The organism is Janthinobacterium algoris (assembly GCF_051380935.1).
Classification (GTDB): domain Bacteria; phylum Pseudomonadota; class Gammaproteobacteria; order Burkholderiales; family Burkholderiaceae_D; genus Janthinobacterium.
The window spans coordinates 1-56,224 of the sequence record NZ_JBNYXZ010000001.1 but is presented as its reverse complement, the minus strand read 5'-3'; the positions used below and the strand labels follow the sequence as shown (position 1 = coordinate 56,224).

Below are 56,224 nucleotides of genomic sequence, written 5' to 3'. Positions count from 1 at the left end.
CGATGGCCTGTTTCCCGGTTCGCGCCTGATCTGGGTAATCGTCGCGCCGCTGGCGCTGGCGGGCATGGTCTGGTACCTGGTCAGTGGCAATTCTGTCCCCGAGTGCGACGCCACTAACACGCTCACCACCGTGACACGCATGCTCAACAAGGCGGCGCCGGAAGGCATGGGCAAAGCAAGCCTGCACGACGTGAAAGAAGCCGGTTACGCCTCGTCACAAAATATCCGTGGCTGCCTGGCCACGATAGCACTCGATGGTGAGAAGATGGACTATGCCTATACCGTCGCGCGCGACGACAGCGGCAGCAAGAGCCGCATCAGCTATGTGGGCGCGCAACCGTTGCTGGTCCAGGCGCGCTTTGGCACCATCCAGGATGGCGACTTTGCCCAGCAAGCCAAGCCCCTGGGACGCGAGGCGCTGGAAAAGGCTTTCCGCGACGGCATGGATGGTGCGCGCATCATGCCCCGGCCACGGCAAGCGTTTTCGCTGACGCAATCGATGGAACGCACGCGCGAAATCGCCGAAATCGAACCGCTGGCGCCATGCAAGGAAATCTCGCCGGGCGTTTATTCCTGCCGCCTGCTGATCGAACGCAATGACGCCGTGCTGAGCATGCTCAACGGCGGATCGGCGGTCATGCTGGAAGGCGACTTCACCTTTCAGCGCAGCAGCGAAGAAAGCGCCGGCAATGGCTGGTCGGTGACGCCGCAATTTGCCGGCGAACTGCGCCAGGCCAAAGTAAAAGAGTAAGTCCATGCAGATCGAACCGCCCCACGCATCGCTGGGCCAGCTGTACCAGCTTGGCCTGATCACCGCGCAGGAACTGGACGAGGCTAACTCGGAACGCGATGTCGACGCCTTGTACGAGCTCGATTTGCTGAACCAGTTCCAGCGCAATGCCGCACACGCGGCCGCGCCAGACGACCGCATGTTTTATACGTCCTGGATCGCCATGCGCTGGCTGGTGGTCAACGACGTCCTGCCGACGGCGCAGTTCGAGGTGCTGGAAGTTCACGTACGTGAACATGGCAGCGAACTGGCGCGCGAAATCATGGAAGCGTCCAGGCTGCGCCATGGTCACGACCGCATCGCGTACAAGCGGCCACCGGCCTGGAAAGGCGCGCTGATCGTGCTGGGGCAGATCCTGGTGATGTCCGCGGTGTATCGCTTGCTTACCGGAGGCCTGCAGCCATGAGCACCGATCCACGCCTGCTACCGCTGGCAGAACTGCTGCACCTCGGCCTGATCACCAGCGACGAATACGACGATACGCTGGCCGAGCTGGAGATCATCGACCTGCAGCGCGCGCACAATGCTGCCGAAGACATCGATGTGCCGGAACTGGCGATGAATGCCGACCAGATCAGGACGCTGGCCTGGCTGCTGAGCGCCGAATTGGTGCCCGAGGAGCGTTTTTTCAAGATGCTGCGCAAGCTGCCCGCCGATGAACCACGACGGCAACTGGCCAGCGCCGCGCTGCAGCAAGTGAACCGGCAGGCGGTCGACGCGCTGTACGACCAGAACCTGATCAACCCGTGGCAGCGCGACGCCGCCCACGACAGCCTGCCCGCCGATCACCTGGCCGGCACGCCCGTCGCGGCCTTGCGCCATATGCTGAAACAGGGCACGCTATCGCCGCTGCAATACAAGGAGCTGCAAGCGCGCACGCGCGCGAACGGCTCGCAACTGGCGCGCGTGATCGTCGATGCTGCCGGCAAACCGCCGGCCCAGTATGGCCGGCGCGCCGCGCGCCCGTTCAACGTCCTGATGATAGTGTTGATGCTGGTGATGCTGATGCTCGTGGCGATTGTGGGGCCGCTGTGGCTCAAGCGCGAGCAGCCGACGCCTGTGGCACCACTGGCGCAGCCGGTCGACACGGTGGAACGCGACGCCCTGCAGCAGCGCGCGGCGCAAGCACTCGACCACGCCCGCCAACCGGGCCATGACAGCGTGCAATATGATGTCCATGTGGTGCAAGACAAGCCGCCTCAGTAAAGCAGAGCCGGCAACAGCATCGCCGGTTTTGCTATCACAAAAATCCGTTACAGGGTACAATCCGTCCTTACTTTTTTATTTCGGCCTCGTCGGCCCACGCGATGTCGTCAACTCCCTCTCCTTCGGCCGTCAAGGCTTATTTGCTCGATTTGCAAAGCCGTATCGTGCAGGCGCTCGAAGCACAGGACGGCAAGCCCTTCCTGACCGATGCCTGGCAACGCCCCGAGGGCGGTGGCGGTATTTCGCGCCTGATCGAGGAAGGCAATGTGTTCGAGCGTGGCGGCGTGAATTTTTCGCACGTCACCGGCGCCGCACTGCCGCCATCGGCAGCGGCCGCGCGCCCTGAGTTGGGTGGCAAGGCGTGGGAAGCGATGGGAGTGTCGCTGGTGCTGCATCCGCGCAACCCGTATGCGCCCACGGTGCACATGAATGTGCGGTTTTTCAGCACCGTCAATGCCGCTGGCGAAGCCGTATGGTGGTTCGGTGGCGGCATGGATTTGACGCCGTATTATGGCGATGCGGGCGACGTAAAGCACTTTCACCAGGTGTGCCATGACGCGCTGGCGCCGTTTGGCGCGGAGCTGCATCCGAAGTTCAAGCAGTGGTGCGACGATTATTTCTACCTGAAGCACCGGCGCGAAGCGCGCGGCGCCGGCGGTATCTTCTTCGATGACTTCAACGCCCTGGGCTTTGACAACAGCTTTGCCATGCTGCGCAGCGCCGGCGACGCCTTCATTGACGCCTATGTGCCGATCCTGGCGCGGCGCAAGGACACGCCCTACGGCGAACGCGAACGCGATTTCCAGTGCTACCGGCGCGGACGCTATGTCGAGTTCAACCTGGTGTTCGACCGCGGCACCCTGTTCGGGCTGCAGTCGGGCGGACGCACCGAGGCGATCCTGATGTCGATGCCGCCCGTGGTCAAGTGGCGCTACGACTGGCACCCGGAAGCGGGCAGTCCCGAAGCGGCGTTGTATACTGACTTCCTCGTGCACCGCGACTGGCTGCAGGCGTGACCGAAGGTACTACGGCATGCGTGACGCTGCTGGGCGGCAGCTACGATCCGGTTCACATAGGGCATGTCGCGCTGGGCACGCATTTTTCCAGCCTGTTGCACGCCGATGAGCTGCGCGTGATTCCGGCGGGCGCGCCCTGGCAAAAAGGCAATCTGGGCGCCACCGGCCGGCAGCGCGCCGAGATGGCCAGCCTGGCTTTTTCCGGCCTGTCCTTGCCCGTGATGATCGATCGCCAGGAAATCGAGCGCAGCGAACATGGCCAGGCCAGCTACACCATCGATACCTTGCGCCAGGTACGCGCAGAACTGGGACCGCGCGCTTCCATCGTTTTCCTGATGGGCGCCGACCAGCTGCAGCGCCTCGCGACATGGCGCGAATGGCAGCAATTATTTGAATACGCGCATATCTGCGTCGCGGCCCGCCCCGGCTTCGCGCTGAATGACACAGCAGTACCGCAAGTGGTCGCCGACGAATTTTCGCGCCGCCTGGGGTCGCTGGAAAGCATCCGCAACACGCCGCACGGTCTGACTTATCTGGCACAGGACTTCGCGGTGGATATCTCCGCCACCGAAATACGTGCGGCATTACAACGGGGGAATCGGGCAAACTCGCTTGTTTCCCCGCTAGTGCTAGACTATATTGAACAACATAATTTATACAAAAGCTAAATGGACATCAAAAAACTGCAAACCCTCGTCGTTGACGCCCTTGAAGACGTCAAAGGCCAAGACATCGCCGTCTTCGAAACGAGTCACCTGACCAGCCTGTTCGACCGCATCGCGATCGTCTCCGGCACCTCGAACCGTCAAACCAAGGCGCTGGCCGCCTCGGTGCGCGACAAGGTCAAGGACGCCGGCGGCCAAATCATCGGCATGGAAGGCGAGGAAACGGGTGAATGGGTACTGGTCGATCTGGGCGACATGATCGTCCACATCATGCAAGCACCTATCCGCGCCTACTACCGCCTGGAAGAAATCTGGGGCGACACCCCGATCAAGCTGGGTGCCGCCAAGCGCGCGCCGAAAAAAGCCAGCGACGACGAGCCGAAGAAAATCAGCGGCCATCTGGCGGCCAGCAAGGCCAAGGTCGAAGTTTCGCCCGTGATCGAGAAAAAGACACCGGCCAAGAAAGCCACCGCCGCCACCGCCGCCAAAAAAGCCCCGGCGAAAAAAGCCGCCTCGAAAGCTGTCGGCAAGACCGTGAAAATCGCACCGACCAAGACCGAAGCAGCTGCCGTGAAAGCCCTGAAAGCGCTGCCAGAGAAAAAAGTGCGCGCGCCACGCGCGGCCAAGCCGGCAGCCGATGCTGCACCGGCAAAAACCGTGATCAAGCGTATCAAAAAAGTCGAAGCGTAAGCCTCGATGCAGCTCATCATCGCTGCGGTCGGCCATAAAATGCCGGCCTGGATAGAGACGGGCTTCGCGGAATACGCGAAGCGCATGCCGCCGGAACTGCGCATCGTGCTGAAAGAAATCAAGCCGGTGGAGCGTTCCGGCAGCAAGACCGCCGCTACGGCGATGGCGCTGGAACGCGAACGCATCGAAGCCGTCCTGCCCAAGGGCGTACGCATCATCGCCCTCGACGAACGCGGCAAGGACCTGACCAGCGTCGGCCTGTCACAGCAGTTGATGGCGTGGCAGCAGGATGGCCGCGACACCGCCTTTTTGATCGGCGGCGCCGACGGCCTCGATCCGCAACTCAAGGCGCGTGCCGAAGGCATGCTGCGCATTTCCAGCATGACCCTGCCGCATGGCGTGGTGCGCGTGATCCTCGCCGAGCAGCTGTACCGTGCCTGGTCGATCACGCAAAACCACCCCTACCACCGCGTCTGAACTCCCCATGAAAACGGCTGATCACAAGATCTACCTTGCTTCCAAAAGCCCGCGCCGGCGCGAACTGCTGCGCCAGATCGGCATCGATTTCGAATTGCTGCTGCTGCGCAGTGACGGCCCGCGCGGCGCCGACGTCACCGAGGAAATCTTCGCTGGCGAATCGGCGCTCGACTATGTCGCCCGCGTGTCGAATGAAAAAGCCGCTTTCGCCTGGGACCTGGTGCGCCGCCGCCACCTGACCCCGCGCCCCGTGCTGGCCGCCGACACCACCGTCACCATCGACGGCATCATCCTCGGCAAACCGGCCGACCGGGCGGAAGCGGTGGCCATGCTGCAGCAGCTGTCGGGCCGCACGCACCAGGTGCTCACCTCGATCGCCGTGCACTACAAGGATTTCGCCGAGCAGCGCACGCAGGTGTCGCAAGTGCGCTTCGGCGTGCTCTCGCCCGCCGCCATCGCCGCGTATTGCGCCACGCCGGAGCCGTACGACAAGGCCGGCGGCTACGGCATCCAGGGCAGCGCCGCGCTGTTCGTCGAGCATATCGAAGGCAGCCATTCCGGCATCATGGGCCTGCCTCTGTACGAAACTGCACAGTTGCTAAGGCTAGCAGGTTTGCCCCTGCCCTGAACACGGGTATGATGTCATTCGTTGCCTCCACTCCCGCGCCTCCATGAACGAAGACATCCTGATCAATATCACGCCGCAAGAAACCCGCGTCGCCCTCATCTTGCAGGGCGCCGTGCAGGAATTGCACATCGAGCGCACGCTCACGCGCGGCCTGGCCGGCAATGTGTATTCCGGCAAAGTGGTGCGGGTGTTGCCGGGCATGCAATCGGCCTTCATCGACATCGGCCTGGAACGCGCCGCCTTTCTGCACGTGGCCGACATCTGGGAAGCGCGCGGCCACGATGGCCAGAACGCCACGCCCGCTCCCATTGAAAAAATCCTCTTCGACGGCCAAGTGCTGACGGTGCAGGTGATCAAGGACCCGATCGGCACCAAGGGTGCGCGCCTGTCGACGCAGATTTCCATCGCCGGGCGCATGCTGGTGTACCTGCCGCAAGACAAGCACATCGGCATCTCGCAGAAAATCGAAAAGGAAGCGGAACGCGAGCAATTGCGCGTGCGCCTGCAAAGCCTGCTGCCGCCCGATGAAAAAGGTGGTTACATCGTGCGCACCATGGCCGAGGACGCTTCCGACGCGGACCTGAAGGCAGACGTCGACTACCTGCGCAAAACCTGGAGCACCATCACGCACGGCGCGCGCACGCGTCCCGCCACCAGCCTGCTGCACCAGGACTTGAGCCTGGCGCAGCGCGTACTGCGCGACTTCGTCGGCGATGAAACGGCCACCATCCAGGTCGACTCGCGCGAAAACTATGTGAAATTGCGCGAATTCGCGGAAATCTACACGCCCAGCGAACTGACGCGCTTGCAGCACTACACGGGCGAGCGCCCCCTGTTCGACCTGTACGGCGTGGAAGAAGAAATCCTGCGCGCGCTGGGCCGCCGCGTCGACCTGAAATCGGGCGGTTACCTGATCGTTGACCAGACGGAAGCGATGACCACCATCGACGTCAACACGGGCGGTTTCGTAGGTGGACGCAATTTTGCCGACACCATCTTCAAGACCAACCTGGAAGCGGCGCACGCCATCGCGCGCCAGCTGCGCCTGCGCAACCTGGGCGGCATCATCATCCTCGACTTCATCGACATGGACAACGCCGAGCACCGCAATGCCGTGCTGGCCGAACTGAAACGCACCCTGTCGCGCGACCGCACCAAGGTTTCCGTCAGCAATTTCTCGCCGCTGGGCCTGGTGGAAATGACGCGCAAGCGCACGCGCGAGTCGCTGGCCCACATCCTGTGCGAACCCTGCCCCGCCTGCGCCGGCAAGGGACAAGTCAAGACCTCGCGCACGATCTGCTATGAAATCCTGCGCGAACTGCTGCGCGAAGCAAAACAGTTCAACCCGCGCGAGTTCCGCATCCTCGCCTCGCAGGAAGTCGTGGATCTGTTCCTCGAAGAAGAGTCGCAGCACCTGGCCATGCTCGGTGATTTCATCGGCAAGAAAATCTCGCTGCAGGTGGAGAATGCCTACCACCAGGAACAGTACGACGTGATTTTGATGTAGGCGACCACGCTCTCTTTCCATGAAAAAACCGCTGGCCTGGGGCTGTTACTGCTGTATGCCCCATGCGGGCGCCGCCACCTCGGTGACGTATGGCGCCTGGATGGTGCTGGCGCATGATCACTGGTGCCCGGGCGCCGCCTTTCTGGCATAGAACGTGGCCACGCTGTCGATTTCCTCGTCCGTCATCGGCCGGGCCATATTGCGCATTTGCTGTTGCCCGTCATTTGTGCGCCGGCCATGTTTGAAGTCCTCCAATTGCTGTACCAGATAGGGTTTTGGCATGCCTTCCAGCCATGGCGCACCCAGTTTCTGATCCACGCCGCCATGGCAGGAAATACAGGGGGCGATATTGCGCATGGGGTCGCCCACGCGCACCAGCGCCGGCAAGGCTTCGTCGTAGGTGGTCGGTGCCGTGCGCGTCTTCGGCAGGCTGGCATAGTAGGCCGCCAGATCGGCGATGTTTTCTTCTGTCAGGTTTCTGGCCAGGGCCGTCATGATCGCGCTTGCCCGCTTGCCGCTCTGGTAGTCGAGCAGTTGCTTGCGGATCACCTCAGGATATTGCCCTGCCAGGTTGGGCACATCGGAGCGGCTCATGCCGAGCGCGCCGTGGCACATGGTGCAGTTCAGGGCCAACGTGGCGCCCCGCCCCACCGATGCCGATGACGCTGGCTTGCCCATCGCCGGCAGCAGCACCACATTGGTGGCGACCGTCGGCACACCTTCCCGGCGCCCGGCGTCATCCAACCATTTCCCGGGCACGCCGGCGGCGCGGCAGATGCTATCCCACAGGCCTTGCGCGCGGAAGTCCGCCTGCGCCGAGGGCAGCCAGGCAAAGGCGACCAGCGCCGCGACAAGAGTGAACACGGTGAGGCCCACGGTGCTCGCCCATGCCACGCGATTGGTTCTGGAGAAAAAGCCGTGTTCTCGCATTATCGCGCTCCGATTGGAACAATAGGCACGGACGCCTCGGGTGTCAGTGCCAGCTGCAAGATGGGATAGCCGTAGTTGACGACGGTGAGCGCGATCATCATGGTCACCCACAGGCCAAAGCCATTCAAGGCGGCCGGCACCCTGGCGTTGGGATGAACCGCCTGGCTGAACGTGAACGCGGGCACCTGAGCGTCCTGCCGTCTGGCCGCGGCCAGGATGTACAGAAATATCGCCGCGGAAATCACCAGTATCAGGCCGCCGAAGGTGGACATGGTGACCGTGATGGCCTGCGGCGCCAGCAAGGGATGCGTGTAGTCGTAATAGGCCATGCGGCGCGGCGCACCGAGGAGGCCCACCAGATGCCATGGCATGGTCAGTATCATCATGCCGATAAACCAGGTCCACAGCTGCGTTTTCATCAGGCGCTGGGACAGGGGCTGGCAGGCGCGCAGCTGCGGCCACAGTTCATAGGCCACCATAAAATACATGATGACGATGGCGCCGGCGAAGATCAGGTGGAAGTGGCCCGTGACCCATTGCGTGTTGTGGATCGATTCATTCAACTGATAACTCATGTTGATAATGCCGCCCGCGCCGCCGAATCCCAGCATGATGAAGGCCAGCGTCACGGCCAGCATCCATGGGTTTCCCCACGGTAGCGCCTTGACCCAGCCTAGCGGCCCCTTACCGCCGCGCAGCCGGCCCACGATTTCGGCCGAGGCGACGATGGTAAACACCGTGAGCAGGGTCGGGATGGAGACCATGGCCGTCATGGCGGCATGCACGAACTTGAAGCCGGCACCCACCTGCGGATCCGCAAACAGGTGGTGGATACCGATCGGCATCGAAAACACAAGGAACAGGGCAAACGCCACGCGCCCCATGGTGTCACTGTACAGCCGCCCGCCGATGGCGCGCGGGAACAAGGTATAAAACGCGATATAGGCTGGCATCAGCCAGAAGTACACGATGGCGTGCAAAGTCCATGAAAACAACACCCGCGCCAGGCCCACGTTGATGGTGTCGGTGAACCCCGTGGATGCGGGCAGGATCAGGACCAGGATTTCCACGGCCGCGCCGACGGAGGTCCAGGCCCACAGATAGGCACCGGCCACATTGCCGAACATGGCCAGCGGCATGACGGCGCCGGGGTGGGCTTTTTTCCACGCCCGAAGATTGATGGACATCAGCGCCACCCAGATCCATGAACCCACCACCACCAGCACGATGCCCAGGTAATAAAAGGTGCTGCCTATCATGGGCGGATAAAACGTGTACAGCACCGACGCCTTGCCGGATGCCGTGGTCAGCGCCGCCATCAAGGTGCCGGCGATGACCAGCCAGAAACCGGCCCAGGCCCAGCGCAAACCGATCAGAGGACGCTTGAGCGCCAGTTCCGTAATCGCGTAACCAAAGCCCATGGCCACCAGCGTGGGCAGCACATATGCCATCACCGTGCCATGCGCCGTCACCGAACGGTAATAGTGCTCCGGGTTGTTCACCCAGGGAGATAATGGGCTGCGCACGAACATCTGCCACTCGCCCAGCAGGATGGCCGCGAAGAAGGCGACAAACGCCACCCAGAAGTGCGCCAGCACCAGTCGTTTAGCCAGGTACACAGCTCATCCTTTCTGTCACTTTCGCTTTGGCGAAAAATTCTTCGGATGGGATCACCTGGAATTTCGCCCACATGGCCTCATGCCCTGTGCCGCAGTATTCGTGGCAGGGCATCAACTGCTCGCCGACCTTGGGAAAGGTGGTGGTAAAGGTCGAGACGAAGCCGGGGATCAGCATGGTATTGGCGTTGGTGCGCCCCACAACAAAGCCGTGGATCGCATCGGTGCTGGTGCCACGAAACGTGACAGGCACGCCGGCGGGCACCACGATGCATTGCGGCGCAAACGAATATTGCTGGCCGATCAGCCGCACGATCACGCGGCCATCTTTTTCGACCGCCGTGCCCAGGTTGCTTTCGACGAACTCGCCTTTGAGGTGCAGCGTCTTGACGTCGATCGTCTCGACGCGCGACGGCGGCATCGCGGCCCAGTGCAGGCCCGTAAAGATCATGACGCCCAACAGCAGCGCGATGATGGCAATGACGATATAGGCCCAGCGCCGTTCTGCCGCCACGGCGACCCTCTCCGACGCATGGTGCAGGTCTGGAGTCGCGGGCTGCTTCATTGCACCGTCCCCCGTGGCAGGTAAACCAGCCAGTAAAACAGGAAGAAAATGGCGAGGACGATAAAAGTCGCAATACCCGCCACCGCAAAGGCGCCTGACGGTCCGCGGCTGACTATCTCATCGATGCGTTTATCGAGTTCATCGGGCTCTTCATGGCCAGGCGTAGGCATGCGGTTCCTTTACTCGGGTAGTAATTTGCGCAAGTCATTGACCTGGGTGGCGCTGACGGGCGTGCCGCCATTGCCCCAGGTGACGCGAATATAAGTGACGACAGCGGCGACCTCATCGTCGTTCAGGAGATGCGAGAACGGCGGCATGCCGTGCGGCCGGGGATTTTTTTGCGTGCCCGGCGGGTAGCCGCCATTGAGCACCATGCGGATCGGATTGACGGGCGTGGCCATGGTGATAGAGCGGTTGCCCGCCAGGATAGGGAAGGACGGCGGCTGCCCGCCCCCTTCCCCGCCGTGGCACATCGCACACTGTGCCACATACACCTTGCGGCCCGTCTCCATCACTTCCGGATCGACCAGCCGTGCCTGGCTGGTGGGCGGCGCAGTATCGTCCTTTTGCGGCAGTGCCTTCAGATACACGGCCATCGCCTTGGCGTCTTCATCCGTCATGTATTGCAAGCTGTTGTAGACCACTTCGGCCATCGGTCCGTACACCGTGCCCCGCTGCGACACGCCCACTTGCAGCAGGTCGGCGATGTCGGCGATTTCCCAGTCGCCCAGACCCGCTTCGCGGTTCGAGGTGAGCGACGGCGCATACCAGTTCTGGTTCGGAATCATGCCCCCTTCAAACGCTTTCGATTCGCTCGATCCGCCCAGGGCGTTGACGGCCGTGTGGCACATGGCGCAGTGCCCCAGTCCCTTGACCAGGTAAGCGCCCCGGTTCCATTGCGCCGTTTGCGCGGGATCGGGCTGGAACTCGCCCTGCTTGAAGTACAGGGTGCGCCAGCCGATCAGCAACTCACGGTTATTGAAGGGAAAGCGCAGCTCGTGTTCGCGGTTCTTCTGCTTGACTGGCGGCACCGACATCAGATAGGCAAAAATGGCGTCCGAGTCGGCCCGCGTCACTTGCGTGTACGAGGCAAACGGCATGGCCGGATACAGCAGCGTGCCGTCGCGCGAGACGCCCGTGTGCATCATCCGGTAGAACTCGTCCGGCGTCCACAGGCCGATGCCGGTGTCGTCATCGGGCGTGATGTTCGGTACGTACAGGTTGCCAAACGGTGTCGCCATGGCCCGACCGCCGGCAAACACGGGGCCATTGGGCACCGTATGGCAGGCAACACAATCGCCCGCGCGGGCCAGATATTCGCCTTTATTGATGAGCTGTGTCGAGGCGCTCGGTTCCGTCTTTTTTTGATGCGGCAACTGGCCAGGGCTGAGAAAGTACAGCGCCGCGAGCGCGACTAGCGCCAGGAGCAACAACGCAAACAGGATGTGGAGGCCTTTGCGCATGGAACACCCCTACCGTTGGCTGCCGCAAGCGACCGGCATGCGAACGACGTCGGATGGCTCCGGGGAAGCATCGGCTGGCGGGGTTTGCTGGGCGAGCCAGGCAGCGACCGCAGAAATGTCGGTGTCGGACAGGCGCGTGGCAATGCGTTTCATGCAGTCGGGCTCGGCGGCGCGGCGCTCTCCCACGCGCCATCGCGTGAGCTGGCCCACGATGTAGGTGGAACGCAGGCCGGCCAGACCCGGGATGCCCGGCTCCATTCCCGTCAGGCTCTTGCCATGGCAAGCGATACAGGCCGGCACGCCCTTGGCGCTGTCGCCGCTGGTGGCGAGCAAGCGTCCACGTTCGGCCATGGTCGCATTCGCCAGCGCTGTTTCGGGCGGCTGAAAGGCGGGGCGCTGCGCCGCAAAGTGCCGCGCCATTTCCTTCAGATAGGCGTCGGGCAGATAGGCCACCAGGTAGTTCATGGGCGGATAGCTGCGCGTACCGTCGCGGAATCCGACCAACTGGTTATAGAGGTAGCCGGCGGGTTTGCCCGCAATGCGCGGAAAATAGCCGTTCGCCGTACCTTGCCCCTGCTGGCCGTGACATGTCACGCAACCCTGAACGCGCGCTTCGATGGAATCGAGCTTGCTGAATGCCGGGACGGCATCGCTATGCTGCTTGGGCTGGCCGCTTGCATGCACAGCGCAAAAAAGCAGCAATGCGCCTGCCAGGGGTTTGGCGACATGAAGCATGGCGTACACTCTCCAAAGGAAAAGTATGCTCTTGCAGCGTTGATCCGGATTGCGACGTCTGGAACCCGAACCGCCGATCCGCCATGCCGATATCCCGCATGGTGCATGCGATTAATGTGGCAGAGTATGGCGGAGTGGGTAAGTGAATTTAGTCTAGCATTGTTTTGGCGCGCACAATTGGAGTCCGATAAATTTCCATCGTTAACAAGACAGCCAGGCTAGCGGGAGGAGAAGGGAAAGCAGATGGGAAAGAACGGCGGCGCCGCCGGGACCGATATCCAGCGCCACCGCGTAAAGCAGGGGTATCAGGCAGGAATCGGGTCCAGGTAAAACACGGCGTACACTTTCAAGGGCGTCGTGACTGTCGCTTTTTCCGAGCGCACGACGGCGCAGTCGTCGGCGGCCATGCTGCGCCAGTTCTGCACGCCAGCCTTGGCAAACATGGCATGCGCGGGCGCATTTGCGGCCAGGTCCAGCACCAGGCAGGCATTGCGCGGACCGGTGGGCGCATAGCTGATGGCGCGAATTTCAATGCCGAAGGTAGTCATCCAGGCTGCCCACAAGCCTTTTTCCTTGCCGTCCGCCATGCGGTCGAGCATCTCGCCGAAGGATAGGCCTTTCTTGACGGTGCCGCGCAGGGCGGCCAAGGATGGGGCCAGGCGGGGATCGGGCTGCTTGTTGCCGGCGCGGATTTCGGCGATCGCCTTCAATTCCTTGATGATGGCGGCGTCGCGCTCCGTGTAATCGCGCATGCGCGCATAGAATTCGGCATCAAGGAAGGGATTGACGGTCAGCTTGACGGCGCCCTCTTCGCGGCGTTTGGCGGGAGGCGTGGTGGTTTTTGTCATGGCGATGGAGGGCAAGGGAAACAATGAGGGCCGCCAGTTTAACACCATGCGGCACCAGCGGCATACCTTGCGGCCGCTTTCATGCCATGCCTGGCGGGAGCCGGACGGTGCGACGCCTTTGGTGCGCGTGCCGGGCGACAGGAGAAAGCGGCATGGTCCGAGGCCCGCATACAGCCGCGCCAGCGGAGAGCGTACTTGATTCAGTACTGGCTGGCGCCCATGACTCAGTTTCTAAAGATCGGCCAAGTGCAGCCTGACAGCATCAGCAAGTTGGCGACGCTGAACACGAGGAGCGCCATGCGAATCTTACGGGGAGAAGATGTTTTCAATTTATTTCCTTAGTCAGTGAGATTGAGCGCGGATAAACATCGTTGAATCGGCCAATATAGCCAATACGGCCAGGCCAACGATAGCGTCGGGCATTTCACTATAGCAGATGGCGCAGGACGATCCTGCATATACGCATGTGTTCGCCAGTGGAATGGCAAACAGGGGAACGGAGGCGGTTCAAGCGCGCGGCGGCGCCGTCGATTCGCGCACCACCAATTCCGGCTTCAGGCGCACGTCGAGCACCGCGGAATCGGACGAGTCTATGGTTTGCAGGATCAGCCGCGCCGCTTCCGTGCCGATGCCGTGGTGGCGAATGCGAATGGTGGTCAGGGGCGGACGGATCATGTCCATGTACGGCATGTCGTTGTGGCCGACCACGGAGATATCCTCGGGGCAGCTCAAGCCCAGCTCGCGAATGGCATCGTAGCAGCCGATGGCCACCAGGTCGCTGCCGGTCACCACGGCCGTCGTCTGCGGCGACTGGCGTAGGAGCGCCAGCAGGGCTGCCTTGCCGCATTCGCGCGAATAGCCGCTGCTTTCAAAAACGAAGGCTTGCGAGGGATCGAGTTCGCTGGCCTGGATGGCGGCCAGGAAACCGAGGCGGCGCACGTGGCCCGTGGAGAGGTTTTCCGGTCCCGCAATGTGCGCGATATGGCGGTGGCCCAGCGCCAGCAAGTGCTCGACGGCCAGTCGCATGCCGACCACGTCGTCGCTGACGACACAGGAAGCGACGCCGGTCTCGTCGCTGCGGTTGACGGTGACGACGGGCACATTCTGGTCGATGCACATCTTGATGACGGGATCGTGGCGGCGCGCCGTTGCCAGGATCAAGCCATCGACCTGCTGCCCCAGCAGACGGTTAATGACGAACAGCTGCTCTTCCTCGTCGGCGCCCACGTTGGCGACGATGGCCAGGTAGCCATGCTTGCGCAAGCCTTCCTCGATGCCCAACAGGATCGGTGGAAACACAGCATTGGTAATGTCGGGCAAGACCACGCCGATGATGCGCGACTTGCGCGTGACCAGGGTAGAGGCGGCGCGATTGGGCCGGTAACCGAGCCGCCCCGCTTCGGCCAGCACGCGCGCGGCCACCTCGGCGCTGACCATTTGCCGCGTTGCCGGGTTCATCACGCGCGACACGGTGGAAAAGTGCACGCCGCTGGCCCGCGCAACGTCGCTTAAGGTGGGGTTCTTGTTTGTCATGGGCTTCCCGGATCGCAATACCGTGATTTTATCGCAAAAATTCCCCTTCCCGTTAAAAACCGAGCAAACGCTTGCATTGAAATAAAGCCCTTACCCAAAGCGGTTTTGATCGGCTTAAGCACAATCCAGCCTTGACAGCGTGCAAACGCTTGCATACCATTGCTCGGACTTACCACTCGGGCCTGGTTGCCCTTCCCAGAATTCCTATGTCTACTTCGCACAGCAAGCACGCCGAACAGAACGGCGAAACCTTCAACCTGAAAGAAGCCGCCCTCGCCTATCACGCGGAACCCCGCGCAGGCAAGATTTCCGTGACGCCAACCAAACCGCTGGGCGACGCCCGCGCCCTGACCCTGGCGTACTCGCCGGGCGTGGCCTTCGCCTGCGAAGCCATTGTCGAAGATCCGCGCACGGCCGGCATCTACACCTCGCGCAGCAACCTGGTGGCCGTGATCACGAATGGCACGGCGGTGCTGGGCCTGGGTGATATCGGTCCGCTGGCCAGCAAACCGGTGATGGAAGGCAAAGCTTGCCTGTTCAAGCAATTTGCCGACGTCGACGTATTCGACATCGAACTGGCCGAGAACGATCCCGACCTGTTCATCGACACCGTGGTGCGCATGGAACCGACCTTCGGCGGCATCAACCTGGAAGACATCAAGGCGCCGGACTGCTTCTATATCGAGCAGCAATTGCGCAAGCGCATGAACATTCCCGTCTTCCACGACGATCAGCACGGCACGGCTATCATCGTCGCGGCCGGCATCCTGAACGGCCTGGAGCTGGTGGGCAAGGACATCGGCAACGTCAAAGTGGCCGTCTCGGGAGCCGGCGCGGCGTCGATTGCCTGCCTCGACTTGCTCGTCTCGCTGGGCCTGAACAAGTCGCTGCTGAAAGTATGCGACAGCCAGGGCGTAATCTACCCGGGCCGCGATGCCAGCATGGAAGAGAACAAGGCGCGCTACGCGAATGACACGAGCGACCGCGACCTGGCCGACGCCATGGTCGGCGCCGACATCTTCATCGGTGTCTCGAAGGGCGGCGTGGTCAGCGCGCAGATGGTCGAATCGATGGCCGCCAAGCCGCTGATCTTCGCTCTGGCCAACCCGCATCCGGAAATCGCCCCGGAAAAAGTGCATGCCGTGCGCGACGACGCCATCGTGGCCACGGGCCGCTCGGATTACCCAAACCAGATCAACAACGTGCTGTGCTTCCCATACATCTTCCGTGGCGCGCTCGACGTGGGCGCCACCACCATCAACGAAGAAATGAAGCTGGCCTGCGTACGCGCCATCGCCGCGCTGGCAAAAGAACCGCTGCCGGGCCACACCACCAGCGCGCTGACGCCGCTGCAACTGATTCCGTCACCATTCGACGAGCGCCTGCGCAGCTGGGTCGCGCCTGCCGTGTCGCAAGCAGCCATCGCCACCGGCGTGGCCACCCGCGTGCCGGCCAGCGCTTGATACCAATGACAGGCCTGCCGGCCTTGGCAAATTAACGGCAAGTTACCATTGCTTACAAAAAAACCATGGCTTAAAACCATGGTTTTTTCATTTCTGCCCTTGAGGCCGCCTATATAGTTGTAGAAAATCAAGTTTCTCAGGGGCGTTTTTGCCACTGCCTTCGATTACAATGACGCCTACTTTATGTTGCTACAGTTGCCATTATGGTGACGATGTGCGTTAACAAGGATATTCATGCTTGGCCTGACTTCTGTTTCTGTGTTTCTTTTTTTTGCATTGGCGCTGGCTGTCAACAGCGGATATTCCCTTGGTGCACTGGTGCTCCTGCTGGCCAGCAGCTGGCTACTATGGAAACGCCCCCGTCTGAACCTGCAACGCCGGGACTATCTGCTGCTCGGTACCCTGTTGCTGTATTTCTGTGTTTTCACTGCCAACATGCTGTACCACGCCGATCCGGCGCGTGAACTCGACATTCCGCTGCGGGCACTGCTGGCCGTACCAGTGCTGCTGCTGCTGCTCGCGTATCCACCGCGGCCGGGGGCCTGGTGGAGCGGTTTGGCCATCGGTGCCATCAGTGGTGCGGCTCTGGCTTTCTGGCAATTTCTCGTACTCGAGATGTACCGGCCGCAAGCGGCAACCAGCAATGCCATCCACTATGGCAATGTCAGCATGCTGTTTGGCATGCTAGCCCTATGTGGCCTGGGGTGGGCACGTGAGCAGAGCCGCCGCCTGGCATGGAGCATGCTCCTGCTAGCCGGCGGCCTGTCCGGCATTCTGGGATCCGTCATCAGCGGTAGCCGCAGCGGTTGGCTGGTGTTACCCGTCTGTGGCTGCCTTTTTTCATATTATTATTCGAAGGGCCGCGGCGCACGCTATATGGCCGCTCTGCTCGGTGCACTGCTGGCGGCGTTCATACTTGCCTACACACTTCCCAACTCGCCCGTGCCCCAGCGCGTGGCAGTGGCTGTCAATGACATCAAACAGTTCCAGGACAGCGACAATGTGACCACGTCCATTGGCCAGCGCATGGAAATGTGGCGCACCGCATGGACCTTATCAAGTAACCATATCTGGCTCGGCATGGGGCGCAACGGTTATTTGGCTGCAAAGCAACAGATGGCAGACGAAGGGAAAATGGATAAAATCATCAAAGACTATACCAACGCCCACAACGACTACCTCGATGCCTTGGTCAAGCGCGGCATTATCGGTGTCTTGGCCTTGCTGGCACTCTTCCTCGTTCCGTTGGCCCTGTTTACCCGCGCCCTGCGCCACGATGCCGCGCCAGCACAGCCATATGCGCTGGCAGGCGTAGTACTGTGCACCTGTTATATGATTTTTGGCCTGACAACGAGCTCGCTCACCCTGAATATCGGCATCATCATGCTGGTCTTCCCGATGGTGATATTGTGGTCTATGCTGCGCCAGCAAGAACGCACTTCCTGAACTCGTTTTCCGCCTGACCGTTTTTGTTATCTCCTGCAAGGAACCATACCGATGCTCACGCCCGACCTGAAGCGCCTCACAGCGCTGCACGCGCCGTATAAAAAACATCTGGCCCTGGCTCTGCTGGCAATGGTCGTCACGGCGGCCACGGAACCACTGTTGCCGTATGCGCTCAAGTTACTGCTCGACAATGGCTTTGGCGGCAAGGTCAATTTTTCCTTCTGGCTGGTGCCGCTGATCGTCATCGGTATTTTTGCCATGCGCGGCGCATCGACGTTTGCCAGCAGTTACCTGATGAGCTATGTCTCCACGCGCATCCTCAACGAATTGCGGCGCAGGATGTTTGCCAGCATGCTGAACTTGCCCATCGACTTCTACAACACGCATACGGTTGGCAAGGTCATCAACTCCATCATGTTCGAAGTGCAGCAGATCATTGAAATGGTGACCAAGGTGTTTACCTCGATCGTGCGCTCCTCGCTGACCGTGCTGGGACTGCTGGCGTGGCTGCTGTACCTGAACTGGGTGCTGACCCTGGTCACCCTGGTGCTGCTGCCTCTGCTGACCATCGTCGTACGCACCACGGGCAAGCGCCTGAAAAAACTCAACCGCGACTCGCTGGCCGTCAATGCCGAGCTGACCCAGGTCATCGAGGAAACCACGCGCGCGCAACAAGTGATCAAGATTTTCGGCGGCCAGGACTACGAAAAGGCGCGCTTCGAAGAACGCGCCGAACAATTGCGCCGCTACAGCATGCGCATGACGACGACCTTTTCCGCCACCGTGCCCATCACGCAAGTGATCACGGCTGCCGCCGTGGCCCTGGTCATCGTGATGGCCCTGCTCCAGTCGGAACAGGGGCAAATCACGGTCGGTGGTTTTGTTTCCTTCATCACGGCCATGCTGATGCTGCTGACACCCTTGAAGCAACTGGCGGAGGTCAACGGCCCCCTGCAGCGCGGCATGGCCGCCGCCGAGGAAGTCTTCCAGCTGATCGACAAGACACCGGAACGCACGGGCGGCAAGCCGCTCGCTGGCCGCAGCAAAGGCCGCATCGAGTTCAAGGACGTGAGCTTTGCCTATCCAGGACATCAGGAACCGGCCCTGCGACACATCGATCTGAGCATCGCGCCAGGACAAACGGTGGCCTTTGTCGGCATGTCCGGTGGCGGCAAATCGACCCTGGTCAGCCTGCTGCCCGGCTTTTACTCGGCCAGTAGTGGTGAAATCTTGCTCGATGGGCAGAATATCGATGCCATCGCCCTGACGAGCCTGCGCAGCCAGATCGCCATGGTCAGTCAGCAGGTGGTGTTGTTCGACGATACCCTGGCCGCCAATATCGCGTATGGCGATGCAGCCCCGGACCGGCAGCGCGTCGAAGCGGCGGCCGCCGCCGCCTTCCTGTCTGACGTCATCGATGGCTTGCCCGACGGCCTGGAAACGCGCCTGGGCGACAACGGCTCGCGCCTGTCCGGTGGCCAGCGCCAGCGCGTGGCTATCGCCCGCGCGATCTACAAGGATGCACCCATCCTGATTCTTGATGAAGCCACCTCGGCACTGGATACGGAGGCGGAACGGGCCGTACAAGCGGCACTGGAGCACCTGATGCAAGGTAAAACGACATTGGTTATTGCTCATCGGCTATCAACAATTGAACGTGCGGACCGTATCGTGGTATTGTCACATGGGAAAATAATGGAAACCGGCAATCACCAGCAATTATTGGATGCCAACGGCGCGTATGCCAATCTGCATCGCCTGCAATTTTCCCAGCAAGTGGTTTGACACCATCGAATGAATACCTGAAATCGTACTGATACATGACGCCTTTGATTCCCGCCGAACTTCTACAAAAGTCGGACAAAATTCTTTTCATCGCCCATCTGGCGTTGGGAGACTTTACCTACCTGCAAAACGGTTTCCGCGCCTTTGCCGCGGCCTATCCGCATATGCAAATCCACCTGTGGGTCGATGAGGTACGGCGCACGTCCGACGCCAGGCAATGGGAAGGCTTGCGCACCTATTCGCTATACGACTGGGTCGAACAGTCGGGCTTGTTCTCCAAGGTTTACCGCAAGACCTACAGCCCCGCGCTCTACGAAGAATCATTGCGCGAAGCACAGGCGGAGCACTATCCTGTCGTCGTGTCGCTGGCCCACGTACGGCCGCAGCAATATGCGGATCTTGCCCGCGCGATCAGCCCGACCGGGCTGGTGATCGGCACGCGCAAGCCGTTCAGCCCGTTGCGCCCCTGGCATTACCTGGCCTACCGTAAGATCGATGCGGTACTGGCGTCGTATGCGGGTCAGGATGCCGGTGAGCACCATATCAGCAGCGTGTATGCGGACTGGTTCCATCAATTGACGGGGCTCGATATTCCCGTGACAGAACGCTATCCCTTCGTGCACATTCCCGAGCTCGCGTTGCAACAGGCGCAGGAACAGTTGAGCGCCTGGGGCTTTGCCCCGCGCCAGGGTCCACTCGTACTCCTGAATCCGTTCGCCAAATCGCACAAGCGCAGCTGGCCGCTTGAGCGTATTGCCGAGCTGATCGCACGCATGCAAACGATGCCCGAATGGCAGAACGCCTGCTTCCTGATCAACGCCATGCCGCAGGAACTGGCCAAGGTGAATGCCGTCGTGCAGGCGCACAACTTGCCGCGCACGCAGGCCTTCAGTGCCGTCGACAACTTTTTCCAGCTGCCGGCCATGCTGGCGCAATGCGACCTGATTATCTCAGTGGAAACGTCGATCATGCACTTGGCGAACGCCGTGCATGTGCCAGTGGTGGCATTGATGCGCAAGAAAAATCCCGAATGGGCACCGTTCGACAGCGCCAACAGCACCGTCATCACGGTGGCGCGGCGCAGCGACTGGGTCAAGGCGATTTCAGTCGATCAGGTATTGCAAACCATCGCCTAGAGAATCTTTAACGGTTAGCCGGTGGCCAGCATGCTGATGCGCACCAGGTCAGCCACATTATCGACCCCCAACTTGTCCATCAGGCGCGCCTTGTGCACTTCCACCGTGCGCACGGAAATACCCAGCACCGGTGCGATATCACGGTTGTGCTGGCCCGTCACCACCAGGTGCATCACTTCCCGCTCGCGCGGCGTCAACGCGCGCAGCAATGCCTGCCCCGCCGCTTGCCGCTGCAACTGGCCGCGCGCACGTGCCTCGCACGAAAATGCTTCATCGATGGCTGCCAACAACTTGTCGTGGTCAAATGGTTTTTCCAGGAAATCGCTAGCCTGTGCCCTGAATGCCTGGCGTGCCAGGGCTACGTCGGCGTGCCCCGTGATAATAATGACGGGCAACATGCACTCGAGTTCCAGCAAGCGGCGCTGCAGGCTCAGGCCATCCATGCCCGACATGCGGATATCGATCAGCAGACAGCCGGCCCACTCGGGCCGCCAACTGTGCAGGAAATCCTCGCCGCAGGAAAACAGGGCAGTGCGATAGCCGCGTATGCCTAATAGCAAACCCAGCGCATCGCGCACGGCGGGATCGTCATCCACGATAAACACCGTCAAATTACTTGTCACCATGCTCTCCTGTAGCGGCCGCACTGGCGCGCGCCAGGGGCAGGATAAAACGAAAAATACCATGCCTGCCCACTTCAGCCCATAGCTGGCCACCATGCGCTTCAACTATGCTTCGGCTGAGTACCAGTCCCAGCCCCAGGCCGCTGGCCTTGGTCGAGACAAACGGTTCGAACAGGCGTGCCGCCAGGCTATTGGAAATGCCGGGCCCGCTATCTTCCACGGACAGGCGCAGCCGCCCGCCCTCGATCCGCTCGGCTGACACCGTGATGCGGCGCTGGCCATGCGGCTGACCCATCACCGCATCCTGCGCATTGGCCAGCAAGTTACGTAGCACCAACTCGATTTGCAGGCGATCGGCGTTGACGGCCAGCGGCGACGGCGGCGCCAGCACCAGCTCGATGCCATGCTCATGGAACAGCGGCGTGAACTGGCGCGCCATGCCCTCGATCAATGCGCTCGCCTCGACCGCTTCGAGCTGCATCGCACCCGTGCGAAAAAAGTCACGCAGGCGACGCACCACGTCTGCGGCGCGCCCCGATTCGACGATCATATGTCCCACTGCGCCCTGCAGCAAGGCGCCAGTCTCACCGCGTTCCAGCAAGTATTCGCACGCCTTGCCATAGGTCGACAAGGCCGTCAGCGGCTGGTTCAGCTCATGCGCGAGAGCGGCCGCCATCTCGCCGGCGGCCGCCAGGCGTAGCGTGTGTTTCAGTTCGTCGGCCACCTGGCGCATTTCATCGACGACGATGCCGATAAAAAATCCCACCAGCGCCAGCACGGCATCGAGCAGTTGCAATTCATAAAACTGGATATCGACCGCATGCGTCCATTTCACCAGGGTGATGATGCACAGTTGCAATACAAACACGGCCAGCACGGCGCCATGCAAGCCCTGGCGCGAGGCGGCCCAGATCACGGGGAGAAACAGGAAGTAGAAATGCTTGTATTCGGAACGCACGATGGAACCGAAAAGGCTCCACAACACAAAACTGGCGAGTGCCAGATACGCCAGGGTTTCCCAACGCCAGACGGCGGCATGCAGGCGTTCGCGCCCCCGCTCGCTGAACAGCACCCAGATCAGCGGCATCGACACCAGCATGCCGACCATGTCGCCTATGCCGAAGCGCCAGACTGCCGTCCCCCATTCACCGGCCGGGATGCGCCCCGTCAGCGACAGCAAGGAAATATAGCCGAGCGCATTGAGCACGGTGCCACACAGCACGATGGCAACCCAGGCGCTCAGGCGGCGCCGGTTGTCGAAGATGTCGCTGCTGCTGAAACTGCGGCGCAAGACTGCGCCGATACCGCCATAGCCGAGCACCAGCCACGCCGAACAGAGCAAGGTCAGGGGCAGGCCTGCCGGCATGCCACGCACCAGCACCTCGCCTGCCACCAGGGCAATAAACCAAGGCAGCGCCGCCTTGCGGCCGTGGATCAGCCAAAATACCAGTCCCAGCGCGGGATCGGGATTCCAGGGGGTGATGTTCAGCCCGTACATCGGGTCGATATACGTGGCCCAGTCAAACAACAGATACAGGCCGATAAAGGCGGGATACGGCAGGTAGCGGGACAGAAATGGGCGCATAACGGTGTTTTTTTAACTGTCCCGCATTATGCATCGCAAGCGTGCGCCACGCCATCTCAACTTGCGTTATAAGCACATGAAATAATCTTCATGCAATGTCGCAAGGCGCGCCAGCACAGTTAGGCCTCGGCCAGCGGCAAGCGCACCTCCACCAGCAAGCCCAGCCCTCCATTGCCGCTGTGCAACTGAATCGTGCCGCCGTGCTGGCGCACGACGGAAGCGACGATGGACAAGCCCAGGCCACTGCCCGGCTGGGCCTGCTGCGGCGCACGGAAAAAGCGGTCGAATACGCGTTCATACAGGGCCGGCGCGATGCCCGGCCCCTGATCGGCCACATGCAACACGGCCTGGCCCCGCTCCGCATGCAGCGACACCGTCACGCTGCTGCCGCGCGGGCTGTACTTGATGGCGTTTTCCACCAGATTATCGATCAGCGAAACCAGGCTTTCGCGCTGCCCGGGTACGCTGAGCGAGACGCTGGCTTGCAATTCAAGTTCGATATCGCCCGCCTGGGCCAGGCCGGACAGGGCCGCCAGGCGGTCTTGCAACAAGGTATCGAGCGCCTGCCGCCGCGGCAACTCGCCCCCGCCCGCCTGCACTTCGCTGCGCGTCAGCTGCAGCAACTGGCCCACCAGGCGCGCGGCCCGGTTGCCGCTGTTCAAGATACCGTCCAGCAGCTCTTGCTGGCGCGCATCATGCGCCTGCCCCTGCAAGGCCTCGACATTCACGCGCATGGCCGCCAGTGGTGTGCGCAACTCATGCGTGGCATCGGCGATGAAGCTGCGTTCGCGCGCAGCACTGGTATCTACACGCTGCAGCAGGGCATTGATATTGTCGACCAGTGCCGCCAGTTCGCCATGCGGCGGCTTGAAGGCCAGCGGACGCAAGTCCTGGGGCCCGCGCGCCGCCACCTCCTGCGCCACCTTGCGCCATGGTCGCATCGCAAGGCGAATCGACAGCCAGGCCGGCACCAGCAGGAACGGCAGGCTGATCAGCAGCGGCAGCAGGTAGTACCCGCGTGAATTGATCGTGATGAAAAATTGCCAGGCGCCGCCCACCTCCAGCACGGTCACGCGGGTCCCCCCTTCGGCCAGGCTGCGGCTGCGCCAGGCCTGGCCCTTGACGTACACCACTTCCATCTGTTCCGGGCCGGCGCTGCGGATACCGCTGGGCGCATCGGGGGACTTGTAGACCAACTTGCCTTCGCGCCAGACCAGGATGCGCGGCGCCAGCTCCGGCACCTGCCCTATTTCAAATTCCTCGCGCAAGGCTTCGTCGATGGCGCGCAAGCTTTGCTCCTGGCGCTCAGGCTGCTCGGCCAGATTATCGGCCACACTGATAATGGCGTGCAGGACGCCGCGCGTCACATTGCTCGCTTCGCCCGCCCCCTCGACCAGCACATACGCCACGGCCAGGCTCCACAGCACAGTCAGCATCAGCATTTGCGCGATCATCAGGCGGCGCACCAGGGTAGGCCGGCGCAGCATGGCCCAGAAACGCCCCATCATGCACCGGCACCCGGCGGAGTAGATGTCTCGCCTTGCTGGTCGATGACATAGCCAACGCCGCGCACAGTACGGATATAGCCTTCGCCTATCTTGCGGCGCAGGTTACCCATATGCACATCCAGCGTATTGCTGGCATTGGCCAGCCCGCCGGGCAGGATATGTTCCTCCAGCACGCGGCGCGTGATGACGCGGTTGGCGCGCATCAGCAAGGTCTTCAGCAAGGCATATTCACTGGCGGTGAGTTCCACCGGCCGGCCGTGCACGCTGACACGGCGCGTGGGCACTTGCAGCAGCAGGCCGCGCAACTCGATGGTATCGCCATCGAAGCCATAGCTGCGGCGCGCCAAGGCACGCACGCGCGACAGCAGCTCGGCCAGCACAAACGGTTTTACCAGGTAATCATCGGCACCGCCGTCCAGGCCCCGCAGGCGCTGTTCCAGCGTGTCGCGGGCGCTGAGGATCAGTACCGGCAAGCGGGCCGCGCGCAGTCGGGCCAGCAAATCGAGGCCATCGCCGTCCGGCAAGCCCAGGTCCAGCAGCACCAGCTCGCAACTGTCGTGCTCGATACTGCGCGCCGCATCCTCCAGGCTGCGCACCCAGACCACTTGCATGCCCTGGTCGCGCAAGGCAATCCGCACGCCATTGCCCAGGTCCATATCGTCTTCAATCAGCAGTATCTTCATGCAACATATTAAACCACCGCAAGCTGAAGAATGGGTAAAGAAGCGCTCTTCATGCAATCTTAATAAAAGGCTCATTTTTCCTTCATGGCAAGGACAGATACTGTCGGCAGTCAATCGAGCCACTCCGGACTCGGTTCTCCACCTGACGGAAAACTCCATGCACGCATCTACAACCTTGTTGACCTCGCTGGCGCTGGCCTGCGGCCTGAGCTTGAACCCCTTGGCCGCCGCGGCGGCCGAACCGCCTGCGGAAAATGTCTTCACCATCGGCGGCGGCGTCGCCGCCGTGTCCAGCTATTCCGGCTCCGACAAGCTGTCGGCCTCGCCGCTGATCATCCTCGACTACGCCATGGCCAATGGCCTGTTCATCAGCACCTCGCGCGGTATCGGTTATGGCGGCCAGGCCGGCCCCTTCAGCTACAGCGCCGCGCTGGGCTACCGCGGCAAGCGCGAAGACCACAAGCGCACCGGTGTCAACGGTTTCGGCGGCAGCGATTATCTGAAAGGCATGGGCGAAGTCAAGGGCAACGCCAGCGCCCTGCTGAGTGCGGGCTATTCACCCTTGCCGGGCCTGTCGTTGAGCGTTTCAAGCGACACTCCCCTGTCGAATCGCGAAAATGGCGTGAACGTGCATTTCGGCGCGACAGGCCAGATTTACGGCCGCGCCGATGCCAAGGGAACACAGCAAGACAGCGTGAGCATCGGCGGCCAGCTGGGCTGGGGCGAGCGCAAGTACGTGCAGACCATGTATGGCGTAACGGCCACCCAGGCCGCGAATACTTCGTTCAAGCAATACACGCCGAAGGGCGGGTTATATGAAGCGCAGGCCACCGTCAACTGGGAGCACCGCTTCGATGCGCGCTGGGGTATCAATACCCTGGTCGGCATCGAGCACCGCATGGGCGATGCGGCCAAGAGCCCCATCGTGCAGCGCAAGACATCCCCGATTGGCGCCGTGTATGTCACCTACCGCTATTAGAACAGGGGCCGCATAAGGGGAACCCGTACGCTGTTTCGCCAATTTACAGGGGATGAGGGCATGGATAAGATGACCTGGTTTTCTGACTGTAGCCATCCTTCCATGCATGCATCACGCCTTGCCCCGCAACATCACCGCGCCCCGGACAGCGCCGCGGGCGCGTACGGTAAGCCGGGCCAGGCATCATCGACGGTGTGCGCTACGCCAAGCGGCTACAGGAATGGGGGATATGCGTGAGTGTCAGCCTGCTGCATGTGACGCCAGCGCAAGCACGCCCTGCCGCAGCAAGATGCAGCTGAAGATGCCGGCAGTACGCTCACGCTGGCAGCCGGGCAAATCATGCACGAGGCCGGCTTGTACCTGAGCCGTTCACATATAGCCTTCACTACCCACATTTTTCCAGGCGAAATCATTTTTACGATACTCGACACGGCCGAAATGCTGGGATGCCATGAAATTGTCTTACCTGGCATTAAGAACAGTTCTTGGCGAAACCGATTCTCGGACGCCCTGGCGTGCAAGCTGGCCCGCACCAGCCGTACCGCCACCGTGCTGCTGGCCAATACCGATGGCATGAGCTGTCCGTCGCTGCCCTGAAGCACAGCCCGCAGCCACCACCGTTCTCATTTACCAAGGAAAGTGCCTGATGACACAAGCGATTACTCTGCATGCTGGTCTCACCAATATGCCCCCTGGGATTGCCCGCCTGCGCGAGCTGTTCAAACTGCAATTGCGGGCACGCCTGCAACAGCGGCAGACGCGTCTCTGGCTCAAGTTGCTCAATTCCCACCCTGTCTTCGGCGACCTGCTGCAAGCCTACCCGCGTCTGGTCCACAAGGTGTACCGGCACTACCTGAGCAAAAGCCTGTCATGCCAGCAACGCGTATCCATGCTGGTCGACCACTATCATTTCATCCTGCAACAAGGCTGGGGCAAGCTGATGGTACAGGCTGCGCATCAGCCGGTCATACTCGCCACGGTACCGGGAAAATCCGGTTCGCTCTACCATCTGCGCCTGTCTTCGCTGTTCCGCATGGACCGCGAAGGCGAGATGGTCTTGCAGTTGATCCATGATGACGATGTGCTCTACACGGTGGTCTTCACCTTCTTCGGCTGCCGCAAGCGCGCGCCCAGGGATGTGGGCGTGGGCATCGGCTGCATCCAGGGTCCGCAGGGCGCGGAAGGCTTGCGCCGCGTGCGCGAAGCCACGCGCGACCTGCACGGCATGCGCCCCAAGTTCCTGATGATACGCCTGGTACGCCAGTTGGCATACGAGCACGGTTGCCGCACCATGCTTTTGGTAGGCAATGCCAACCGAGCCGGCCACCATTCGGCAAAGAAGAATGGCCGGCTGCTCGCTGACTACAATGCATTGTGGCAAGAACTTGGCGCCACGGCCCGTAGCGATGGCGACTTTGAATTGCCATGCGAAAATCTACCTGCGCTCGTCCTCGAAGAGATCGCTTCCAAGAAACGTTCGGAAGCACGCAAGCGCCACGAACTGACCTTGAACATAATCGACAGCCTGCACAACGGCCTGGCATCGCATCGCAGCCATGTCCACGTCGCTGTGCACGGCACCGCCATGGCCGCCAGTGATGCCCAGCATCCGGCCGAATTTGATGACGAGCACTTTTCCACCGTAGCCTGACCCTCTCCCTGCTATAGGCCAGGCGCCCCGCCCCCGCGCCCGCAGTCATTCCGCCACGTAATACCCCAGTTCTTCTCCCGCACGCGCGCAAAAACCATGCGCCGCACATTCCTGTTACGCTAGTCAGATCGGTGTGCATTCCTGGCGCGCCGGTTCCCCCAACGTTTACTAGGAGGCATTCATGCGCGTAGACATCTACCGCCGAGCCGAGCACGACGGCATTTTTTCCTACCTCGCCGTGCCGGAAGGAAAGATCATTCCGGAAGAAGTGACTAATACCGACTGGCAAATCGAAGTACGCGCCAGCGAAGTGGCCGACGACGCCCAGGCCTTGCCCGACTACCACATCGAACAGCCGCACCAGCAGATTGCCGCAAAAGGTTATGCAATCACGGGCCTGAAAGACATGTAAACGTCAAAAGCCAAACCCGATTCGCATCCGGTTTGGCTTTGGCGTAGTGCCTGCGCTGCTGCCGGTCAGTATTCGACCGCCACCTCTTGCGCACCCAGCATTTGCTCCAGCGCCATCTGCAATTCATCCGATGGCGCCACTTTCCACTCTTCCCCAAACTGCAGCACGCAACTGACGCCTTGCGGGCTGACCCGCGCAGCAATCGGCAAGCCCGTCTCGGCCCGGTGCGGCATGATCACGTCACGGATGCGCTTGGCGTCCAGGGTAGCAGGCAAGGTCAGGCCCAGCTGGCGGCCATACTGCACGCGCGCAGCGATGATATCGAAGGCGCTCTCGGCCGTGATGCGCAAGCCCCCCGAAAAACGGTCTTCCGACACCTTGCCCACGACGGCCAGGAATTCATCTTCCTTGAAGATTTTCCGGTTGGCATCGAACAATTCGCCATACACCGTCACTTCCACCGTGCCGCTCTTGTCGTCCAGGGTGACGATGAGGATCTTGCCGCGCTGCGTCATCTGCGTGCGCAAGCCCGTGATGACGCCGGCCATCATGCGCGGTTCGCGCGACGGCGACAATTCAGACAGTTTCGTGCGCGCGAAACGGCGCGCCTCGGGCGCATACGAATCGAACAGATGACCTGACAGGTAGAAGCCCAGCGCGATCTTTTCTTCCGTCAATCGCTGTTTATCGGTCCACACGGGCACCTTGACGTACTCGGGCGGCGCCACCATGTCGCTGTCGTCGCCGCCGAACAGGCTCACCTGATTGGCCGCCTTGGCGGCCTGGTCCGCGCATTCCATGGCGAACGCCACGGACGCGAGCAGGATGGCGCGGTCGACCTTCAGGCAGTCGAAGGCACCGCTTCGTATCAGGGACTCGATGGTGCGGCGGTTGATTTGCTTTTTATCCACGCGCTTGCAGAAGTCGAACAGGCTGGTGAATGGACCGCCCGCCTCGCGCGCGGCGATGATGGCTTCGATAGCGTTCTGGCCTGAACCTTTCACGGCACCCAGGCCATAGCGGATTTGCGTGACTTTCTTGCCGCTGATGGATGGCGCTGCACCGCTCGGCGTGAAGCGGTAATCCGATTCGTTGATATCCGGCGGCAACAAGGTCAGCTTGCAGATTTCCAGCGAGTCTTCCACCAGGATCTTGATCTTGTCCGTGTCGTCCATGGCCAGCGACAAGTTGGCGGCCATGAAGGCGGCCGTGTGGTGCGCCTTCAAATAAGCCGTATGGTACGACAGCAAGGCGTAGGCGGCGGCGTGCGATTTGTTGAAACCGTAGCCGGCGAACTTTTCCATCAAGTCGAAGATCTCGTCGGCCTTTTCCGCCGTCAAGCCATCCTTGGCCGCACCGGCGCGGAAGATCTCGCGGTGCTCGGCCATCTCTTCGGCTTTCTTTTTACCCATCGCGCGGCGCAGCATGTCGGCGCCGCCCAGCGAGTAGCCGCCGACGATCTGCGCCATCTGCATCACCTGCTCCTGATACACCATGATGCCGTAGGTTTCGGACAGAATCGATTCCGTGCGCGGATCGGGATAATCGAAGCGTTCGCCGTGCTTGCGCTTGCAAAAGTCGGGAATCAGGTCCATCGGGCCGGGACGGTACAGCGCCACGAGCGCGATAATGTCTTCGAAACGGTCGGGACGCGCATCTTTCAGCATGCCCTGCATGCCGCGCGACTCGAGCTGGAACACGGCCACGGTCTTGGCCTTGGTCAACAGGTCGTAGGACGGCTTGTCGTTCAGCGGCAAGGTGGCCAGATCGAAATTGGCTTGCGCCGGATCGAGCTGCTTGATGTAGCGCACGGCGCGGTCGAGAATCGTCAGCGTGGTCAGACCCAGGAAGTCGAACTTCACCAGACCAACGGCTTCCACGTCATCCTTGTCGTACTGCGAGACGACGCCCGAGTCGCCGCCCTGCGTGTACAGCGGGCAGAAATCCGTCAGCTTGCCCGGCGCGATCAAGACGCCCCCCGCGTGCATGCCAATATTGCGCGTGATGCCTTCGACCTGTTGCGCCAGGTCCAGCAACTGCTTGACCTCTTCCTCGTTTTCCAGGCGCTCCTTGAGCAACGGCTCTTCCTCGATGGCGTCGGCGATCGACACGGGTTTGCCCGGCTTGAACGGGATGAGCTTGGAAATACCGTCGCAGAAGTTGTAGCCGAAGTCCATCACACGGCCCACGTCGCGGATCGCACCCTTGGCCGCCATGGTACCGAAGGTGGCGATCTGCGAGACCGCCTCCTTGCCATACAAATCCTTGACGTGCTGAATGACGCGGTCGCGCCCTTCCTGGCAAAAGTCAATATCGAAGTCGGGCATCGAGACGCGTTCGGGATTCAGGAAGCGCTCGAACAGCAGGTTGTATTGCAATGGGTCCAGATCGGTAATCAGCAGCGAATACGCCACCAGCGAACCGGCGCCCGAACCGCGGCCAGGCCCGACGGGCACGCCGTTTTCCTTGGCCCACTGGATAAACTCGGCCACGATCAGGAAGTAGCCGGGGAATTTCATGTTGCAAATCGTGTCCGTCTCGAACTTCAGCCGCGATTCGTAGCGCGGACGCTCCTTTTCGCGCCGTTCCGGGTCCGGATACAGCTGGATCAAACGCTTTTCCAGGCCGGCCTGTGATTCGGCAACGAGGAACTGGTCGATCGTCATGCCGGGCGGCGTGGGGAAGTTCGGCAGTTGCGGCTTGCCCAGGGTCAACGTCAAATTACAGCGCTTGGCAATTTCCACGGAATTGGCCAGCGCCGCGGGCAAGTCGGCGAACAGTTCCGCCATGTCCGCCTGCGACAGGAAGCGCTGGCTGTCATTGAAGCGCTTTACCCGCTTGGCGTTGGCCAGCATTTCGCCTTCGGCGATACAGGTACGGGCTTCGTGGGCAATAAATTCTTCTGGAGAAATAAATTGCACGGGATGCGTGGCGACGACCGGCAAACCCAGCTTGGCCGCCAGGGCCACCGCATGGCGCACTTGCGCTTCCTGGTTGGCCTGGCCGCCGCGCTGGATCTCGACATAAAAATGCCCGGGGAAAATCTCGGCCCAGCGCTGGGCATTGCGCTCGGCCAGGGCCAGGTTGCCATTCTCGATAGCAATACCGACATCGCCGAAGTGCGCGCCGGACAGCACGATCAAGCCATTCGCCGCGCTTTCGCCCGGGTACAGATCATAGGTATTCGTCGCCAGCGCCTGCAGCCACTCGATGCGCAACTCGGCACGCCCCTTGTACTGGTTGGTCAGCCAGGCCATCGACAGCAGTTCGCACAGTTGCAGATAGCCCATGCGGTTCTTCGCCAGCAACAGCAAACGCGACGGCTTTTCGCGGTTGTCGTCATTCGTGATCCACACATCGACGCCGACGATGGGCTTGATGCCCTTGCCGCGCGCTTCCTTGTAGAACTTGACCATGCCAAACAGGTTCGACAAGTCGGTGACAGCCAGCGCCACCTGCTTGTCCTTCGCCGCCGCCTTGACCACGTCGTCGATGCGCACCAGGCCATCGACGATCGAGTACTCCGAGTGCACGCGCAAGTGGACGAACGCAGGACCGGGCTGCATCGCTTGCTGTGAACCTGCCGGAGTGCCGGCCTCTTGCATTACCATTTCCATCCTGTGTACCATTTCGTGCAAAATTCAATGGGGTCTATTCTACCGCGTCGCGGGTGCGGACCGGGTATCCTGCCTGGCCCGTCGGGCTTATAATATCGGCTGTTCAGTCTAACCCGATCGCCATCATGCAAGCCATCACCCCAGCAACACCCGCCGTTTCCGCCGCCGTCAGCACGCTGGCATCCACCCTCGCCGCCACCTTTGTCAATATCGCCGCGTATAAATTCATTACGCTAGACGATACGGAAGCCATGCGCCCCTTGTATCAGGAGCAATGCCTGGCGCTGGAACTGAAGGGCACGATCCTGCTGACGCCAGAAGGCATCAACATGTTTCTGTCGGGCACACGCGAACATATCGACAACTTCCTCGCGTGGGTACGCAGCGATGAGCGTCTGGCCGATCTGGAATGCAAGGAAAGCCTGTCGATCGAGCAATCGCACAAGCGCATGTTGGTCAAGCTGAAAAAAGAAATCATCACCATGCGCATGCCATTGATCAAGCCGGAGCTGGGTCGCGCACCGTCCGTCGACGCGCATACGCTCAAGCGCTGGCTCGACGCCGGCGTCGACGACGCGGGAAAACCCGTGGTCATGATGGAAACGCGCAATGCCTTTGAAGTGGACGTAGGCACGTTCAACAACACGCTTGATTACCGTATCGACAAGTTTACAGAATTCCCGGCCGTCGCCGCCGCGCACAAGGACGAGCTGGAAGGCAAAACCGTCGTCACCTTCTGCACGGGCGGCATCCGCTGCGAAAAGGCGGCCATCCACATGAAGGAAATCGGCTACGACAGCGTGTACCAGCTCGACGGCGGCATCTTGAAATATTTCGAGGAAGTGGGCGGCGAGCACTATACGGGCGACTGCTTCGTGTTCGACTACCGCACGGCCCTGAACCCGAAACTGGAACCGACGGAAACCGTGCAATGTTTCGTCTGCCGCGCCGTCGTCACGCCGCGCCAGCAGCTGGCGCCGGAATATGTGTATGAGGTGTCATGCCCGCATTGTTTCCATAAAACAAGCCGACCTTGAGTTCCAGAACAAAGGCGTTTACCTCAACATATAATTATTGTTCTCTTAGAACGTGTTCATGATCTCCTGAGCAGCATCGCCAGGAAAGCCAGGTGGATGAACTGCAAGCTGGTGTTAAGCCATCGTTCGCAGTTTTTCCACAGTCGCCTGTTTTTTTCCAACCAGGCGAAGCTGCGCTCGACCACCCAGCGCTTGGGTATCACTGCGAACTTGTGCAATTCACTGCGTTTGGCAATCTGCACCGTGACCGCCTCGCCCAAGGTTTCCTGCACACCTTGGGCAAAGGGCTGGCCCACATAACCGCTGTCGGCCAGCACGCTTTGCACTTTATCCAGGCTGCCTTTGCAACGCTGCATCGCCTGCAGTGCTCCTTTGCGGTCCGTCACCTCGGCCGTCGTCACGGCAATGGCATGGGGTAGCCCCTGTGTGTCAACACCGATGTGGCGCTTGATGCCTGAAACCTTTTTGCCCGCGTCGTAACCCTTGCTACCGGCCGTGTCGGTATTTTTCACGCTTTGTGCGTCAACGATCAACAGCGTCGGCTTGGCGCTGCGCTCCAGTCTCTCGCGGGCCGCGCCAACCTGATTTTTTTAATGCCCGCTCCATTTGGCAAAGTACGAATGCACCGTCCTCCATTTGGGAAAATCCCTCGGTAGCATTCTCCACTGGCAGCCACTGCGCAGCAGGTACAGTACCGCGCAGAACACTTCATACAAGTCCACCGTGATCGGCTTCGTGCGTTTCCTCACGCTTTGCAGCAGCGGCAGAATTTCTTCAAACTTCTCTCGACTGATGTCGCTGGCGTAAGGCGTTCTCATCCAGCCATTATCCGGGTATTTGGCGGGATTGTGAACACGTTCTTACAACAAATCCTGGCTTTTGATGTGCTAAAATCGCCGATCTTCAGGTGATTAGAGAATATGGTCCATAGGTAAAAAACACCGAAATTTTTGAAACATCGTATCCTGCAAGCAACTCGCAGGAGGGTCTATCCAGCTCACGTTCAGTTACGTTCCGGTTTTTCATGTCGAAATATAGGCACTACAAATTGTATTGTCGGTAAATTTTCTGGGAATACAAAGCAGCTATCCATAGCAGTACACGGCAGGTATCGCCGGGCACATTGCATCGGCCGATCTGAATTAATAAAGATATAAAAGCAAGCCACTTGCACATTATTTTTCAACTGCTCAAGCAATATATTGCACCACGTCTCCAGCGTCTGAAAAATTGATAATCAATGACTGCATATCCAGAGCGAAGGCATTGACAGCCAGGCAGCCGTGAACCCTATCAAACTCTCATATAAATTATTCATGAGAATCCGGTCATATCAACAACTCGTTTTTGGCATCCTATTTTGCAGCACAACATAAATATCAAGGCAAACTAGAAATAATGCGTACAATTTCTGACAGATTCCTCTTTCTTTTTATTGCCTTCACCATCCTTGGCACCATCAAGGTTTATATTGGAGCCAATATAAACTGGCTCATTACATTCACCTTGCTCGGCATTGCGGTCTTTTTTTCCTTACATAACACCACCTTGCGACAACGCATCAAGGCCTTGCCAGCGCTCGTCAAGCCATATACGCCAATGATGATAGGCTGGCTGCTCTTTATCGCAGGCATTGCAATTGCTGCGGCCATGAATGGCGGAGTGGGTTTCTATACCATTGCAAAATATCTTGCTCTGCTGCTCGTCCTGCTGCTGCTGCTGCTGGTCGGCATAACGTCAAACAAGCTGGAATATGCTTTGACACTGGCAATGGCAGTTGCTGTCATTTGTCTGCTGCTTTTTGCCATTTTCCGCATGAACAACGCCTTGGTCATATTGGGAGATGGTCGTATGGGTTGGTGGGGAGCTTGGCCTGGCGTGCTGTGGAAAGCTGGGGCCTATGTGTGGCCATTTGCCCTTTGGCGTTGCCTGAAAAATACCAACTGGAAAACGGTTGCCGTCGTCGCATTGTCGATGTTAGCCATGGCCGTTGATGGCAGCCGGACCTCGCTCATCTGGCTGGGACTGACCTGGGCCATACTGATCGGATGCGGTATCTGGTTCAAACTGCCAGGACGGGGTTTGCGCGTTCACGCCACCGTCATGGTGATGGGCGTCTTCATCTTCACCTTGTTTCAGCCCGTTTTGCTCAGTTGGGTCGATGGCCGCTATGATACGATTATTACCTATAAAATAGAGCAGATGCGCACCTTTTCGTTCAGCCAGCAAAAAGATGGCAGCGTCAAAGATAGTGTGCGCCGTCCGCCTGCCGCCCTGCCGCCGATCATACGAAACACCATGTCCGAGCGCGTGGTGAGCGGTAATACGACCACCCGTAAAGCCATGCTCGAGGCTGGTTGGACTCAATCCAAACTAAAATTCCCTTGGGGTGGCGGATTCGGTAGCACGACTGTGGACGACAACGGCAGCCGCACCGTCATTCACATGACATATCTACAAATACTTGGCGATGAAGGCATTATCGCATTGGCAGGTTACTTATTACTGTTATTCTATCCGATCTATCGCGGCCTGCGCTATCTGACCGAGAAACGTGAATGCATTGCCGAGCGATTCGATACCATGCTCGCACCGATTTCCATTTTGTCGCTTTATGCATTGACAGGTTTCCTGCATCCGCTGAGCAATGAGATAACGGAATGGGCACTGATACTGGGTGCCATCGCGACGATAGTTATTTATACGACTCGCAGCAATGTCCCGAGTAGCAATTAACGCCGCTTGGCTACTGTTGGCGCAGATCGGTGGGCTGCTGATTCCTCTGATCGAACTGCCAGTACTGGCAAGGGCACTGGAGCAGCAAGCCTACGGGCAAGTACTCTATGCGCTAGGTATCGCCATGACAGCCGCTGTCTTTGTCGAGTTCGGCTTTACCTTCAGCGCTGCGCGTCGCGTCGTGGTAGCCAAGGGCGATCGCGGCCTGTTGGGTCAACTGGTGGCCGATGTTCTGCTGGCCAAGTTGATGCTGAGCGCAACGGTCGCGCTGATCCTCACCACCATCATGCTGTCCGGCACCGGTGCAACGAGCATTCCTGGACACTGGTTCATCTGGATCGCCCTGTTCATTACTGCCTTCGGCTTCAGCCCGATGTGGTATTACTTCGGCGTCGAGAAACTCATGCTACCTGCGATGCTGGATCTGGCATTGCGAGCCAGCGGCCTGTTGCTCGTCATTTTGCTGGTTTCCACGCCACAACACGCACAGCGCGTCCTCACTATCCAGGCCACTGTAGGTATCGTCAATACCTTGATCCCCACTCTGCTCATGCTGCGTCGTACCGGTATCGGACGTTTTCATCTGCGCGGCGCACTTAGAGTGCTACGCGAAAGCTGGGAACTGTTTCTGTACAAGGGAGCACAAGCGGTCATGGGATCTATTGCGTCAACCATGTTGGGCGGCCTGGGCGGGGCACGTGCTGTCGGTGCCTTCGTTCCAGCTGAAAAACTGGTGCGCGCAGCCACCGGCCTATCCGGTCCATTGCTCAACGCGGCTTTTCCTCATCTGGTCAGGATGCAGGAGAGTTCTGCCGTCGCGGCAAAAAAAACCGTTACGCTTTGGCTGATAGCGCTGGCCATGATTACGCTGCTGTTTGCCGCATTGGCCACCTGGCTCGCGCCATGGGTGATCAAGCTGGCTTTCGGGACAGGCTATGCTGATGCCATTGATTTGTTGAGAATGCTGGTTTGGATCGTACCGCTACGCGTCTGCAGTATGGCAATGGCAATTCTCTGGTTTATTCCCGCCGGTTTGGAACAAATTGCTAGCCGTGCCATGATGCTCAATATATCGCTGATCTGCGTTTTAGCCATGCTCTTGGTTCCCGGTATGGGTGGCACAGGCATGACAATCGCTTTTTTTTGTGCGGAAAGTATATCGTGTATTACGCTTATTTATTTTTTCTCAAAGAAAACCATCTAAGCACCATCTTATATACTCCATTACGGCCGTTTTTGACGTTACACATCACTTTCTGCCCAATCTTTGAAGACTGCTACCACGGATTTCTGAATAGCATGCATGGCACCTTCCAAGACATCCACCAACAAATACAAAAATTCATAGGCTACGCATGATTACCGTATTAACTCCAGCATATAACCGTGGCTATACGTTAGGACGCGTATTTCAAAGTTTATTACAACAGACCGACAAATGCTTCGAGTGGCTGATAATCGATGATGGAAGCACGGATGATACCGCTGCATTGATACACAAGCTGAGCGAGCGAGCTGACTTCAAAATACGCTACTTCCACCAGCCGAATGCCGGGAAACACGTCGCGATCAATACCGGTACTGCGCTTGCGGAAACGGACTGGATCTTCATTTTGGATAGCGACGATGCGCTGACGCCAGATGCCATCGCCGCTGTGCGGCAAGGCTTGGCCGAGCACGCAGCAGACAAGCTGTTGGGCCTGTGTTTTCGCAAAGCATTTTTCAACGGTTTGATTATTGGAGAGAGGAAAGAATTTGCAGCAAAACTGTTCCTCCACCCCACAGAGGCAGGAAAACTGCTGAAAGGCGATCTAGCATACATATTCCGTCGCTCCGCGTTGCTGTCACATCCGTTCCCGGTCATTTCCGGCGAGAAATTTATTCCAGAGCTTTATATATGGAACAAAATAGGCGATGATGGGAAAATTCTGTTCATGACACAAAAATATATTTACCTGTGCGAATATCTTGCGGATGGTTATAGCAATAACTTCACGAATAATCTGAAACGCAATCCACACGGTTTTCTCATTTATTATCGATCGCAGTTTTTCAGAGAAAAAATCAACATATCAAAGCTGAAGTGTGCGTTCAGAAGCCTGCAGTGCTGGTATTACGTAACTAGAAAGAATACTACAGCATGAAAATTCTGATGCTTATAACAGGTCTCGGCGTCGGTGGCGCGGAAACCCAGGTCACCGAGCTGGCATCTCAATTTGCCGAGCGAGGAGATACAGTGATGCTGGCCTTCATGACAGGTAAACCGGAAGTCTTGCCTCGGCATCCTGCGGTAACGATATGCAGCTTAGGCATGCGCAATTCCATTCCCGGTATGGCAAGCGGTTATCGGGCCTTGCGTCGTCTAATTAGAAACTATCGACCCGATGTCGTCCATAGCCACATGGTCCATGCCAATCTCCTTGCCAGATTAGTACGTATGAGTTGCCACATGCCGCGCTTGATCTGTACAGCGCACAGCAACAATGAAGGCGGGAAAGCCCGCATGTTGGCATATCGCGTCACAGATGCCCTGGCCGATCTGTCCACCAATGTCAGCGATAATGCGGTAGCCGCGTTCGAGGCAAAAGGCGCCGTTCCCACGGGGCGCATGATCGCCGTAAACAATGGGATTGCCACCGACAGGTTCCGCAACGACACGGCCTTGCGCAACGCGACCAGGGAACAGGCCGGATTGGCGCCGGATACCAAGCTCATCCTTGCGGTCGGACGCCTGGTCGACGTCAAGGATTATCCAACTCTGCTGCGCGCCTTTGCGTTCGTCAGGAAAAATGCGCAGGATACGGTGCTGTGGATCGCCGGCGGTGGCGAATGTCTGCAGGTACTGCAGGCACTCACCCATAAACTCGGTATCGCGCATGCGGTCAGCTTTCTAGGTGTTCGCAGCGATACGGAGGCACTTTACAATGCCGCAGACCTGAGTGTCTTGTCCTCCAAATGGGAAGGCTTTGGCTTGGTGGTGGCCGAAGCCATGGCCAGCGAAAATATCGTCGTTGCGACAGATTGCGGCGGCGTACGGGAAGTAATTGGTGAATGCGGCTATCTGGTTCCGGCACAGGATCCTGAGCGCTTGGCCAAAGCACTACAGTATGCGCTCGCACTCGCTCCGGACGATGCAAGAGCCTTAGGTCGGAAAGCACGTCAGAAAGTGCTGGATCACTATTCGCTGCACAATACCGTCAATACTTGGGCGGCCATCTATCACCCGAACTTCCGCGCAAATTAAGTAATATTAAGTAACAATGAAATACTTGGCTATCTATCTGTGCAAGAATTGATAGTGCCAATGATATGTATCGGTTTCTCGCCTGCTTGTACGACCTTTGAGAGTATGGATTCGGCTGCGGGTTAATGACAATGCCGAAAGAAGTATTATTTTCATAATACTCTCACATTGCCCAAGTACCATTTCATATTAATTAAAAGAGTTTATAGATGTCTGCAAAAAAAAATAAAAAAAATTCATCATTTTGCTTGGCTATGATTTCCAATCAAGCATTCTCAATCACTAATTTCCGCGGTCCTTTGGTCGCTGAAATGATCAAGCGCGGCTGCACAGTGTATGCGCTCGCGCCGGACTATGACGATGGCAGCCGTGCGGCAGTCACAGCCTTAGGCGCAATACCGGTAGACTATTCCATGTCGCGCGCGGGCATGAATCCCGTCAGGGATGTGATGGATTTGTTCAAATTGGCATTGTTACTGTGCAAGTTGAAACCTGATGCCAGCTTCACCTACTTTATCAAGCCTGTTATTTATGGCACTTTGGCAGCACGTTTGGCCGGCATAAGCAAACGCTACGCCATGATCGAAGGTGCTGGCTATGTATTCATCGAAGACGCGGCAAGCAATTGGCGACGCAAGCTGCTGCGCATATTTGCAACCGGCTTGTACCGACTGGGTCTGAGTCAGGCCAACCGAGTATTTATGCTCAATGCCGATGACAAAGAGCTGTTTGTCAGCGAAAAAATGGTACGCGCGGAGAAAGTTCAATTATTAAATGGCATTGGTCTCGATCTGAATCACTATCGCATGACGGCCCCCGCCTCGCAACCGTTTACATTCATTCTAGTTGCCCGACTATTACGGGAAAAAGGTATCTACGAGTATGTTGAGGCCGCCCGTAGAATCAAGGCCGCGCATCCCGGTATACGTTTCATTTTGCTCGGTAGCATAGATTTAAATCCTGGCTCTGTTGACGAAGCCGCCGTGCGTGCATGGGTGGCGGAAGGCATCATCGAATGGCCTGGCCAAGTGACCGATGTACGGGAATGGATCGCGCAAGCCAGCGTGTTTGTCCTGCCCTCCTACCGGGAAGGATTACCCCGCAGCACACAGGAAGCCATGGCGATGGGCCGGCCAGTCATTACCACCGATGTGCCCGGCTGTAGAGACACCATCAGCGACGGTGTCAATGGCTATATGGTGCCGGCGCGCAATGCTGCGGCGCTGTCCGATGCCATGCTCAAATTGATAAAGCATCCTGAATTATTGGCGCCTATGGGCGAGCATGGCCGCCACATGGCGGAAGAGAAATTTGATGTACACAAAATTAATTCCGTCATTTTGCAAGCCATGGATATTTCACAAAAATAGAAACAACTTAACATTTTCTTGCTGCCATGTCTTTCTTTATTGAATTTCAATTAAAATATATATCGTAAAGAATATCCGGCCTGATATACTCATAAAAACAAATGCATACTCAACAACTTGTCATTGATAAAATGTAATTTCTAAAATGAAAATTCTCATCACCGGCTCCGATGGTTTTGTCGGCAATACACTTTGCTCGACATTGCAGCAGCGCGGCATAGAAAGCGTGCAAACGGTGCGCAAGAACGCAACTGGCGACAGGATCAGTGTCGGAGATTTATCCGCAAAAACGAACTGGCAGCATGTCCTACTCAATTGCACCTGCGTAATCCACTTGGCTGCCCGCGTTCACGTCATGGATGAACAGGCAGGCGACCCGCTTGCCGCATTTCGAGCAATTAACGTCGATGCGACCCTGAATTTGGCCAGGCAGGCAGTCGCTGCCGGCGTCAAGCGCTTTGTATTTGTCAGTAGCGTCAAAGTAAATGGAGAGGAAACATTCGAGCGATCTTTTACCGCTTTCGATACGCCGGCACCGCTCGATCCCTATGGCCAGTCAAAGTTGGAAGCGGAGTTGGCATTGCAAAAGCTGGCACGCGAAACCGGGCTCGAGGTTGTGATTGTGCGCCCTACACTAGTCTACGGCCCAGGTGTACGAGCCAATTTCTTGAACTTGATGAAGTTGGTAAAAAAGGGCCTGCCCCTGCCTTTGGGAGCGATTCATAATCGCCGTAGCATGGTAGCGCTAGGAAATCTGGTAGATCTATTAATACTTTGCAGCTGGCACAAACAAGCGGCAGGCCAGGTTTTCATGGTTTCAGATGAGTGCGATGTCAGTATTACGCAGTTGCTACGCCAGTTATCGCATGCGATGCAACGGCGCAGCTTATTGCTGCCGGTACCTGCCGGCCTGATCTCAGGCACAGCGCGCCTGCTGGGAAAGTCCGCTATTGCGAGTCGCTTGCTCGGGTCTTTACAGGTCGATATCAGACACACCAAGGATCGCTTGCAATGGCAACCGCCGCTTTCCATGCCAGATGCGCTGCAGCAGACGGTTGCTCACTTTTTGTCTCAGGGTACTGATATCTAATGAAAAGAATATTTGATTTCACATCATCAGCGGTGGCGCTGGGTATTTTCCTCCTGCCTATCGCAATCGTTGCACTATTGGTAAGAGTCACCTCGCAAGGCCCCGTCATCTATTGGTCAGACCGGGTCGGACGTAACAACCGTATTTTCAGAATGCCGAAATTTCGCACCATGCGTGTCGGAACACCGGCAGTGGCAACACACTTGCTCAGCGATCCTCGTAGCGTACTGACACCTATCGGCTCTTTTCTACGCAAATCGAGTCTTGATGAATTACCGCAGTTGTGGAGCATTCTATGCGGCAATATGAGCGTCGTGGGTCCCCGCCCTGCTTTGTTCAACCAGCAAGACCTGATCGAATTGCGAACTACATGCGGCGTCAGCCAGCTTCTGCCCGGATTAACGGGCTGGGCCCAAGTCAATGGACGGGATGAACTCCCCATCGCGGAGAAGGTCAAATTGGATCTTGAATATATGCAAAGGCAATCTCTTGCCTTTGATCTCAAAATTATCGTACTGACGATTCTGAAAGTGGTACGCCGTGATGGGGTGGCGCATTGATCCGCGCTATGGTCCGCGCGTTGCTGAACAAGCACCTACATGTAGCCGAGCCTGTAAATTCGGTTTGCCTGCGCCAACGATCTTAAAGAAAAATGAATATATTCATCAATTTATCACGCCTCAAAAAACAGCTTATTGCTGCGGCAGCCGATTGTATTTTCTTGCCAGCCACATTCATACTGGCTGTTCTGCTACGCTATGACTCGGTGAATGCCGAGGTATTCAAACAGTACTTCTGGATCATCCTCGCCATCCCCGTAATTTCAATTCCCATTTTCTTGCGGCTCGGCCTGTATCGTGCGGTCATCCGTTTCGTCGATCAGAAAATCGTCCACGTTGTCCTACTCGGCGTCACGCTCTCGGTGGCGGCGATGGTCGTGCTCGCGGCCTTCATGACTCACATGCAGGGTTTTTCGCGCAGCGTATTTGGTATTTACTGGGTCATCGCCATCGCCTACATGGTCGCCAGCCGTTTTGCCGTGCGCAGTTTTTTACTCAGAGCAGGCGAAGCGCACGATCCGGAAAAAATCAGGGTGGCGATTTATGGCGCAGGAAAAGCTGGCACCCAGTTAGCTAGTGCATTGCGTGCGGGTAATGAATATCTGCCCGTTATTTTCATCGACGACATGCAGGAGTTGCATGGTGCCAGCATTGCCGGCATTAAAGTACACCCGTCATCGGAATTGTCCGACTTGATTGTCAAATTCAGATTTAGCGAAATTCTGCTTGCCATGCCTTCGCTGGCAAAAAGCCATCAAAAACGCATCCTCGACAGACTTGAGGTTCTCAAGGTCAAGACCAAGGTTACCCCGCCTGTGGCAAGCTTGGTCAGCGGCGAATTGCGTGTCCAAGACGTGCGCAGCATTGAAATCGAGGATTTACTGGGAAGAGATCAGGTTGCTCCCGATCTCAATCTGATCGCCTCTTGCATTACTGGAAAGTCGGTCATGGTCACCGGTTCCGGCGGCTCAATCGGTTCCGAACTGTGTCGTCAGATCATACGCCTGCAACCTAGTCATCTGGTGCTGCTTGAAATGTCTGAGTTTGCCTTGTACTCGATCAAGCAAGAACTGAAATGCATCAAGACGCGTTTTGGACTGGATGTGGAATTATTGCCATTCCTCGGCTCTGTACTCGACAAAGAAAAATGCAAACGCATCCTGACCACGTTTGGTGTCGATACAGTCTACCATGCGGCAGCATACAAGCATGTGCCGCTGGTTGAGCACAATCCAATCGAGGGAATCACCAACAATGTTTTTGGCACACTGAGCATTGCGGAAGCGGCCATTGCCGCAGAAGTCAAATGCTTTGTCCTGATTTCTACCGATAAGGCCGTTCGTCCTACCAATGTCATGGGATCGACCAAACGCTTTGCCGAACTGATCTTGCAGGCATTTTCTCGACAACAAAGCACGACACGTTTCTGCATGGTGCGCTTCGGCAACGTCCTCGGCTCTTCAGGTTCGGTCGTTCCGCTGTTCCGCCAGCAAATCATGGCGGGCGGGCCGATTACCCTGACCCACCCTGAAATAACCCGCTACTTCATGACCATACCAGAGGCAGCGCAGCTGGTACTGCAGGCGGGAGCGATGGGTGAAGGGGGGGACGTATTTGTTCTCGATATGGGCGAGCCGGTAAAAATCATGGATCTGGCCGAGCGCATGATACATCTGAGCGGCTTAGAAGTCCGCAGCAAGACCGCTCCGGATGGCATCGATATCGAACATGTCGGCCTGCGTCCAGGCGAGAAGTTGTATGAGGAACTGCTGATCGGCGACAATGTGGAAGGCACTGAACATCCTTTGATCATGCGGGCACAAGAATCTGAAATACCGTGGTCAGATCTCCACGTACTGTTGCGCAATTTACAAGCGGCATGCGAGCAGTTCAACTATGAAGAAGTTCGCCTCCTGCTACAGCGCGCTGTAGTGGAGTACGCACCACAATGCGGTATTGAAGACTTTATCTGGTCCGAAAGAAACAGAGTTTCCAATAATTCTACGGCCCTGATGTTGAAGAAAGTCCACGCAATCAAGACGCCGCATTAGAACGTCCATCGAAATCCAGTGCGCGTCGCGATTGGCGGCCTCCGATGCGCATGTTCAGTCGCACAGTCCAAAAAAATGGGGGATACACAAGTATCCCCCATTTTTACTTTTACACGTGTCAACGAATCAATATCTCCATCATGACTTCGACAAGCCACCAAGCAAAGCGGCAATTTTCTGCTTCGGCTTGGCCGCGACAGGCGCTATGCTGGCAGCAGCGGTAGCGGCCGCCTTGGCGGGCTCATACGGCTTCAGGAACCAGGGATCGGCCTTTTCGCGACGGGCGCCAGGACCAAAGGCGGGACGCGTACTGCTGCGCTCGGCAGAGCGGCTGTCGCGGCTCTCGCCAGCATGGCGGCTCTCAGGTGCGCGCGCGGGACGCGCCTCGCTACCTTCGGTCCGGCGCGGCGGACGGCGTTCGCTGTCGCTGCTGCGGGCGGGAGCCGGATTGAAGCCCGTCAATTCGCCGCGCTTGATGCTTTGCTTGATAAGCTTTTCGATATCGGCCAGCAAGCGCTCGTCTTTATCCGCATAGATTGAAATGGCGTCGCCCGAGGCGCCGGCACGGCCCGTACGGCCGATGCGGTGCACATAGTCTTCCGCGTTGTATGGCAAGTCGAAATTGATAACGCAAGGCAAGTCAGAAATATCCAGGCCGCGCGCCGCCACGTCGGTAGCGACCAGCACATCGATCTCGCCCTTCTTGAACGATTCCAGCGCCGCCATGCGCTCCTGCTGGCTCTTGTCGCCGTGAATCGCCGTGGCGCTCATGCCTTCCTGTTCCAGCACGCGGGCCAGGCGCGAAGCGCCGATCTTGGTATTCGAAAATATGATGACCTGTTTCAGGTCGCGCTGGCGCAGCAGATGGGCCACCACGGCGTGTTTCTGGTCTTCCGTCACTTTGTAGACCACTTGCGTGACCTTGTCGGCCGTCTGGTTGCTGCGCGCCACTTCGATCGTCAGCGGATCATTGAGGAAGGTTGCGGCCAGCTTCTTGATTTCTGGCGAGAACGTGGCCGAGAACATCAGGTTCTGGCGCTGTTTCGGCAGCAAGTTGATGATGCGCTGCAAGTCCGGTAGGAAACCCATGTCCAGCATGCGGTCGGCTTCATCCATGACTAGCATCTGCACCTGGCTCAGGCTGATGTTCTTTTGCTCGATATGATCAAGCAAGCGGCCCGGCGTGGCGATGACGATTTCCACACCGCCGCGCAGGAGGACGGTTTGCGGCTTCATGTCCATGCCGCCGAAGACGACGGTGGAGCGTAACGGCGTGTGCTTGGCGTAGGCCTTGACGTTTTCGGCCACCTGCACCGCCAGTTCACGGGTCGGCGTCAGGATCAGCGCGCGCACCGGATGGCGTGCCGGCGACATGCTGCTGCTGGCATGCGCCAATAGCAACTGGATGATCGGCAAGGAAAAACCGGCCGTCTTGCCGGTGCCCGTTTGCGCGGCGCCCATCACGTCGCGGCCTTGCAGCACTACGGGGATCGCTTGTTCCTGGATCGGTGTCGGATGGGTGTAGCCCTGATCGGTCAGTGCGCGCTGGATTTCAGGCGCGAGGCCAAAGTCGGCAAAAGTCAGGGTGGGGGCAGCGGATGCGGCAGGTGCAGGTGCAGGTGCAGCGATAACGGGCGCCGCTTCAGGGGCAATCGCCGGGCTGGGCGTAGGAGTCGATTCGGTTTCAGACATAAATTTTCTGGTGTGCCTCCGCACTGCGGAAGCCATGCTTTCTCAATAAACAACATTTCGGGGCACAGGCAGCTCCGTCTTGCAAGCCATGGATCATCGTTCTTGCGGCACCTCCGTGCTCCGGGACATGCTGTATGGCGTATGCGGGAGCGTCGAAGAGATGTGCTGCGATGGCGGCGGAGATCGCGCCGGCGGAACATCGCGCGCAGAAGATACAATATCAGTGCTGTAAACGATACCCTAATTCACCGCAACTGTACACGGAAACCGTAATTTTTGAGCAAAAAGCGTTCCAGCAATGGCACGCCGGAATGCCGTATGATGCAAGCTTCGATGCCAGCTCCGATGCCAGCTCCACCGTCCCTTGCCCCCACCATGCCCACCCCGCCTTTACCCCGCGATCCGCAACCGCAGGCGCCCAGCAAGCCGGGCAATGACGAGTGTTGCCACAGCGGTTGCACCTTTTGCGTGCTGGAAATGTACCAGGAAGACCTGGCCGCCTACGAAGAGGCCCTGAGGGCATGGCAACAGCGCCAGCAAGCCGCTGCCGCGCCTGCCACCCAAGGCATCAAAACACCGCGCAGGCGCGCTTAATTTCCTCAATAAAAGCTTTCCCACTCATCCACTGGCGCCGTGCGACGCGCCGTGCCGGCCAATCGACGCGGTGCCGGTGCCACCGCGGCCGGTGCATTGAAAACCTTGACTGGCGCGCGCCGCCCGCTCGCCGCGGCGCTGGCAACGTCGAGCTTGAAGATGCTGACCACGGCGCTCAAACTGGCCGCCTGCTCCTGCATCGATTCAGCCGCCGCGGCCGCCTCTTCCACCAGGGCCGCATTTTGCTGCGTCACCTGGTCCATCTGGGCGATGGCCTGGTTGACTTGCTCAATACCAGCGCTCTGCTCGCTGCTGGCGGCAGTGATCTCGCTCATGATATCCGTCACGCGGGTGATGCTGGCAACGATGTCATCCATCGTGCGGCCCGCCTGGCCCACCAGTACGGATCCCGCCTCGACCTTCTCGACCGAATCACCGATCAGGACCTTGATATCCTTGGCCGCCGCAGCCGAGCGTTGCGCCAGGTTGCGCACTTCGGTGGCCACGACGGCAAAGCCGCGCCCCTGCTCGCCCGCACGCGCGGCCTCGACGGCGGCATTCAGGGCCAGGATATTGGTCTGGAAAGCAATGCCGTCGATGACGGCGATAATGTCGACGATCTTGCGCGACGAGGCATTGATCGACGCCATCGTGCCCACCACTTCGCTGACGACTTTGCCGCCCTCGATGGCGATGCTCGACGAGCTCAGCGCCATGGTGTTGGCCTGACGCGCATTGTCCGCATTCTGTTTGACGGTCGAGGTCAGTTCTTCCATCGAGGATGCCGTTTCTTCCAGCGAACTGGCCTGCTCTTCTGTGCGCGATGACAAATCCTGGTTGCCGGCGGCAATCTGGCTCGACGCCGTAGCGATGGTATCGGTGCCGCTGCGCACCTGGCCCACCAGGTTCTGCAGGCTGGCATTCATGTCTTTCAAGGCCTGCATCAATTGCCCTGTTTCGTCTTGCGATTGCACAACGATATGCGCCGTCAAGTCGCCGGCCGCCACCTGACGCGCCACGCCGACGGCCACAATCAGCGGACGCGCCACGCTGCGCGCCACCCACAGCGCCAGCAGCATGCCGATGACGACGATGCCCACCAGCAAGCCAATCAGGCTGGCGCGCGAGGCCGCATACGTTGCATCGGCACTGGTACTCGAACGCACGCCGCCATCGGTATTAATGGACACCAGTTTATCCAGGACTACCAACATGTCCGCCATGACCTTGGCCGACGGTCCCACGGCCAGCGCGCGCGCCTCTTCCTTCTTCATCTCGCGCGACAGGCTCAGCATGGCTGCATGAAGGCGCATGAATTCATCGTTGAGCGCCAGGAAGCGCTCGAACACTTCCTGTTCGCCCGGTTCGGAAATCAGGCGGCGGTAGTTGTCGCCATCGGCCTTCAGCTTGGTCTGGGTTTCCGTCATGCGCGTTTCGTTCTGCGCCATGTCGGCATCCTGCGTGGCCAGCATGTGCGCCAGCTCCCAGCGGCGGAAATCGCTGACATCGCTGCGCATGGACATGGCTGCCAACACGCTGGGCATCCAGTTATCAGCCAGGTCCGTCGACGCGGTATTGATGCGCGCCATGGAAAAGATCGCCGACACGCCCAAAGCCGCCGTCAACAACAGCACGGCACCAAACGACAAGATCAGCTTGGTGGCAATCTTTAAATCAAAAAACCATTTCATGCGTTGCTTTCTTTCATTAAACGGGTAAACGGGACAAGACAGACGCGCGCGCCGACACAAGCACGGCGCGGGCAGTGAGGCGACCATGGAAGGCATCGCAGGATAAAGCGGAAGTGACCTGGATTGAAGAGCAAGCGCAGCAGCTCCTATCGAAACGCGCATCGAATTTCCGCAAGGCAACATTTTATCATCATCGTACTACCGAGTAGTTTGACCGCTACCTGCGGCCAAAGTTCGCGTGTAGCGGGCAGCTTGTCGCATTTTTGCCCAGGCACCGTTATTTCCGCTGGAACAAATGCAGAAGCAGGCGTAGGAGTCGGATGACACGAGGCAATGTTCCTAGCCTACATAAGCACGTCGGCTCATCCGATGCCCGCCCGCGTCTCCTGGTCCTATAGTGGATACAAGATTCAGCACAACGCTAGCAAGCCAGAAAAGCAGCGCCATACAACAAAATCAGAATACGAGGCCCTACCATGTATAAAGCTTATAGCAACCTGACCCCAGCAACGAATAGCCACGCCACTCAGCACGACTGGCAAGCCGCGCCGGCAACGCCCATGATCAGCATCACGGGTGCGCAACAGAACGAATTGCTGCGCGCCTTGTCGCGCGCCGATCTAGAGCGCTTGTTTTGCCAGTTGGAACTGGTCGCTTTGCCTGCCGGCAAGCACCTGTTCGATTGCGGCGGCAAGATTGAATACACGTATTTCCCTACCAACGCCATCGTTTCCCTGCTGTATGTGATGGAAGACGGCGCCACCACCGAGATCGCCGTCATCGGCCGCGAAGGCGTCGCCGGCGTGGTGCTGTACGAAGCCGAGCGCGCCACCTGCACTGCCATCGTGCAGACGGCCGGCTACGGCTATCGCCTGAAAACAGCCTTCCTGCGCGAAGTATTTAATGAGGGTGGCGCGCTGGCACAATTACTGATGCGCTATACCAGCGCCATGTTTGCGCAAATGGCACAGAACGTGGTGGGCGGCCGCCATTGCAGCATCGAACAGAAACTGTGCCGCTGGCTGCTGGACCGCCTTGACCGTTCCCTGTCGAACGAGCTGAAGGTCACACAAGACACCATGGCCAACATGCTGGGCGTACGCCGCGAAAGCGTTACCGTCACGGCCCGCAAGCTACAGGACGAAGGCTTGATCCAGTACCGCCGCGGCACGGTCGAAGTGCTCGACCGCGAAGGCCTGGAAGCGGCCGCCGGCAATTGCTACAAGGCAGCCCGTGCCGGTTTCGAACAATTTCGCAGCGGCATCAGCGCACATAACTAAGTAATCAGCGCTAATTAATCAGCGCGAGCACGCTTCGGCGTGCTTTTTTCATTCCGGGGCGTTAACGCTGCTGCAAACCAGAGGCCCCTCATCAGCAGCGGCAGTGGCGACCAACCACCAGTGCGGCTTGCGATCTTCAAACGAGTGGTATTCGGGCGTAAAGGCGGCCTGGGCAGGATCAAAAAACTGCCCGCCAGCAAGGCCACCGTGGGCGCATCGTCGATGGCGCCGATGGAACTGCCACAAGCGGCACAAAAAGCCCGGCTGGAGTAATCGGAAGAACGGTAGGTGGCCGGTGCACCGACCGTGCCCGTCCAGCGCACTTGATCACGCGCAAACTCCATCCACGCCACCGTCGGCGCGCCCGTGTGCTGCTGGCAATTTCGGCAAGAACAGCTGTGCGGATTGCTGCCGTCGCCGGTCACCTCGAAGCGCACGGCGCCACATAAACAGCCGCCTGTCTGCACCACTTTCTCCATTGCCTCTCCTCGTTTGCCCCGTTGCGTACCCGCCAACTGGCACGTACCCGGTACAATATTGCCATAAACCCTTACCTGGCGCGGCGTGGAGCGCATGGCGCCGGCACTATGAAAGAATGAATGGAAGACATCAATTGCGAAGGCTTGCCGCATATCCGCGTACTGGCAGGCGAAAACACACGCGGCCCCGTGTATGAAACCCTGCCGGCACGCCAGATTGACGAGCACGTCTATGAACTGCTAGCCTCGCCCGGCCTGACCCTGAACCTGGCGCGCGGCGATATCGTCAGCATCGCCAACCCGCTCGCCCCCGCCGAAGTATTAAAGCGCGGCGGCAACTTCTGCATCCAGATCTACGCCGACGACGTGCCGCAAGCAGTAGTGGACCAGCTCGAACGCGACGTGCAAAACCAGCTGGGCGGCACCATGGACGGCCAGTACAATGGCAATCTTACCTTCAGCGTGCCAGGACACCACGGCATCTACAACGTCAACGGCCCCTTCGACGCCTTCCGCACAGCGACTGGAGTGGAATGGTACTTCGCCAATATCTACGTCAACCTCGATGACGACGACGATGAAACCTTGCTCAACTGGTGGGTGGATATGTAAGCATGCCCGTGCGCCAGGCAGGGCAATGACACATGTCAATGCTGCGTATTGCTCTGGCACACATCAAGCTGCTTGCCCGCGCCTTGCGTACGCTCTCTCTATCGTCAACCATAGAGAGAAACGATATGCCTTACATTGCGCGCGCCGACTATGCAAAGCAAAAAGAAATCGTGGGAAATGGCGAGTGCGTCACCCTGGTCAGACACCTCGCTGGCGCCCGTGCCGCTTCGCTTTGGCGCGAAGGCGACAAAGTGCCGAACCTGCTGGAAAAAGGCGGCATGTCGAAAGGCACAGTGATTGCCACCTTCATCAACGGCCGCTATCAGAATCTGGGGCAAGGCAACCATGCGGCGCTGTTCATCCGCCAGGTGCCTGGCGGCATTGAAATTTTCGACCAGTGGCGTAACCACAAACCCAGCGCCCGCGTGATTTACTTTGGCCGTTCGGCGGCCGGGGCATCGAATCGCCCCGAACTCTATTCGGTGGTCGAATGAAGCCACTGGCACTGCTGGCATTGCTCATCGCTGCCGCAGCGATGCGGCCAGCTGCCGCAGCCCCCTGCCCGCAAGCAGCGCCGTCAAGTTGGAACCTGCGAGCCGCCAAACTCGACAGCGTGCGCGTGCTCTCCTATCCGACGGATCAGCCGCCAGCAGACGGTGAAGCCTGGCCTATCCTGGCCCCGGTCAGGGAATGGACACGCGCCGGCACTTCGTATCAACGCTGGGACATCAATTTTGATGCGCCCCAATATCTGTTTCAGGTGGATTGCCTGTATGCCGGTACCGAGCGCTACCTGCGCATGGCTTTGCCAGGCGTCAAGCAGTGCGTCGCGACCATTCAGCAGCGACCGAAAATGGTCAGGTTTCAGTGTAAATAGTGCGCTCGGCACAAATCCCCTACGATTGACATATCTCAAGATAGCTGCCGAGCACCTTGTCTATGCCCAGCTCGATGCACTCGACCACCAGCGCGTGGCCGATCGACACTTCCAGGATGCCGGGTATGTCCAGGAAGCGCGCCAAGTTGTGCAAATCGAGGTCGTGCCCGGCATTCACACCCAGGCCCAACGCCTGTGCCCGCCGCGCCGCCTGCAGATACGTATCAAACACGGCATCGGCCTGCGCGCCGCCATGACTTTCGGCAAACCGCTCCGTGTACAGTTCAACGCGCGCCGCGCCCACCTCGCGCGCCCATTCCAGCGCCGGATAATCGGCATCAACAAACAGGCTGACGCGGATGCCCAGGTCGTTCAATTGCGCAATGGCGGGACGCAACAACGCTGCATGCTGCTCGATGTCCCAGCCATGATCGGACGTCAGCTGGCCCGGCATGTCGGGCACCAGCGTGCATTGCGCCGGACGCGCGTCTTTCACGAGCTGCAAAAAATCCGCCGCCGGATAGCCTTCCACATTCAGCTCGCGTCCCCGCTCCGCGCACAGACGCTGCAATGGCGCAACATCGTCGTAGCGCGTATGGCGCTGGTCCGGGCGCGGATGCAAGGTGATGCCGGCGGCGCCCAAGTCGAGAAAGCGCGCGGAAAACGCGAGCAGGTCCGGGAAGTTGCGGCCGCGCGAATTGCGCAGCAGGGCGATTTTATTGACGTTAACGGAGAGCTGGGTCATGAAAGGGAATGGAGTGAGGGTGACGGGTCTGGCAGCAATTGTAGCGGATCGCCCGCACAGGGCACGGCCAACCGAACTCAGCGCTACGTGCTACGATGCAAGATAGATTTCCACGCTTTCAACAACATGCCATGAAATACAAATTATTCCTGTTTGACCTGGACGATACCCTGCTCGATTTCAGGGCATCTGAAAAACGCTCGTTCCTGCACACCATGCACGAACTGGACCTGCGCGACGGCATCGACGATCTGTTCACTCAATACCAGGCGATCAACGTCGAGCTGTGGAAACGTTTCGAGACGGGCGACGTGAGCAAGGATTTCCTGAAAGTGGAGCGCTTCCGCAAGACGTTTGCACTGAACGGTATAGCCATCGACCCGGAACTGGCCAGCCGTTTGTATCTGGAGTCCCTGCCGGACACGGTCGTGCTCATCGATGGCGCCAAGCAAGTGTGCGAAACGCTGTCGCGTATCGGCGAAGTGGGCATCATCACCAACGGCGTCGAGTCCATCCAGAACCGCCGTATCGCCGCATCCGGCCTGAGCGACTACATTTCCTTCGTCGCCACCTCCGAAGCGTGCGGCCACGCCAAGCCGGACGTGCGCTTCTTCGAATACGCCGCCAACATGGCGCGCGCATTCCGCAAAGAAACAACGATCATCATCGGCGACCGGCTGGACGCCGACATCCTCGGCGCGAACCGCTACGGCATCGACAGTTGCTGGTTCAACCCGGACAGCATGGCCAATGCCTCGGCCGCCATCCCCACCGATGAAGTGGCCAGCCTGCATGACATCGTGCCGGTACTGGACGTGATGTCGATCAAGCTGAAACAGGCTTGATCTTCAACAAGCGCACCACCTGAAATACGCTGGCAGAGGCACGAAAACACGCCGCTACTCGCGTACTATCAGGACTCATCCAATCTGGTGCCAGCCCATGCCTCCCTTTATCGTCCTGCTCGCCATCGCGGCCTTGATCCTGTTCTTTGTCATGCTGTCCAAGCGCCAGGCGGCCAAGTCCCGTAAGCCGCTAAAGCTGCAAAGAAAACCCGTCATGACGGCGCGCGAGCAGCAAATGTACCACCTGCTGCAAACGGCCTTGCCGGAATGCACGGTGCTGGCGCAAGTGGCATTTTCCGCGCTGATGACGGCGAAGGGATGGGCAAACAGAAACCGTTTCGACCGCAAGGTGGCCGATTTTGTCCTGTGTAGCAAGCAACTAAATGTCCTCGTCGTGATCGAACTCGACGACAGCAGCCACGCCGGCCGCGAACGCCAGGACAGGGAACGCGATGCCATGCTCAGGCTGGCAGGTTATGTGACCTTGCGCTATGCAAACTTCCCTACCCAGCAGGCGCTGCGCGCTGATATCGAAAAACTGCTGCTGAAAAAAGCCGGCGTCGTATCTGCCTGATTACCCCATCCAAACATCAATCGCGCGTCAGCACTTCCAGCAATTCAATCTCGAAGACCAAATTGGAGCCAGGCGGAATCAATCCCACCTGACGTTCCCCATACGCCAGTGCCGCCGGCACCCACAGCTTGCGCTTGCCACCGGCCTGCATGCCATGCAAACCCAAAATCCAGCCTTGGATGACCTTGTTATTGCTCAACACACAGCGGAAAGGCTCGCCCCGCTGATGCGACGAGTCAAACTCCATGCCATCTTCCAGCCAGCCCCGGTAATGCGCCGTCACCAGCGCGCCGCGTGCCGCCGCCTTGCCGTCACCCACCACGATATCGTCAATCTTCACTTCAGCCGTCATCTCGTTTCATCCCTCATCAATCGCCATGCCGCGATTGTACGACAACACGAAAAAAGCCCCGGCAGTCACCCGCCGGGGCTCATTCTATTGCTGCTAAATTCTGGTGGGCCTCCCGTGAGTCGAACACGGCACCAACGGATTATGAGTCCCATCAACAAGTCTGCATTGTAAGGGCATTGCCTTTGCATTCAATAACTTAGCCCACACTAAGCCAGCTTTAAATCCGCATTGGACGGCGATGCCGTTGACACTTCGTTGACGATCTAAGCACTACCTGTATTGCAGATAAAAAGCGTTGTCTTCGGGCTTCATCTGGCAGCTGGATGCACCCGCTTCAATTCTGGCGAATACGGCCTGTGAAACCGGTGGAGGGCGCAACGTCATTGTCCCCGACGCAATCATTGTCCTCAGTTTCTGCACAGTTGCTTTCTGTGGCTTGGAGTAGACAATGTAGCTTTTGTGACGAATGAAAGGATGGTCACCAACGTCAAGAAAACAACTGGCGTCATGAGGAGTATTCTGGCGATAGGTCGTCGCATTAACGAGCAAGACCATATCGCTCTTAGCCGGATCAGTGAGCACAACAAAAAAATGACATTCGCCCTGAGCTGCACCTGGTCCTGATGGTATCAAAAAGGCATCGCGCTGAGTAATTGGGAACTGAGCTGGTTGCGCGGGATTAGCCATCGACATCCTCAAACAGAGCATCAAAATACTTCTGTGATGCAACTTCTTTCGCCATCAACTCCGCTTCATCTGATGGAATCCCGTTCGCAATAAAAACTCGTTTCGCAGGAATTGGATTCGAAGAGCCATTTGGATCTTCCCACTCTGCACATTTGTCATGTGTGAACTTCACCAAGTCCCACTGATTCATAACACCAAATTCGGCCCAAATCGCGTCAACTATACTCACTGTAGCGTCACTTAATGCACTCAAATCCTCACGCACGATCTCGCCCCGTAGACGAACGTCATGCTGCTCGCGATCCTCGATGAGGCGGTCCCACTCCTCAGAGATACCAAAACCGTTAGTCAAATCGAGTGTCTGTGAGAGCACTGGCCCCTTGGGCATCGAAACCATTTGATCGTCAGAGACTTGAAAGCCGTGACGTCGCATAGATTCGCGTTCAACCAAATAAAGCAGTTTTGTCAATTTCAACACGTTAAGGCGACCGCCAGCCTTACCAAGCATTGCAGCGGCCAAGTGTGCTGCTTCACGTTCCTTAAACATAGCACCTTCTCCTATACGTTACTTCGCGGCATCTTTTTTATTGCAAAGATTGCACTTAGGAAAAGCGAAGAAAACCCACGATTATATCTGGAATCAAAGACAACTCCAAGATGCTTGCTTGACTATATCGTAAAAAGTACATTTGTGCTTGCCACTAATCATAAAAGCTACACTTTTTACATCAATAAGCGTGTCTCCGACGGCCCGCATGAGAAATCTAACCTAAAAGGCAACTGGAGCAAGAGAAAAACTGCATCTCCTACCGCTTACCTTACCGCAACGCACCACAAGAGTGCCAAAATGCAACCACCAAGCACAATAACTAACCGTGATGTGAGATGACGCCTATACCAGGCAAAATGGGGCACTCTTGGGTCAGCGGCTGGATGACATCGTCGCTGGCCGGGACGACCGGCCAAAGCGCTCCTGCATGTCACCAGGATACAAAAGGGTTCCGCTTCGCTCCAGCCCTCTCGGGCCTCCAATCGCCCTTTTTCAGGGAAGCCTAGCACCACAGCGGCTGACAGGGCGCGCAGTGCTCAACCTAACCCTGCAAGATACGGTCATGGTCTGCATGTGCCCCCTCCTTTAAAAGGTCAAGTGCGCTTTAATCCAACAGCCGCCAAAAACGCGCTCGCCCCTGACAACTGAAGCCAAGAAATATTCACGCATAAACACTCAGAATACTACGCATAAACGCTCAGAACACTTGTGCCATTTGGTCAGACTGCCCCTCATCGATCAGGTAGCCAGAGGCGGGGTTCGGAGTCTGATGGGCGACCATAGGCATCGCCGCCATGACCGCTCGTCTACGGGTAATTTGCTTGAGCGGGGGTTAGGCTTCTGTTGAAGCTCCGTGTCGTTTCAAATGCGCCTCCATTTCCCGCGTTGAACCCATCAACGTGGACTCTACGCGCTCCGACAACGGTTTCCAAGCTTGGTAGCGTGGCGGGTAAAGCCGGTCCAACTCAAATCGAACAAGGGCTTCTTTTGCATGGAGCAAACTATCAGTGGCAAGTCCTAGGAATGCGTTAAAAATATTCACAGGCAATTGGCCTTCTCTCTGCCACCAATCTTCGACGCTTCGCTCCAGTGCCTGAAGAGCGTCATAAAACACAATCAACGCGATAGCATCGTCACCGGAGAGATGGTGAAACTGTGGCGCGTTCGGATACAGTGTCGGCATATGTGGGATAAAGTCCTCTCGCTTGTCGTTAGGCATGTCACTTTGCGTAGACGCGCAACTAAAGTTTGCACACGCCCTTTGGTGTATAAAAAGCATGCGTTCGACTGCTCTATTTAACTCAGCTGCAAAGTAACGACGGGCATCAGCTGAGGTACCCTGACTTTTTCGGACACTCTTGTTTGGCAAACTTCACCAACTGGAGAACATATGAAACGCTCAACAACATACACGCCAGAGCTTCGAGAAGAAGCAGTAAAGCTGGTCTTGACACAGGGACTGACGCTGGAAGATGCGGCGCGATGCCTGACCATTCCCAAGGGAACGCTGGCTAATTGGGTGGCAGCGGCGAGGCGCGGCACGTCGCCCAAAGTGGCCCCTGGCAGCCGTTCTGTGCCCGAACTTGAGGCCGAGGTAACAA

Annotated in this window: 54 protein-coding genes and 2 pseudogenes (1 of these 56 cut by a window edge); 34 read left to right on the top strand and 22 right to left on the bottom strand. The window is 58.5% G+C overall.

The window, feature by feature from the left end; genetic code table 11:
• The 9 genes from ACQ4W7_RS00280 to rng form a co-directional block, all read left to right on the top strand.
• A protein-coding gene (locus tag ACQ4W7_RS00280; RefSeq protein ID WP_436527664.1) for a hypothetical protein crosses the window boundary here: on the top strand, window positions 1-751 show its 3' portion. Its footprint begins 533 nt before the window's first position; only the last 751 of its 1,284 coding nucleotides appear in the window; the start codon falls outside the window, past its left edge; it ends in the stop codon at window positions 749-751.
• A gap of 4 nt (window positions 752-755) precedes the next feature.
• Window positions 756-1,196: a hypothetical protein gene (locus ACQ4W7_RS00275; RefSeq protein WP_436527662.1), complete on the top strand. Its 441-nt coding sequence runs from the start codon at window positions 756-758 to the stop codon at window positions 1,194-1,196.
• Window positions 1,193-1,996, top strand: coding sequence for a hypothetical protein (locus ACQ4W7_RS00270; protein WP_436527660.1), 804 nt, complete (start codon window positions 1,193-1,195; stop codon window positions 1,994-1,996). The genes ACQ4W7_RS00275 and ACQ4W7_RS00270 overlap by 4 nt, the downstream gene beginning before the upstream one ends.
• A gap of 101 nt (window positions 1,997-2,097) precedes the next feature.
• Window positions 2,098-3,012 (top strand): oxygen-dependent coproporphyrinogen oxidase, encoded by a 915-nt coding sequence (gene hemF, locus ACQ4W7_RS00265; protein WP_436527658.1) that lies wholly within the window; start codon window positions 2,098-2,100, stop codon window positions 3,010-3,012.
• Window positions 3,009-3,680 carry a nicotinate-nucleotide adenylyltransferase gene (locus ACQ4W7_RS00260; RefSeq protein WP_436527656.1) on the top strand — a complete coding sequence of 224 codons (672 nt, stop codon included), beginning with the start codon at window positions 3,009-3,011 and terminating at the stop codon, window positions 3,678-3,680. The genes hemF and ACQ4W7_RS00260 overlap by 4 nt, the downstream gene beginning before the upstream one ends.
• Window positions 3,681-4,367, top strand: coding sequence for a ribosome silencing factor (gene rsfS, locus ACQ4W7_RS00255; RefSeq protein WP_426071435.1), 687 nt, complete (start codon window positions 3,681-3,683; stop codon window positions 4,365-4,367).
• A 6-nt stretch (window positions 4,368-4,373) separates the two neighbouring features.
• Entirely contained in the window at window positions 4,374-4,844 is a 471-nt protein-coding gene (gene rlmH / locus ACQ4W7_RS00250) for a 23S rRNA (pseudouridine(1915)-N(3))-methyltransferase RlmH (RefSeq protein WP_034747108.1), read from the top strand.
• A 7-nt stretch (window positions 4,845-4,851) separates the two neighbouring features.
• Window positions 4,852-5,472 (top strand): Maf family protein, encoded by a 621-nt coding sequence (locus tag ACQ4W7_RS00245; protein ID WP_436527654.1) that lies wholly within the window; start codon window positions 4,852-4,854, stop codon window positions 5,470-5,472.
• A 43-nt stretch (window positions 5,473-5,515) separates the two neighbouring features.
• The gene (rng, locus tag ACQ4W7_RS00240) at window positions 5,516-6,979 is read left to right on the top strand and encodes a ribonuclease G (protein ID WP_034747098.1); all 1,464 of its coding nucleotides are present in this window, start codon (window positions 5,516-5,518) and stop codon (window positions 6,977-6,979) included.
• Window positions 6,980-7,096: 117 nt separating this feature from the next.
• On the opposite strand, the gene ACQ4W7_RS00235 is transcribed toward rng, so the two are convergent.
• The 8 genes from ACQ4W7_RS00235 to ACQ4W7_RS00200 all read right to left on the bottom strand — a co-directional run bounded on the left by ACQ4W7_RS00235 (window position 7,097) and on the right by ACQ4W7_RS00200 (window position 14,669).
• The gene (locus tag ACQ4W7_RS00235; RefSeq protein ID WP_426071432.1) at window positions 7,097-7,909 is read right to left on the bottom strand and encodes a c-type cytochrome; all 813 of its coding nucleotides are present in this window, start codon (window positions 7,907-7,909) and stop codon (window positions 7,097-7,099) included.
• A complete protein-coding gene (locus ACQ4W7_RS00230; RefSeq protein ID WP_426071431.1) occupies window positions 7,909-9,528 on the bottom strand; it encodes a b(o/a)3-type cytochrome-c oxidase subunit 1 in 1,620 nt (539 codons plus the stop codon). The genes ACQ4W7_RS00235 and ACQ4W7_RS00230 overlap by 1 nt, the downstream gene beginning before the upstream one ends.
• Window positions 9,515-10,090 carry a cupredoxin domain-containing protein gene (locus ACQ4W7_RS00225; RefSeq protein ID WP_426071430.1) on the bottom strand — a complete coding sequence of 192 codons (576 nt, stop codon included), beginning with the start codon at window positions 10,088-10,090 and terminating at the stop codon, window positions 9,515-9,517. The genes ACQ4W7_RS00230 and ACQ4W7_RS00225 overlap by 14 nt, the downstream gene beginning before the upstream one ends.
• Complete coding sequence (locus tag ACQ4W7_RS00220; protein WP_426071429.1) at window positions 10,087-10,260, bottom strand: hypothetical protein; 174 nt, start codon at window positions 10,258-10,260, stop codon at window positions 10,087-10,089. The genes ACQ4W7_RS00225 and ACQ4W7_RS00220 overlap by 4 nt, the downstream gene beginning before the upstream one ends.
• A gap of 9 nt (window positions 10,261-10,269) precedes the next feature.
• The gene (locus ACQ4W7_RS00215) at window positions 10,270-11,553 is read right to left on the bottom strand and encodes a c-type cytochrome (RefSeq protein ID WP_436527650.1); all 1,284 of its coding nucleotides are present in this window, start codon (window positions 11,551-11,553) and stop codon (window positions 10,270-10,272) included.
• Window positions 11,554-11,562: 9 nt separating this feature from the next.
• The gene (locus ACQ4W7_RS00210) at window positions 11,563-12,288 is read right to left on the bottom strand and encodes a c-type cytochrome (protein WP_426071427.1); all 726 of its coding nucleotides are present in this window, start codon (window positions 12,286-12,288) and stop codon (window positions 11,563-11,565) included.
• 305 nt (window positions 12,289-12,593) lie between these two features.
• Entirely contained in the window at window positions 12,594-13,136 is a 543-nt protein-coding gene (locus ACQ4W7_RS00205) for a hypothetical protein (protein WP_426071426.1), read from the bottom strand.
• Between the two features lie 507 nt (window positions 13,137-13,643).
• On the bottom strand, window positions 13,644-14,669 hold the full coding sequence (locus tag ACQ4W7_RS00200) for a LacI family DNA-binding transcriptional regulator (protein WP_426071425.1): 1,026 nt from the start codon (window positions 14,667-14,669) through the stop codon (window positions 13,644-13,646).
• A 206-nt stretch (window positions 14,670-14,875) separates the two neighbouring features.
• Here ACQ4W7_RS00200 and ACQ4W7_RS00195 point away from each other — a divergent pair.
• The 4 genes and pseudogenes from ACQ4W7_RS00195 to ACQ4W7_RS00180 form a co-directional block, all read left to right on the top strand.
• Window positions 14,876-16,114: pseudogene (locus ACQ4W7_RS00195) on the top strand (malic enzyme-like NAD(P)-binding protein); the annotation flags it as partial.
• A 252-nt stretch (window positions 16,115-16,366) separates the two neighbouring features.
• Window positions 16,367-17,578, top strand: coding sequence for an O-antigen ligase family protein (locus ACQ4W7_RS00190; RefSeq protein ID WP_436527647.1), 1,212 nt, complete (start codon window positions 16,367-16,369; stop codon window positions 17,576-17,578).
• A gap of 51 nt (window positions 17,579-17,629) precedes the next feature.
• On the top strand, window positions 17,630-19,363 hold the full coding sequence (gene msbA / locus ACQ4W7_RS00185; RefSeq protein ID WP_436527645.1) for a lipid A export permease/ATP-binding protein MsbA: 1,734 nt from the start codon (window positions 17,630-17,632) through the stop codon (window positions 19,361-19,363).
• Window positions 19,364-19,398: 35 nt separating this feature from the next.
• Entirely contained in the window at window positions 19,399-20,499 is a 1,101-nt protein-coding gene (locus tag ACQ4W7_RS00180) for a glycosyltransferase family 9 protein (RefSeq protein WP_436527643.1), read from the top strand.
• A 14-nt stretch (window positions 20,500-20,513) separates the two neighbouring features.
• On the opposite strand, the gene ACQ4W7_RS00175 is transcribed toward ACQ4W7_RS00180, so the two are convergent.
• The 4 genes from ACQ4W7_RS00175 to ACQ4W7_RS00160 all read right to left on the bottom strand — a co-directional run bounded on the left by ACQ4W7_RS00175 (window position 20,514) and on the right by ACQ4W7_RS00160 (window position 24,898).
• The gene (locus tag ACQ4W7_RS00175; RefSeq protein ID WP_426071421.1) at window positions 20,514-21,125 is read right to left on the bottom strand and encodes a response regulator transcription factor; all 612 of its coding nucleotides are present in this window, start codon (window positions 21,123-21,125) and stop codon (window positions 20,514-20,516) included.
• The gene (locus tag ACQ4W7_RS00170) at window positions 21,112-22,707 is read right to left on the bottom strand and encodes an ATP-binding protein (RefSeq protein WP_436527641.1); all 1,596 of its coding nucleotides are present in this window, start codon (window positions 22,705-22,707) and stop codon (window positions 21,112-21,114) included. Before ACQ4W7_RS00170 ends, ACQ4W7_RS00175 begins: the two co-directional genes overlap by 14 nt.
• Before the next feature lie 119 nt (window positions 22,708-22,826).
• Entirely contained in the window at window positions 22,827-24,215 is a 1,389-nt protein-coding gene (locus ACQ4W7_RS00165; RefSeq protein ID WP_436527639.1) for an ATP-binding protein, read from the bottom strand.
• Window positions 24,212-24,898 (bottom strand): response regulator, encoded by a 687-nt coding sequence (locus ACQ4W7_RS00160; RefSeq protein ID WP_034786469.1) that lies wholly within the window; start codon window positions 24,896-24,898, stop codon window positions 24,212-24,214. The genes ACQ4W7_RS00165 and ACQ4W7_RS00160 overlap by 4 nt, the downstream gene beginning before the upstream one ends.
• A 157-nt stretch (window positions 24,899-25,055) precedes the next feature.
• Here ACQ4W7_RS00160 and ACQ4W7_RS00155 point away from each other — a divergent pair, with 157 nt between their 5' ends.
• From ACQ4W7_RS00155 to ACQ4W7_RS00140, 4 genes are all read left to right on the top strand, one after another.
• Window positions 25,056-25,877, top strand: a complete 822-nt coding sequence (locus ACQ4W7_RS00155; protein ID WP_426071418.1) for a MipA/OmpV family protein — start codon at window positions 25,056-25,058, stop codon at window positions 25,875-25,877.
• Window positions 25,878-26,216: 339 nt separating this feature from the next.
• Window positions 26,217-26,474, top strand: a complete 258-nt coding sequence (locus ACQ4W7_RS00150; RefSeq protein WP_436527636.1) for a hypothetical protein — start codon at window positions 26,217-26,219, stop codon at window positions 26,472-26,474.
• 49 nt (window positions 26,475-26,523) lie between these two features.
• On the top strand, window positions 26,524-27,528 hold the full coding sequence (locus ACQ4W7_RS00145; RefSeq protein WP_436527634.1) for a VirK/YbjX family protein: 1,005 nt from the start codon (window positions 26,524-26,526) through the stop codon (window positions 27,526-27,528).
• Window positions 27,529-27,709: 181 nt separating this feature from the next.
• Window positions 27,710-27,940, top strand: a complete 231-nt coding sequence (locus ACQ4W7_RS00140; RefSeq protein ID WP_426071415.1) for a DUF6139 family protein — start codon at window positions 27,710-27,712, stop codon at window positions 27,938-27,940.
• A 65-nt stretch (window positions 27,941-28,005) separates the two neighbouring features.
• Here ACQ4W7_RS00140 and dnaE read toward each other — a convergent pair whose 3' ends face one another.
• The gene (gene dnaE / locus ACQ4W7_RS00135; RefSeq protein WP_436527632.1) at window positions 28,006-31,545 is read right to left on the bottom strand and encodes a DNA polymerase III subunit alpha; all 3,540 of its coding nucleotides are present in this window, start codon (window positions 31,543-31,545) and stop codon (window positions 28,006-28,008) included.
• A 137-nt stretch (window positions 31,546-31,682) separates the two neighbouring features.
• Here dnaE and ACQ4W7_RS00130 point away from each other — a divergent pair, with 137 nt between their 5' ends.
• A complete protein-coding gene (locus ACQ4W7_RS00130) occupies window positions 31,683-32,594 on the top strand; it encodes a sulfurtransferase (RefSeq protein ID WP_436527630.1) in 912 nt (303 codons plus the stop codon).
• 56 nt (window positions 32,595-32,650) lie between these two features.
• Here ACQ4W7_RS00130 and ACQ4W7_RS00125 read toward each other — a convergent pair.
• Window positions 32,651-33,412: pseudogene (locus ACQ4W7_RS00125) on the bottom strand (IS5 family transposase).
• 529 nt (window positions 33,413-33,941) lie between these two features.
• On the opposite strand from ACQ4W7_RS00125, the gene ACQ4W7_RS00120 reads away from it, so the two are divergent.
• The 8 genes from ACQ4W7_RS00120 to ACQ4W7_RS00085 all read left to right on the top strand — a co-directional run bounded on the left by ACQ4W7_RS00120 (window position 33,942) and on the right by ACQ4W7_RS00085 (window position 43,645).
• Entirely contained in the window at window positions 33,942-35,330 is a 1,389-nt protein-coding gene (locus ACQ4W7_RS00120) for an O-antigen ligase family protein (RefSeq protein WP_436527628.1), read from the top strand.
• Window positions 35,311-36,534, top strand: coding sequence for an oligosaccharide flippase family protein (locus ACQ4W7_RS00115; RefSeq protein ID WP_436527626.1), 1,224 nt, complete (start codon window positions 35,311-35,313; stop codon window positions 36,532-36,534). The genes ACQ4W7_RS00120 and ACQ4W7_RS00115 overlap by 20 nt, the downstream gene beginning before the upstream one ends.
• 151 nt (window positions 36,535-36,685) lie before the next feature.
• Window positions 36,686-37,474 (top strand): glycosyltransferase family 2 protein, encoded by a 789-nt coding sequence (locus tag ACQ4W7_RS00110; RefSeq protein WP_436527624.1) that lies wholly within the window; start codon window positions 36,686-36,688, stop codon window positions 37,472-37,474.
• Entirely contained in the window at window positions 37,471-38,574 is a 1,104-nt protein-coding gene (locus ACQ4W7_RS00105) for a glycosyltransferase (RefSeq protein ID WP_436527622.1), read from the top strand. Before ACQ4W7_RS00110 ends, ACQ4W7_RS00105 begins: the two co-directional genes overlap by 4 nt.
• Window positions 38,575-38,783: 209 nt before the next feature.
• Window positions 38,784-39,944 (top strand): glycosyltransferase family 4 protein, encoded by a 1,161-nt coding sequence (locus ACQ4W7_RS00100; protein ID WP_436527620.1) that lies wholly within the window; start codon window positions 38,784-38,786, stop codon window positions 39,942-39,944.
• A 145-nt stretch (window positions 39,945-40,089) separates the two neighbouring features.
• Window positions 40,090-41,034 (top strand): UDP-glucose 4-epimerase family protein, encoded by a 945-nt coding sequence (locus ACQ4W7_RS00095; protein WP_436527618.1) that lies wholly within the window; start codon window positions 40,090-40,092, stop codon window positions 41,032-41,034.
• The gene (locus tag ACQ4W7_RS00090; RefSeq protein ID WP_436527616.1) at window positions 41,034-41,594 is read left to right on the top strand and encodes a sugar transferase; all 561 of its coding nucleotides are present in this window, start codon (window positions 41,034-41,036) and stop codon (window positions 41,592-41,594) included. The genes ACQ4W7_RS00095 and ACQ4W7_RS00090 overlap by 1 nt, the downstream gene beginning before the upstream one ends.
• Before the next feature lie 92 nt (window positions 41,595-41,686).
• Complete coding sequence (locus ACQ4W7_RS00085) at window positions 41,687-43,645, top strand: polysaccharide biosynthesis protein (RefSeq protein WP_436527614.1); 1,959 nt, start codon at window positions 41,687-41,689, stop codon at window positions 43,643-43,645.
• Window positions 43,646-43,783: 138 nt separating this feature from the next.
• Here ACQ4W7_RS00085 and ACQ4W7_RS00080 read toward each other — a convergent pair whose 3' ends face one another.
• Window positions 43,784-45,337: a DEAD/DEAH box helicase gene (locus ACQ4W7_RS00080; RefSeq protein ID WP_436527612.1), complete on the bottom strand. Its 1,554-nt coding sequence runs from the start codon at window positions 45,335-45,337 to the stop codon at window positions 43,784-43,786.
• A gap of 318 nt (window positions 45,338-45,655) precedes the next feature.
• Here ACQ4W7_RS00080 and ACQ4W7_RS00075 point away from each other — a divergent pair, with 318 nt between their 5' ends.
• Complete coding sequence (locus ACQ4W7_RS00075; protein ID WP_436527610.1) at window positions 45,656-45,931, top strand: oxidoreductase-like domain-containing protein; 276 nt, start codon at window positions 45,656-45,658, stop codon at window positions 45,929-45,931.
• A 5-nt stretch (window positions 45,932-45,936) separates the two neighbouring features.
• Here the strand turns inward: ACQ4W7_RS00075 and ACQ4W7_RS00070 are convergent, their stop codons facing one another.
• Window positions 45,937-47,622, bottom strand: a complete 1,686-nt coding sequence (locus ACQ4W7_RS00070) for a methyl-accepting chemotaxis protein (protein WP_436527608.1) — start codon at window positions 47,620-47,622, stop codon at window positions 45,937-45,939.
• 560 nt (window positions 47,623-48,182) lie between these two features.
• Here ACQ4W7_RS00070 and ACQ4W7_RS00065 point away from each other — a divergent pair.
• The gene (locus tag ACQ4W7_RS00065) at window positions 48,183-48,902 is read left to right on the top strand and encodes a Crp/Fnr family transcriptional regulator (protein WP_035828139.1); all 720 of its coding nucleotides are present in this window, start codon (window positions 48,183-48,185) and stop codon (window positions 48,900-48,902) included.
• Window positions 48,903-48,916: 14 nt separating this feature from the next.
• On the opposite strand, the gene ACQ4W7_RS00060 is transcribed toward ACQ4W7_RS00065, so the two are convergent.
• Window positions 48,917-49,381 (bottom strand): GFA family protein, encoded by a 465-nt coding sequence (locus ACQ4W7_RS00060; RefSeq protein WP_436527606.1) that lies wholly within the window; start codon window positions 49,379-49,381, stop codon window positions 48,917-48,919.
• A gap of 120 nt (window positions 49,382-49,501) precedes the next feature.
• Between ACQ4W7_RS00060 and ACQ4W7_RS00055 the strand changes: the two genes are divergently transcribed.
• The 3 genes from ACQ4W7_RS00055 to ACQ4W7_RS00045 are packed head-to-tail and all read left to right on the top strand — an operon-like array spanning window position 49,502 to window position 50,870.
• The gene (locus tag ACQ4W7_RS00055; protein ID WP_436527604.1) at window positions 49,502-49,993 is read left to right on the top strand and encodes a DUF4265 domain-containing protein; all 492 of its coding nucleotides are present in this window, start codon (window positions 49,502-49,504) and stop codon (window positions 49,991-49,993) included.
• Window positions 49,994-50,025: 32 nt separating this feature from the next.
• Window positions 50,026-50,487 (top strand): BPSL0067 family protein, encoded by a 462-nt coding sequence (locus ACQ4W7_RS00050; RefSeq protein ID WP_436527602.1) that lies wholly within the window; start codon window positions 50,026-50,028, stop codon window positions 50,485-50,487.
• Window positions 50,484-50,870, top strand: a complete 387-nt coding sequence (locus ACQ4W7_RS00045) for an STY0301 family protein (RefSeq protein WP_436527600.1) — start codon at window positions 50,484-50,486, stop codon at window positions 50,868-50,870. The genes ACQ4W7_RS00050 and ACQ4W7_RS00045 overlap by 4 nt, the downstream gene beginning before the upstream one ends.
• Window positions 50,871-50,889: 19 nt before the next feature.
• On the opposite strand, the gene ACQ4W7_RS00040 is transcribed toward ACQ4W7_RS00045, so the two are convergent.
• Window positions 50,890-51,615, bottom strand: a complete 726-nt coding sequence (locus tag ACQ4W7_RS00040) for a pyridoxine 5'-phosphate synthase (protein ID WP_436527598.1) — start codon at window positions 51,613-51,615, stop codon at window positions 50,890-50,892.
• A gap of 131 nt (window positions 51,616-51,746) precedes the next feature.
• On the opposite strand from ACQ4W7_RS00040, the gene ACQ4W7_RS00035 reads away from it, so the two are divergent.
• Entirely contained in the window at window positions 51,747-52,460 is a 714-nt protein-coding gene (locus ACQ4W7_RS00035) for a YjjG family noncanonical pyrimidine nucleotidase (protein ID WP_436527596.1), read from the top strand.
• 97 nt (window positions 52,461-52,557) lie between these two features.
• Window positions 52,558-53,034, top strand: a complete 477-nt coding sequence (locus ACQ4W7_RS00030) for a DUF2726 domain-containing protein (RefSeq protein WP_436527594.1) — start codon at window positions 52,558-52,560, stop codon at window positions 53,032-53,034.
• A gap of 16 nt (window positions 53,035-53,050) precedes the next feature.
• Here ACQ4W7_RS00030 and ACQ4W7_RS00025 read toward each other — a convergent pair whose 3' ends face one another.
• The 4 genes from ACQ4W7_RS00025 to ACQ4W7_RS00010 all read right to left on the bottom strand — a co-directional run bounded on the left by ACQ4W7_RS00025 (window position 53,051) and on the right by ACQ4W7_RS00010 (window position 55,842).
• A complete protein-coding gene (locus ACQ4W7_RS00025; protein WP_426071386.1) occupies window positions 53,051-53,386 on the bottom strand; it encodes an FKBP-type peptidyl-prolyl cis-trans isomerase in 336 nt (111 codons plus the stop codon).
• A 270-nt stretch (window positions 53,387-53,656) separates the two neighbouring features.
• Window positions 53,657-54,073: a hypothetical protein gene (locus ACQ4W7_RS00020; protein ID WP_436527592.1), complete on the bottom strand. Its 417-nt coding sequence runs from the start codon at window positions 54,071-54,073 to the stop codon at window positions 53,657-53,659.
• On the bottom strand, window positions 54,066-54,620 hold the full coding sequence (locus ACQ4W7_RS00015) for a Panacea domain-containing protein (protein ID WP_436527590.1): 555 nt from the start codon (window positions 54,618-54,620) through the stop codon (window positions 54,066-54,068). The genes ACQ4W7_RS00020 and ACQ4W7_RS00015 overlap by 8 nt, the downstream gene beginning before the upstream one ends.
• An 835-nt stretch (window positions 54,621-55,455) precedes the next feature.
• Window positions 55,456-55,842 carry a hypothetical protein gene (locus ACQ4W7_RS00010; RefSeq protein ID WP_436527588.1) on the bottom strand — a complete coding sequence of 129 codons (387 nt, stop codon included), beginning with the start codon at window positions 55,840-55,842 and terminating at the stop codon, window positions 55,456-55,458.
• A gap of 171 nt (window positions 55,843-56,013) precedes the next feature.
• On the opposite strand from ACQ4W7_RS00010, the gene ACQ4W7_RS00005 reads away from it, so the two are divergent.
• Window positions 56,014-56,224: transposase (locus ACQ4W7_RS00005; protein WP_436527586.1), on the top strand; the 211-nt coding region annotated here is incomplete at its 3' end.

Excerpts from the sequence above, each read along its gene's own strand:
- ACQ4W7_RS00095 (WP_436527618.1), top strand. The coding sequence starts at position 40,090 with ATGAAAATTCTCATCACCGGCTCCGATGGTTTTGTCGGCAATACACTT.
- ACQ4W7_RS00180 (WP_436527643.1), top strand. The coding sequence starts at position 19,399 with ATGACGCCTTTGATTCCCGCCGAACTTCTACAAAAGTCGGACAAAATT.
- ACQ4W7_RS00060 (WP_436527606.1), bottom strand. The coding sequence starts at position 49,381 with ATGGAGAAAGTGGTGCAGACAGGCGGCTGTTTATGTGGCGCCGTGCGC.
- ACQ4W7_RS00090 (WP_436527616.1), top strand. The coding sequence starts at position 41,034 with ATGAAAAGAATATTTGATTTCACATCATCAGCGGTGGCGCTGGGTATT.
- ACQ4W7_RS00050 (WP_436527602.1), top strand. The coding sequence starts at position 50,026 with ATGTCAATGCTGCGTATTGCTCTGGCACACATCAAGCTGCTTGCCCGC.
- ACQ4W7_RS00150 (WP_436527636.1), top strand. The coding sequence starts at position 26,217 with ATGCACGAGGCCGGCTTGTACCTGAGCCGTTCACATATAGCCTTCACT.
- ACQ4W7_RS00200 (WP_426071425.1), bottom strand. The coding sequence starts at position 14,669 with ATGACAAACAAGAACCCCACCTTAAGCGACGTTGCGCGGGCCAGCGGC.
- ACQ4W7_RS00140 (WP_426071415.1), top strand. The coding sequence starts at position 27,710 with ATGCGCGTAGACATCTACCGCCGAGCCGAGCACGACGGCATTTTTTCC.
- ACQ4W7_RS00045 (WP_436527600.1), top strand. The coding sequence starts at position 50,484 with ATGAAGCCACTGGCACTGCTGGCATTGCTCATCGCTGCCGCAGCGATG.
- hemF (WP_436527658.1), top strand. The coding sequence starts at position 2,098 with ATGTCGTCAACTCCCTCTCCTTCGGCCGTCAAGGCTTATTTGCTCGAT.
- ACQ4W7_RS00055 (WP_436527604.1), top strand. The coding sequence starts at position 49,502 with ATGGAAGACATCAATTGCGAAGGCTTGCCGCATATCCGCGTACTGGCA.
- msbA (WP_436527645.1), top strand. The coding sequence starts at position 17,630 with ATGCTCACGCCCGACCTGAAGCGCCTCACAGCGCTGCACGCGCCGTAT.
- ACQ4W7_RS00155 (WP_426071418.1), top strand. The coding sequence starts at position 25,056 with ATGCACGCATCTACAACCTTGTTGACCTCGCTGGCGCTGGCCTGCGGC.
- ACQ4W7_RS00130 (WP_436527630.1), top strand. The coding sequence starts at position 31,683 with ATGCAAGCCATCACCCCAGCAACACCCGCCGTTTCCGCCGCCGTCAGC.
- ACQ4W7_RS00115 (WP_436527626.1), top strand. The coding sequence starts at position 35,311 with ATGTCCCGAGTAGCAATTAACGCCGCTTGGCTACTGTTGGCGCAGATC.
- dnaE (WP_436527632.1), bottom strand. The coding sequence starts at position 31,545 with ATGCAAGAGGCCGGCACTCCGGCAGGTTCACAGCAAGCGATGCAGCCC.
- ACQ4W7_RS00025 (WP_426071386.1), bottom strand. The coding sequence starts at position 53,386 with ATGACGGCTGAAGTGAAGATTGACGATATCGTGGTGGGTGACGGCAAG.
- ACQ4W7_RS00165 (WP_436527639.1), bottom strand. The coding sequence starts at position 24,215 with ATGATGGGGCGTTTCTGGGCCATGCTGCGCCGGCCTACCCTGGTGCGC.
- rlmH (WP_034747108.1), top strand. The coding sequence starts at position 4,374 with ATGCAGCTCATCATCGCTGCGGTCGGCCATAAAATGCCGGCCTGGATA.
- ACQ4W7_RS00205 (WP_426071426.1), bottom strand. The coding sequence starts at position 13,136 with ATGACAAAAACCACCACGCCTCCCGCCAAACGCCGCGAAGAGGGCGCC.
- ACQ4W7_RS00190 (WP_436527647.1), top strand. The coding sequence starts at position 16,367 with ATGCTTGGCCTGACTTCTGTTTCTGTGTTTCTTTTTTTTGCATTGGCG.
- ACQ4W7_RS00245 (WP_436527654.1), top strand. The coding sequence starts at position 4,852 with ATGAAAACGGCTGATCACAAGATCTACCTTGCTTCCAAAAGCCCGCGC.
- ACQ4W7_RS00275 (WP_436527662.1), top strand. The coding sequence starts at position 756 with ATGCAGATCGAACCGCCCCACGCATCGCTGGGCCAGCTGTACCAGCTT.
- ACQ4W7_RS00020 (WP_436527592.1), bottom strand. The coding sequence starts at position 54,073 with ATGGCTAATCCCGCGCAACCAGCTCAGTTCCCAATTACTCAGCGCGAT.
- ACQ4W7_RS00225 (WP_426071430.1), bottom strand. The coding sequence starts at position 10,090 with ATGAAGCAGCCCGCGACTCCAGACCTGCACCATGCGTCGGAGAGGGTC.
- ACQ4W7_RS00270 (WP_436527660.1), top strand. The coding sequence starts at position 1,193 with ATGAGCACCGATCCACGCCTGCTACCGCTGGCAGAACTGCTGCACCTC.
- ACQ4W7_RS00145 (WP_436527634.1), top strand. The coding sequence starts at position 26,524 with ATGACACAAGCGATTACTCTGCATGCTGGTCTCACCAATATGCCCCCT.
- ACQ4W7_RS00220 (WP_426071429.1), bottom strand. The coding sequence starts at position 10,260 with ATGCCTACGCCTGGCCATGAAGAGCCCGATGAACTCGATAAACGCATC.
- rng (WP_034747098.1), top strand. The coding sequence starts at position 5,516 with ATGAACGAAGACATCCTGATCAATATCACGCCGCAAGAAACCCGCGTC.
- rsfS (WP_426071435.1), top strand. The coding sequence starts at position 3,681 with ATGGACATCAAAAAACTGCAAACCCTCGTCGTTGACGCCCTTGAAGAC.
- ACQ4W7_RS00010 (WP_436527588.1), bottom strand. The coding sequence starts at position 55,842 with ATGCCTAACGACAAGCGAGAGGACTTTATCCCACATATGCCGACACTG.
- ACQ4W7_RS00015 (WP_436527590.1), bottom strand. The coding sequence starts at position 54,620 with ATGTTTAAGGAACGTGAAGCAGCACACTTGGCCGCTGCAATGCTTGGT.
- ACQ4W7_RS00110 (WP_436527624.1), top strand. The coding sequence starts at position 36,686 with ATGATTACCGTATTAACTCCAGCATATAACCGTGGCTATACGTTAGGA.
- ACQ4W7_RS00085 (WP_436527614.1), top strand. The coding sequence starts at position 41,687 with ATGAATATATTCATCAATTTATCACGCCTCAAAAAACAGCTTATTGCT.
- ACQ4W7_RS00080 (WP_436527612.1), bottom strand. The coding sequence starts at position 45,337 with ATGTCTGAAACCGAATCGACTCCTACGCCCAGCCCGGCGATTGCCCCT.
- ACQ4W7_RS00175 (WP_426071421.1), bottom strand. The coding sequence starts at position 21,125 with ATGGTGACAAGTAATTTGACGGTGTTTATCGTGGATGACGATCCCGCC.
- ACQ4W7_RS00070 (WP_436527608.1), bottom strand. The coding sequence starts at position 47,622 with ATGAAATGGTTTTTTGATTTAAAGATTGCCACCAAGCTGATCTTGTCG.
- ACQ4W7_RS00065 (WP_035828139.1), top strand. The coding sequence starts at position 48,183 with ATGATCAGCATCACGGGTGCGCAACAGAACGAATTGCTGCGCGCCTTG.
- ACQ4W7_RS00030 (WP_436527594.1), top strand. The coding sequence starts at position 52,558 with ATGCCTCCCTTTATCGTCCTGCTCGCCATCGCGGCCTTGATCCTGTTC.
- ACQ4W7_RS00035 (WP_436527596.1), top strand. The coding sequence starts at position 51,747 with ATGAAATACAAATTATTCCTGTTTGACCTGGACGATACCCTGCTCGAT.
- ACQ4W7_RS00215 (WP_436527650.1), bottom strand. The coding sequence starts at position 11,553 with ATGCGCAAAGGCCTCCACATCCTGTTTGCGTTGTTGCTCCTGGCGCTA.
- ACQ4W7_RS00170 (WP_436527641.1), bottom strand. The coding sequence starts at position 22,707 with ATGCGCCCATTTCTGTCCCGCTACCTGCCGTATCCCGCCTTTATCGGC.
- ACQ4W7_RS00100 (WP_436527620.1), top strand. The coding sequence starts at position 38,784 with ATGTCTGCAAAAAAAAATAAAAAAAATTCATCATTTTGCTTGGCTATG.
- ACQ4W7_RS00210 (WP_426071427.1), bottom strand. The coding sequence starts at position 12,288 with ATGCTTCATGTCGCCAAACCCCTGGCAGGCGCATTGCTGCTTTTTTGC.
- ACQ4W7_RS00040 (WP_436527598.1), bottom strand. The coding sequence starts at position 51,615 with ATGACCCAGCTCTCCGTTAACGTCAATAAAATCGCCCTGCTGCGCAAT.
- ACQ4W7_RS00075 (WP_436527610.1), top strand. The coding sequence starts at position 45,656 with ATGATGCAAGCTTCGATGCCAGCTCCGATGCCAGCTCCACCGTCCCTT.
- ACQ4W7_RS00160 (WP_034786469.1), bottom strand. The coding sequence starts at position 24,898 with ATGAAGATACTGCTGATTGAAGACGATATGGACCTGGGCAATGGCGTG.
- ACQ4W7_RS00235 (WP_426071432.1), bottom strand. The coding sequence starts at position 7,909 with ATGCGAGAACACGGCTTTTTCTCCAGAACCAATCGCGTGGCATGGGCG.
- ACQ4W7_RS00105 (WP_436527622.1), top strand. The coding sequence starts at position 37,471 with ATGAAAATTCTGATGCTTATAACAGGTCTCGGCGTCGGTGGCGCGGAA.